This is a genomic window from Stieleria tagensis (assembly GCF_024129865.1).
Classification (GTDB): Bacteria; Planctomycetota; Planctomycetia; order Pirellulales; family Pirellulaceae; genus Stieleria; species Stieleria tagensis.
This window is the reverse complement of the sequence record NZ_JAMYFE010000030.1, coordinates 57672-115342: the sequence shown is the minus strand read 5'-3', so window position 1 is coordinate 115342 and position 57671 is coordinate 57672. Positions and strand designations below refer to the sequence as shown.

Here is a 57671-nt window from a genome sequence, read left to right as displayed (position 1 = left end):
TTCCGATTCCAAATCGGTGACGATCATCAGTCCGGCCACGATTCTTAGCAGCAGCGGCGACCACAGCAGGATGTAACATCGCTGTGCCCAGCGTTGGTGATCCAAAAATCGTCTGGACCGCGCTGTCGCGGCGGCGGCCACCACTGTGACGGCTAACAGCAGCGACTGAGCCATAAACCCAATCTCAGCGATCGGTCCGGCATAGGCCTGGAGTGCCATCACCAAACCGCTGGGAACCACGATCAACAGCACCAGTATCAATTGCGTCTTGCCCAGCCAGCGATGGATAACGGACCAGCCCGGCCTGCCACCGCTAAGAAGCAGAACGGTACCCAGCAGCAAACTGGTCGGCCCGCTGGCCAAATGGGCGTAAAACGCGGCCCGATAGATTCCCACAAACGTGTAGCGGCGACCGCTCAAGAACGGCGAGGCATCGAAGTCAGCTGGGAAATACCAGCGGTATTGATACAGAATCGCCAAGAAAACTTTTAGTGACAGGATCACCGCGGCGCACACGGCGATCTGCTTCAAGCGCAAACGCAATCGCGGCGCAGAACCGTCGACCGAGCGTGGACGTGGGGGATCGGTAGAGGAAGCGATCTGGTCCACCGAACTTCCGGCAGGGCCGGTCCTTCCATCGTGGATTCGTTGATTCAGACGACAAGTTGACAAGCGGTCACACTATCAATTGTACGCGAACGCGGCAAAGTGGTTCGGCGGGGGATCGAGTGCATCGGTTTCCCAACAATTTAGCCACAATCGTCCTGCAACAAATCGCGATCGATTGTTACGTTTGATGACGTCCGTTGCTGTATTCCGGCTCGCGTGTCGGCAACCTGGCGACGGGGTCACTTCCAATCCATTTCAGTTCAATATGAACCAACCCAATTCTCCGCTGCACAGTCATCCCCAACACGTCTCATTGAGCGAATCAGTCGAACCGCCAGAGCCCGATTTTGATGTATCGGAGTTCGAGCGCAATTTGGTCGTCCGACCGATGCGGATTGATGATTACGAAGCATTGGTTCAAATCCAACGGCGTTGTTTCGTTGACATGGAACCCTGGGGCCTCGACCAGATCCAAAGCCAACTCAAGCATTTTCCGGAAGGCCAAATCGTCATTGAATTCGATGGGCGTTTGGTCGCCAGCAGCAGCAGTTTGATGCTGGACTATGACGACGATCTGGAGTGGTGCAATTGGAAAAAAACCGCGGATTCGGGGTACATCCGCAATCACCGACCCGGCGGTGACACACTGTACGGGATCGAGATCATGGTCGATCCAGATTTCCGCGGGATGCGATTGTCACGTCGCTTGTACGATGCCAGAAAGGAGTTGTGCCGGACCCGCAACGTCGAACAAATGATCATCGGCGGACGCATTCCCGGATACCATCGGCATGCCGACCAGATGAAAGCGTCCGAGTACGTCGATCGGGTGATCAACAAATCGATCTACGATTCCGTGTTGACCGCCCAGATCGCCAACGGATTTTCACTGCAGGGGTTGCTGGAAAATTACTTGCCGTCGGACACTGAAAGTTGTGGTTATGCGACGTTCTTGGAATGGCGCAATCTGGATTACACGCCCCGAGGCAAGCGGCGGCACCGGCGGACGGTGCGTCCGGTTCGCATCGGTGCGGTGCAGTACCAGATGCGCTCGATTGCCGACTTTGACGAGTTCGCCCGACAGATCAGTTACTTCGTCGATGTCGCCGGCGACTACAAATGCGATTTCTTGCTGTTTCCCGAATTGTTCACGACCCAGTTGTTGTCGATCATGCCCTCGCTGCGGCCCGGCGCGGCGGCACGAGAATTGGCCGCCTACACCCCGCAGTTGCTGGAGTTGTTTGCCGACCTAGCGGTCAAGTTTGACACGAACATCGTCGCCGGATCCCACTTCGTCGTCGAAGACGATCGGCTGTACAACATCGCGTTCCTGTTTCACCGCGATGGCCGAATCGATCGTCAGTACAAGCTGCACATCACGCCCAGCGAGCGGCATTGGTGGGGCGTCGAAGGTGGTCCGTCGTTGGAGGTGTTTGATACCGATTGTGGCAAAATCTCGATCCAAGTCTGCTATGACTGCGAGTTTCCCGAACTGGGTCGAATGGCAGCCCAGCGTGGTGCCGACATTATCTTTGTGCCCTTCAACACCGACACCCGCAGCGGCTACCTACGGGTGCGAACCTGTGCTGCGGCGCGGTGCGTGGAAAACGATGTCTACGTAGCCATTGCCGGGTGCACGGGGAACCTGCCGTTTGTCGAAAACGCCGACATTCACTATGCCCAATCCGCGATCTTCACACCCTGCGATGTGACGTTCGCTCGCGACGGAATTGGTGCCGAAGCCAACGCCAACATCGAAACCGTGATCATCCACGACGTCGATTTGGAATTGCTGCGCCGCCATCGCGAGCGAGGTAGCGTTACCAATTGGAAAGACCGCCGCACGGATTTATACGAAGTCAAATCATTGCGAACGCAACCCTGAGACCGCCAATCGTAGGCCAGGTGCAACCTGGCGCGTGTGGCGATAGAAATCGCGATGCTGCGCGAGGGATTGTTTCCTAGCGCGACGCGTGAGTATTGAAGTCGCGCTTTCGCCAGCCCGGAGGGCGATACACGAAATGCCGGCGGCATGAGCCGCCGGAGTAGCGTGGATTTTGTTCCCAGCCCGGAAGGGCGGCACATGGTTTCACGCAGCGCGGAATCATTGTGTCGCCCTGCGGGCTATGGGGTTCATCTCCTTCAGTGTCCGGCGACTGACGTCGCCGGCAGTCATTTTGTCGCCCGCCGGGCTTTAAAAAGCGCTGGCTTCAAAACGCTTCAGCAACGGATTCTGCGATGATCACGCACTGATTTCATCGCGGACGCGTTCCAGCAGGGCCTTGGTCTTTTTGATCCCGTCGAAGGAATCACCGCCGCCTTCGAATTCGATGCCGACATCGCCCGAGAAATTGAATTTTGGGTCGCAAACAATGTTCAGCATTCGTTTGTAGTCGATGCTGGTCTCATTGCCATCCTCGTCAAAGGCATGGGTTTTTGCACTGGCGCCTTTGGCATAGGGCATCAATTCATAGGTACCCAGATAGCGGTCGTACTCCAGCGGTCCTGTCACCGGGCCCGACGCATTGTTTCTGCCACGGCCACCGGCGACGTTTCTAAAATTGCCGAAATCCGGCAAGGTGCCGCAGCGTGGGTGGTCGACCTTTTCCATCACACCGGCCAACCAGCGGCCGTGGCTGGACAAGCCACCATGGTTTTCGACGATCACATTCAAATCATAGGTGTCACCGATCTCGCACAGGCGGCGCAACCCGTCGGCAGCCAATTCCATCTGTTCATGGTACCCCAGTTTGTCGTCCGAGCGCGCGTTGACGCGAATCGAATGACACCCCAGTGCTTGGGCCCACTCCAACCATTTGATGTGGTTTCGTACGGACGTGATGCGACGTTTGGTGTCCGGGTCACCCAAGTTGCCTTCGCCGTCACACATGATCAACACACTACGCACACCTTCGTCATCGGCACGCTTTTTGAGTTCTTGCAAATAGCCAGGCTTGTGAACCGCGTCGGCGTAAAACTGATTGACGTATTCGATGGCGTTGATGCCAAATTCCTGCTTGGCAATTTTAGCAAAGTCTTGGGGATCGAGTTTCTGCGTTTCAGCGCCACGCTGCCGGCCAAGAAATCCAAAAAATTGTCGGTTCAACGACCACTGGGCCAACGAGATCTCGAACAGCGGTTTCGCGGCGTCCTGTTGAGCAAACGAGGGACGGGCCAATGCGACACCGGCCGTGGTCAGCGCGGCGCCGCGCAAAAATTGTCGACGTGCAATCAAATCAATCATCTTCGTTGTCTCGTGGTATTGGTGGGTCGCGGGGCGCTGGGGCGATCAAGATGTCGGATCGACCGAGCGATCCACAACATTCAAACCCGACTGGTTTTTCGGGAAGGCAATATCGTTAGCCACCGCGATTGCCGTCGCAACCATTTTGTGCGGTTACGCGTCGGTTTTACGAAAATCGACCGCGTTGTGAGAGAAAGCGGATCGCAACAGCCGTCCAACGAAGGTTTGGCGGGCGTTGATAGCGAGGCCTAGTTGTGATTGTGATCACCCATCAATTCCGATAGCGGCAATCGCTGCAGACGAGCATACAGTTGGTCTGTCGGCAGCGGGCGCTCGGCCGTCACAGCCAATGCCGCCGCAATTTTTTGCCACTGATCATCCAGTGCCTGCAATTCCGCTGGTTCGATGCTACCGTTTTTATCGGCGTCGATCTGCTTCCAGCCCAAGCACACGGCGATCGCACGAGTTTGTTGGTCCAATCGGCTACTTGCGCTCGCGAGCGCTTCGCCCAGCGAAACACTGCCGTCTCGATCGGTATCCATCCGGGAAACGAATCGTGGCAGTTTGGTGGCAACGGGCGTGTCCGCAGAGCCGTCCGTTTCGCTGGCCGTGGCGACCGCATACTCTTGTGCCGAAACCAATCCGTCGCCATCGGCATCCCGTTTGACCCAATCGGTCAGTTGCCGTGAAAGCTCTCTGGCAACCGGTTCGCTCAGTTCGCTGCGTTGCAGTTTGCGATCGCGATCGGTGTCCAGCGAAACTAGGAAAGCGGCATCCAGACTGACGCTGGAAGCCCGGCCACCACCGTGTCCACCGCCACCGTGCCCACCACCACCGTGCCCGCCGCCGCGGTTTCCACCGCCGCCGCCCATTCGGCTGCGTAGTTCTTCCCAGGCGGTGGCGTATTCTTCAAAGGTCACTTTGCCATCGTTGCTGGCAGGTTGACCTTGCATGTAGCCGTTGATTTCATCTTTTTCCCAAACGCCGTCGCGGATGGTGTCACGCGCATCAAACCGCTGTCGGGTTTCTTCGACGGACGTTGGTGGAGCGTGTCCTCCACCGCCGTCACTGTCGCCTCGGCCCGCGCTGCCAGCGTCGCCACCACGACTACCGCGGGCTGCACCGCCCCGACCGCGACCACCACCGCCGGCTTGCTGGCCTCCGGCACCACGTCCTGCACCTCCGCGTCCCCGTCCGCCGGAGGCGTCAGATTGGGAAACAGTCCCGTATCCAAAACCACGCAGCACCGCCACGACTTCTAACAGCGATGCAGAATCCGATCCGTTAGACAGCTGATTGAAACCGTCCCACAGGTTGTCGGAAATTGCATCGGCATGCGATTCCAATTCCACCACTAGCGGCTTGGGGATATCCAACGCAGTCTTTGGCGATGCGTCGTTCGCGGTAGCGGCAAGGCTGGCAGAGAGCGGCAGGACGAGCATGCCAACGAAACGTATGATTGAACGCATCAAAAAGACTCCGGGCTGAAAAAATATGATTGAACAGAAACCGCTGGCTGAATCGAGTGACCAGGCTGCGATTGGCGTCAGGGCCGGGCGAGAATGGCCACGCTGGACTTAACTGGGGCGGATAAAGTGGTCTTTGGCGCTACGTTCAGCGAGGATTCAGCAGCAGGCTCCGCTGCGGCGCTCCCGCGTCCCCCACGGCCTCCTCCACCACCCCCACGACCACTTCCGAGTGTGAGTTGGTCGTGCATCCCGATCGCCATGATGGCTGCAAAGACAACGCTGGCGACCAGCACGCCGCCGCCCAAGATGCGTGTTCGTTTGACCTGCCACCACATGAACAAACCGGAAATGCCCCAGAACACCATCGAGACAAACATGGCATCGACCAACAGCGCCCAGACCCAGCGAATGTCGTAGTCGGGCGAGTACATCCGGGCCAGGTGCAATCGCTGCAAGAAGGATTTGGTTTCAATTGTCGGCCGCTCGTCCTCGCGCAAACTGCTGATCCCGCCACCGGCCAGACTGTAGGTCACGATGCAGGGCACCCCGTCGGCTTCGGCTGAAAACACGACACTGGCCGATCGCCGGCCGGAGAACGCCTCACCGGATTCGAGCCCCAACTTTTCCAGTAACACGGGAACTTGATCTTGAGCATCTGACAGCGCGTTGGTCGGTAGATTGACACTGCGGATCGCCGCGATCGGATTGGGTTTCAATTCCTGTTGCTCGGCATCCGAATCGACGGTGACAAAGCTGGTGCGAATTTCGCCGTTGCCTGTGACCGGATTGATCGAAACTTGATGCGTCGATTTGTCCGCGTTCACCGTGTAGCTTAGGAAACCGGTGAAACGGGGCTGACGCGACTGAGTCAAGCTGATTTCGGGGCCGCCGATCATGAACGACTCCAGATTCATCTCGTCCACGACCGACTGCGCGGTCTCGGCCGCCGTGGGCAAATTGCCCAGCAAATCGCTATCGACGTCCGCTGCGACAAACGCGGTCACCTGATCGCCGGTGAACATTCGCGGATGATTGAAGAACCAACCTGTGAATCCATACAGCAACACCCAGGGAAACATAAAAATTCCCGAGTACAGGTGCACGCGGCGAATCATCATCAACGTCGAGCGACCCATTTTCCCAGCCAGAGTCTTCTTCTTTGGCTTGCGTTTGGGTTTGGTCGCCGGCGGGACAGTGGTTGACGAGATTGTCTGGTCGGTGTCAGCAGGCGGGTCGATCGTGGTCGCCATGGTCTTGGTTCACTTGAAAAAGGACGCGAACAATGCGCTAAAATCTTGATTGAATAGGCGACTCAGATTTCGCCAATCACTTCCCGTCCCTTGGTTGTCCAAAGCGAACGGTATGTTTCCAGTTCGATACTGTCGGTGATGAAGTGGACGCTTCCATCAGCCATCGAAATCATCACGCCGCCGGTGTGATTGCTGCGCGGACCGGTCGCTTGGTAGGCGCGAATGCTGAGGTCGGGCAGCGGATGGTTGGGCGTGTACCAACCGTTGATCGAACCACCACTGCTGCCGAATCCAGAAATCCAATTGGCCCCCCGGGTACCACTCCAACTGGTTTGCGAGGCAACAAAGGTCAACGGGTCTGTCGCCATCACCGAATCGCGAAACGCTCTCATGTCTTCGACGTCACGTCCCGATCCATTGGCGACAAACTTGTGGGACACTTGATAGGGCACCGTGGATTGGTCGAAACCGTCGCCTTTGAGCGTTTCAGCCAACACGATCGTGGTCGAGGTGCCATCGAGAATGTCACGAAAGCGTGTGGACGAATTGCGCCAAAACAATCCGTCGGTTTTGTCGCCATAGTCGACGAAGTTGTCCGTGCCCGTGCCGACGTTGACGGCATAATTCAGTCCGGCATGCTCCCATTCATAGCTGTTGCGCCCACGTGTGTAGACCACCACTTTTTTGGCTTCCACATCGTCACTGGGACAGATGAAGAACGGAACGACTGTGGCCGCAGCCTGGTCGTTCGGCGAGTTGAATCCTTCGGCCGACGCGGCGCGACCCAGTCCGGCGCCATAGTTGATCAAATCATGCAGCCCCGATTGCTCCGCGTAAGGAAGTAACTGTGATTGAACGCTCCAGCCGTTGTCGATGGCGTCACCAATGCCAGGAAACCGCTTGAATGCGGAATGGTAGTTCTGTAAGGCCAACGACACCTGTTTCATGTTGTTGCTGCAACTCATCCGCCGCGCAGCACTACGAGCCGCTTGCACCGCCGGCAATAACAAGCCGACCAAAATTCCGATGATCGCGATCACCACCAGCAGTTCCACCAAAGTGAAACCGCTTGTTCGAGCCTGAAACGTTCGGCGACCAGCTGGGCGGTCAAGTTGATCGCTCAATGCGTTGTAAAAAAGAGGGCAAGACACAGTGGGGGGGCTCCAGAGTCGGACACACGGGGAACAACAGTGGTGTTCAACGTGAACACGACCTGTCGGAACCGAACGTGGCTGGCTGAGGAATGACACTGCCGCGAGAAACGGCAGGAAACCCTGCTGGCTTGCTTCGTTCGCAATTACCTGCTGTTGCGAATCAATCTCAACAGGAGTATGTTGAACGGATCGCTGCGACGCAAGAGGGTCGCGACACAAAGTCCAGAAGTCTCTTTACCGCAGATGGTTTGCCCCCGAAATGATTGGCCACGACGACGAAAAACCCGCCGGGCAATCGCCTGAGTCCGCGGTTTCGCTGCCGAAAATCATTCGGTTCGAAGAACTCGCGCGCTGTGGCAACGAGGTTTGGATCGAATTTGATGGGCAACTCTACCGGTTGCGGCGTACCCGTCAGGGGAAATTGATCCTGACCAAATAGTAGGCCGGGATACCGTTGGAGTTCACGCTTTAGCGCGTCGGTCACAATCGATGTTTCCCAACGACCCAAGCGCAACGTCAAAGCTGACGCGTCGCGTTTGCGATGAGGGCGCGACCGCGTTCAGTTCGCAGCGGCCAAATTCTGTTGAATCAATCGCACCAGAGTGTCTGACGATTCAACCGCACCGACGGTGGTTGACGACGGAAACATCAACTTGGGGATCGTTCCCGCACCGGCTTTCTTGTACAGCGCCACGTGTTTCGAGATGTAGTCGCTGGGGGTATTGCTGTTGAGCATCGACTGTAGCTTTTGACCGTCGACAGTGGCCATGGCTTTGGACAACGCCTGAGAGTACGACGGCTTTGTCTCGAACAACCAATTGTGGAACGATGGGAATTCGTCTCGTTGGACCGCCCAGACTGCAACCGCCAGCTTGGCGATGGAACAGGCTTCCGCATGACTGGCGTGGGTAGCGGTCACGGTCGGGTTGCATTTTCGATCCAAGGGCACAGGCAACATGATCACCGCCAGTCGATCGCCCATCCGTTGCCGTGCCGATTCCATCGCCGCGTGCGTCCGCTGGCAATGCGGACAGGTGTAATCGAACAGTTCGACGAAAACCATCTCGGCGTCGGGTTTGCCGACAATCGGCCAAGAGTCGGTTTGCAGCTTGATGTTGTTTAACACCCGCACGGTTTGTGGTGCGGCCGCTTGAGGCGCGGGGTCGGCGCTTCCGCTGTCCGCTGTCGTTTGCTGCGCACCGACCGTGACTTGGCCAAGCAACAGCGATGCCGGGTTGGCGATCGCAGCGATCAGCGTTTCGGTTTCCAGCCACAGTTGCGAGGTCTGGAAATCAGCCGGCACTGCGGGAGCCTCAAACAACTCGGTCGCGGCCTCGGGGGCTTCGAACATCATCGATTCCTCGGTGCCCGACTCACCCGCTTGCGTGGGGGGACTGTCGTAACGAATGGTTTCAAATGTCTGCGGAGCCGCGTTCAAGCTTTGCAGCCCGACCAATCCGACGACCGAGACCAACGCTGCGATGGCGGCACCCTTCAGCCGGGGCGCGGTGACCGGGCGTGTGAGCAATACCATTACCGCCAGTGCGATTCCGCAACTATGTGCGACCAAACAGTACGGGCACAGATGCTGCAACCAGAACACCTGCAGACCTATGAACCAGATCGCTGCCGCCGCTGCGGCGAGTGCGGCAAATGAAATCCCGGTCCAACGCCACTCATTCCCCCGCCAGCTGGTCGGCCGAAACAGCAGTAGGCTGATGATGGTCAAATGCGTCGCCATGGCCGGCAAACTAACCGGCACCGACAGCACGGTCGACCAGCGACTGTGCAGAACATGCCCGCAATCAAAGACACTGCCACCGCCGCAACCGGCTACCGGCGACGACGTCAGCGAAGCCCAAGCGAGGTAGCCGCTGGTTGCCAGAGCCAGCGTGCTGCAGACCAGCATCGCCCACCAAGCCGCACGATTCACGGTCGGGTTGCCGGTGGCAATCGCAGTGCCGTGATCGGCGTCCATCCCACCTCGTCGCGAAAGAGACCAGTTGGAATCGGTTAGATGATGCAGATTGCTGGTGGACATGGGGGTCGTTCCGGGTTGTATGGTCCGGGCTAAATGAGAGGGCAGAGTGAAATACTCAGCGAGATGATGGCTTCAAAGCGCATGGCGTGCCGAACCCGCGAAAAAAGCGAATCATCCGATTTTCCCCCTCAAACTCTATTCTAACTGCTTGGCAATTGAACAACCAACGACCACGCTGATTCAATCCGCGCCAATTGCGAAAAAGATGTTGTTGGTTTGCCGGTCAGGACAGCGGCGTTGGTGGCCGGGGTCACCGGGACAACCCTTTCGAGCTTCTCCGATGGGCCGCGAGCCGGGCCCGCTGCCGCAAATGGCATGATGTTTGCATTAACTAAAAAATGTTTGTATCAGTCAGAAGTGACTTCGGGCGAGTCGCTCGAGCAGAGCCAAGCAAGGGCAGTGGTTACTAGCCGATCAGCAAAGTGGCCCCTACAACGACACATCAGGAGAACTTCCCCCCCCCTCGGATCATTCATGGAACTTTCAGAAGATGCGGTCCCGGACCACGCGGACTGTCAGGATCAAGATAACGAATCAGATTGCGATCAATTCCACGTCGTCGGCGTGGGCGCATCGGCGGGCGGACTCGAGGCGATTGAGACATTCTTTGAACACATGCCCGTCGATAGCGGGATGGCGTTCGTCGTGGTGCAGCATCTTTCGCCGGACTTCAAAAGTCACATGGACGAACTGATTGCGAGAAAAACTCAGATCCCTGTTCAGCAGGTCGACAACGCCACACCGCTGAAACCGAACCGCATCTATCTGCTGCCGGCCAAGATGGAAATGGAAGTCCGAGACGGCAAATTGATGCTGTCACATCGCGACGCCAAGCGTTCACTTTCGCGACCGATTGATCTGTTTTTCAATTCGCTCGCCGAAGATGTAGGTGATTGTGGAATCGGGATTGTTCTGTCAGGAACGGGCAGTGATGGTTCACTCGGTCTCAAAGCAATCCATGATGCCGGCGGTTTGGTGATGGCCCAAGACGAACTTTCGGCGAAGTTTGACGGCATGCCGCTGAGTGCCCAGGCGACCGGAATCGTTGATGTCGTGTTGCCGCCCCAGGAGATGCCCGACGCATTGATGCGCTACACAGTCGAAAGTGTCCCCAGAGACAAACTGGCAAACGTCGATTTGGTATTTGAATCGGCCAGCGGGCTTGAGCAGATCTTTGTCTTGCTCGATCAAAAATTTGGAATCGATTTCTCGGAGTACAAATCCAGCACCGTTGGCCGAAGGATTCAGCGGCGGATGGATCTGACCGCGATCAACCAATTGGAGCAATATGTCCAGCGGCTAACGAATGATTCACATGAGCTGGACACGCTGTACCGAGACTTGTTGATCGGTGTCACGCGATTCTTCCGCGATGACGACGCTTATGAAACGCTGGCATCACACGTCATTCCCCAACTGTTTGCCCGCGAAAACGAAGGCCGTGAACTACGGATCTGGGTGGCCGGCTGTGCGTCTGGTGAAGAAGCCTACTCGGTCGCAATGCTACTGGACGAAGAGCGTCGCCGCAGCCAATCCGACGTGGACTTTAAATTGTTTGCCACCGACGCCCATCCCGCCTCCATTCAAAACGCCGCCAGGGGCCTCTTTGCCGAACAAGCGGTGCTGGAGCTCAGTGATGAACGTCGCAATCGCTACTTTCGCCGCGAATCGGATGGCTACCAAGTGGTTCCCGAACTGCGCAAGTCGATCGTTTTCGCGACTCACAACTTGATCAAGGATGCTCCCTTCACGCAGATGGATTTGGTGTCCTGTCGAAACATGTTGATCTATCTGCAACCGGCTGCGCAGTCCAAAGCGCTGTCGCTGTTCCACTTCGCATTGAAACCCGGGGGAACGCTTTGGCTGGGGCCCAGTGAGTCAACGGGCGACCTGAGCGACGAATTCAATGTGATCGATCCACACTGGCGGCTTTACAGCAAACGCCGGAACACCCGGATGCCGGTCGGCACCCCGATGTTGAGCAATCCGCGAACTGAAAAGATGCCGCGGCTGTCATTCCTGCGATCTCCCGTCCGCGCCGAACGTGTCGACCGGAAACTGGTCGGCGACTACGACGAATTATTGGACCAGAAACTGGGACGCAGCTTATTGGTTAGCCGCAGCGGTGAAATCCTACATGTCTTCGGTGGAGCAGAAAAATACTTGCGGTTCGTGACCGGACGCCCCTCCGTCCAGGTGTTGGACTCCATCGACGAACGATTGAAGGCATCGCTTTCGGCGGCGCTGCATCATGCCACCCGCAAAGGCGCGACAGTGCGCTATGCCTCGATCCCCTATCCCAACGAAGATGGATTTGAACAACTGGAAATTCAAGTCGAACCGGTGGGCGACTTCGAAACCGGGTCGGGCAACATGCTGGTTCAATTTCGTTCGGTCGGCCCCTCGCCGCCTCCGACCACCGAACAAACCGAAACCGAAATCTCTGAAATCAAAATCGGTCAAGTTGCCGCGTTGGAATCCGAACTGCGATTCTCTCAGGAAAATCTGCAGGCGACCATCGAGGAAATGGAAACCTCGAACGAGGAATTGCAGGCATCCAACGAAGAATTGGTTGCCTCCAACGAGGAACTGCAAAGCACCAATGAAGAACTTCATTCGGTCAACGAAGAACTGTACACCGTCAATGCCGAACACCAGCGCCGTGTCGAGGAATTGGCTGAATCCAACGCTGACATGGACAACCTGTTGGCGATCACCCGAGTCGGCGTCCTGTTCTTGGATAGCCAACTTCGTCTCCGCCGGTTCACTCCGGCGATCGCCGAACTGCTGGATCTAAGCCCGCTGGACTTGGGGCGATCGATCGACGATTTTGCACATCGATTGAATCACGACTCACTGCACGACGATCTGAAATCGGTGCTCCGGTCCGATCAGATGGTCGAGACAAAAATGACGGACAAAGATGGCAGTCCCCATTTGATGCGGATCGTGCCCTACCGTTCCGGTGACAGTACCCGTGGGGTGGTGCTAACGCTGATCGATATCTCGTCATTGGCAGAAGCAGAGTTACAACTGCGGATGCATCACTTGGCGATGGAAGCGACATTGAACGGGATCGTCATCACCGATCCCAACCAAGCCGACAATCCGATCACGTATGCGAACCCCGGATTCAGTCAATTGACGGGATACGAGCGGGAAGATGTGATCGGGCGCAACTGCAGATTCTTGCAAGGCGAACTGACCGATCCCGACACGGTGAAACAAATCCACCAAGCCGTTCGTGCAGGTTCGGCTTGCCGGGCGACGATCCTGAATTACCGAAAGGACGGCACGTCGTTTTGGAATGATCTGCAAATCACGCCGGTGTTCGACGAGAACCGCGAACTCACCAGCCTCGTCGGGGTGCAGCAAGATGTCACCGATCGCATCAAAGTCCAGCGCGCACTGCAAGAAGCGAACTTGGAAACCCAACGCGCCAGCGAAGCCAAGAGTGCGTTCATGGCCAATATGAGCCATGAACTCAGGACACCGATGACAGCCGTGCTGGGCTTTGCCGACATGCTGGCCAAAGAGTTGGCTGATGAAATCCATCTGGAAAAAGTCAACACGATCAAACGCAATGGTGAATACCTGCTGACGCTTTTGAACGACATCCTGGATCTTTCCAAGATCGAAGCCGGACAGCTCGAGATCGCCAAGGACGAACTCTCGGTCGAAGAAATCATTTCCGATGTCCAGGAACTGATGGATGTCAGATCATCCCAAGAGGGGATCCCGTTAGAATTTCAGTGGGCGGCCCAGATCCCAAAAACCGTCACCGGCGACAAAACACGGATCCGTCAAATCCTGGTCAATCTGATCGGGAACGCATTGAAGTTCACCGATTCGGGCCAAGTGCGGGTCCACGTCGATGCAGCCAGCGATGGCGAACAGGGGCACTGCATTCAGTTCGCGGTGCACGACACGGGGATCGGGATTCACTCGAGTCATTTGGAGGAACTGTTTACCCCGTTCAGTCAATCGGGAATCGAACGTCGTCGACGTTTCGGCGGCACCGGGTTGGGGTTAAGTATCTGTAAACGGTTGGCCAACGGGATGGGCGGAACCATTTCGGTCGCGAGCAAATTGGGTGTCGGCAGCACGTTCACGTTTTCATTGCCTTTGACCGAATCTCAGTTCAAGGGTTTGACGCCGATCGACAAAGAACTGACGACAAATCAACAGCCGGCGCCGCGCAAACACGATTGGCCGGAGATCGACGCCCGCATCCTGCTGGCTGACGATCGCCGCGACATCTGGCGGATCGGCAAGTACTTTTTGGAAAAAGCAGGCGCTGTGGTGACGGTCGTGGAAGACGGTTTGCAGGCGGTCGAAGAAACCAAGCGTGCGGTCAACGAAGACCGAATGTTTGACCTGATCATCATGGACATGCAGATGCCGGTGATGACCGGCCCCGAAGCGATCGCGGAGATCCGTCAACTCGGTTTCGAGTTGCCGATCATCGCGCTGACGGCCGATGTGATGGCCGGCGAGCGCGAAGCCTGTTTGGCGATGGGGTGCAACGATTATCTGCCCAAACCGATTGATGCCCGGCAATTGCTCACCACCGTCGCGAAACACTTGCCAAAGCAAAAGTAGCCCGCCCGGACCGAGCCGTCGATTTCTACGGGTCGCGAACGATCGCAGCGGCCCGTTCGCAGGATGAATCGTTCGCAGGATGACTCGTTCGCACCCAATGCGACCAACCGCCGATCGCAACGCTGCAAAACGGGGTCACTTGGCAAGCTTAACATTGGCGGCCGCATAGGCCTGGTGCCCTGTCGAATCGCCCGGTAACACCGGGTGCTGGTGCGTTGGCAAAAATGCCGCGTGTTCGGCTAAGACGTTCTTGTATTCGGGACGCGACGCCAAATTGGTCCATTCATGGGGATCGTTTTCCAGGTCATACAACTCACGCGATCCATCGTGGTATTGAATGAATCGATAACGCGCCGAGCGGATCGCAAAATTGCCGCGGCCGAAACTGGTGATCGCCGGATGCTGCCAATCACTGGACGGATCTTTCATCAGCGGAACCAGACTCTGGCCCTGCTGTTCTTCGTCAACCGGTAATCCGGTCAGTTCCAAGAGGGTGGGAAAGACATCTAGCAATTCCACCGGCTGGGCGCTGCGCTGATTGGCTTTGAATCCCGGTGCGGAGACGATGATCGGGACGCGCGTCCCGTCTTCCCATAGCGATCGTTTGGCCCAGCGTTGTTTCTCGCCCAGATGAAATCCATGGTCGGAAAAGAGCACGACGATGGTATTGTCCGCGTATTCGCTGGACTGCAATGCGTCGAGAACGATACCCAAGCAATGGTCGGCGAAGGTCACCGATGCCAAATAGGCCTGGACGGCGTGGTCCCACTGGCCCGAATCGACCATCCACTGGTGCGTCGGCGAAACATGTTTCAGATTGGTCAGATCGATCGCGTACTGACTGAGGTCTGCGCGATCGTCCTCGCGGACCAAGGGCAACTGAATCCCGGCGCGCGGATGCAAATCGAACCACTTCTGGGGCGCGTACATGGGAACGTGGGGGCGATAAAAACCCACGCCCATGAAAAATGGCTTTGTATGTTTGGCCTGCAATTGCTCGGCCGCCCAGGTTGCCGCCTTGATGTCCGGCATCTGGTCGTCACTTTCCGGGTAGACTCCCCAGTCCCACAGTGGATGCCCGTGCGGCTGAGAGATTTTCTTTTCCGGCCTGGGTCCGAAACCGCCCGATGGTTGGTATTTTTGAAAGAAACGTTTGTCACCGGTGTGAAATAGCTTTCCTGTTGCCAGTGTCTCATAGCCGTTGGCGGCAAACACCTCTGGCATCGTTTTGACATCCTTTAAAGCAGGTGCCTGTTTCAAGTCGGGCGAAAGAAAATAGATACCGGTCGAATGCGGGTAGCGACCGGTCATCATGCTGGCCCGCGACGGGTTACAGACCGGCGACTGACAATGGGCGTTTTCAAACAATGTCCCAGTGCCGGCCAGTCGATCGATATTGGGCGTCAAAGCTTGTGGGTGCCCCTGTAAACAACCAACCCAATCGTTCAGATCATCAATCGAAATCAGCAACACATTGGGCTTGTTTTCGGCAAACGCGGTCACGCCCATCAGGGCGATGCTACAGAGCAAAACGAGCGGTCGAATCATGATGAAAACAGGATGGGGGGTCATTTCAGATTAAACGCGTCGCACAATTCGTCGATCACGGACTTGGGCATCACTGACACTTTGCCGATCGCATTGGCATTGATCACCGCTTCGGCGGTTGATTCCAACACTTCCAAACGATCAAAGGCATCCAACACACTGGATCCGGTCACCAGCACCCCGTCGTTTTCCAAAATCGCGGCAGGGTTGGTTTGCGAGACGACATCGGCGATTCCTCCGTCGTTCCCATACTGGACGCCGTACGCGGCGCGTTGGACATCGCGTAAGAACACGTAGCTTTCTGGAATCGTGCGCACATCCAGCGGAACCTCCGTCGCGCTGAACGCGGTCGCATTGACCGGATGAGCAAACACGATGGCCTGAACATGCGGGTGTTTTTGATAGATCGCTTGGTGGGCTCGCGCCGCTCGACTGGCCAGTTTTCCGCTTTCACGCTGGTCGCCGTTGACCAACACAAAATCATCCGGTGCCAGCAACTCTCGGTCGCGCTGTGTCGGCGTGATCAAGAAGGTCTCGCTGTCGACACGCGCCGAAAAACTACCTTCGGTGCTGATCAACAATCGTTGCCGGCAACCGCGGCGAACAAAATCGCACAACTGGCGACGGAGTTCTTGTTCGCCGGCCGACGCGACACCAGGGTCGTAGGACTGGAAATCAACCCCGCGCTGGGCAGCTTGTTGCAATTGTTGGTCGTCCAACACACGGACCTCGCCCAACTGTTTCGCCTTGATCAGTGTTTTACCTACAAATTCGAACGCTTCGAATCGTTCAAACGCCGATGCCAGACTTTCGCCGCCAACGACGACTCCATGGTTTTCCAAGATCACACTGTCACAAGACTTGGCAAACGTCTCAGCGATACTCTGGCCCAGGGCATCACTGCCGGGGCAGGCATAGGGAGCAAACCCGACTTTTCCACAAACACTGTGAGCTTGGTGGAACAATCGCGTGTTCGGTGTCTGTCGACAAATGCTGAACGCCACCAATGCCACCGGGTGGGCGTGGACAATCGCTTGGATGTCGGGCCGAGCGGCATAAATCGCTTTGTGAAACGGAAACTCCGACGAAGGCGGATGAAGGCCCTCGACGGTCCCATCGGCACGCACACAGACGATGTCCTTGCGCGTCAAATTGCCTTTGTCGACGCGAGCCGGCGAAATCCAGATATCACCCGCACCATCGCGAATCGAGAGATTTCCGCCCGACGTCGTCGTCATACGATAGCGGTAAATCCGATCCATCGTCCGCATGATTTCGTCGCGCGGATGAACGACATTTCGACACTGATTCATCTTGTTGTTTCCGAGTCGGACTTACAGAGGGCGTACGACGGATGTGCTGCGGTAATAGTCCATCAGAGTTTCGACCGACAGCACGCCGCCGCCCATTCCGCTCTTATTGACTCCACCATAGGGCACGCCGTGGGCAAACACGTTGTGGGCATTGATCCAACTATTGCCGGCCACCATCGCTTCGGCGACTCGCGCGGCTCGGTCATTGTCTTTGGTCCAGACGCTGTTGGCTAAACCATAGTCGGTGTCGTTGGCCATCGCGATCGCCTGCTCCTCGGAATCAAATTTTGCCAAGTAAGCGACCGGTCCAAAAATCTCTTCGCGAGCGGCAACGTTTTCCAAATCGCCGGCCAACAGCGCCGGATTGACGTAGTTCCCAGTGAACCCATCCACCGTCGCCGGGCCTCCGCCGTATAAACACTCTGCGCCAGCGGCTTGGCCTTTTTCCTGATAGCCCAGCACTCGCTGGCATTGTTTGGGATTCACCACCGGTCCCATTTGACTCTGCGGATCCAGTGGGTGTCCGATCTGCACCTGCTTCATCTGCTCAATGCAGTGGGCGACAAATTCGTCGTAGATGTCTTCCTGGATCAGCCAACGCGTGGCATCACAACAGACCTGGCCGCTGTGGAAGGTGATCGCACCGACCAAGGCTTCTGCGGTTGCTTTGACATCGACATCGTCGAACACAACCGCGGCACCTTTGCCGCCCAGTTCCAGTTTGACCGGAACCAAATTACGTCCGCAAGCTTCACCGACCAATTGACCGACCTCCGGTGAACCGGTGAACGACATGCGTTTGATCTTGGCATTGGCTGACAGGGCGGCACCGGCGACGGCACCCCGCCCCGTGACGACATTGATCACACCGTCGGGAACGCCGACTTCGGTTGCCAACTGAGCCAAATAGAGTGCCGAGAGCGAAGTGTCTTCGGCCGGTTTGATGACCACGGTGTTGCCGGCGGCCAGTGCAGGTGAGATTCCCCAGCCGATCAACAGGAATGGGAAATTCCAAGGAAAGATAAATGCACACGCTCCCCAAGGCTGCTTGAACGTCCAGGCATCATGTCCGGGCACGTCCAGTTTGGTTCGCAGTTCAACCTTGTCTGCCAGGCCGACGAAATAACGCAACGTGTCCACAAAATTCTGGACGTCGCCAGCCGCCTGGGCTTGGATCTTGCCCGCATCAAGTGCTTCGATCTGCGCAATGATCGGCTTGTGCTGCTCGACGGCGTCGGCCAGGCGCAACAGGATTTTGCTGCGTTCGCCTTGGGACAATTTTGCCCACGCCGGAAAGGCATCGCTAGCGATATCAACGGCTCGGTCGATCTCAGCCGCATTCAGATCGTGGATTTCCGCAAGCGTCTGACCGGAACCCGGATCGATCGTGGCAATCAATTCGCCTGACCCCGACGGGAATTCCTGGCCGCCAACAAAACTGGCAAACGGACTCTTGTTCAAAAAAGCTTCGACTTCGGGAAGCAATTCAACTTGACTGGTCAGGCTCATTTCTGGGGTCCTTGGGAGGGGGGGATATGGCGAACCGTTGATCCGCTCTACTTTGCCAATTGATACACGGAAATCGACTCGATCATCATTTCGCCGACATCAGCATACTGGTCGTAGGTCGCGAAGGGATCGAATCGTAGCTTCTTTACGGGGCCGTTGCCGGGAATTGCAAACAGATACGCGTTGACAGTGTTGGTGGCCGCCAAGGGGCGTTTGGTCTGTTGTGTGCCGTTGAACCCGCGCCCCGGCAACGCCCAATAGAACTGACTGGTGGCTCCCTTGGACGGCATCGCGACCAGTTCGATCACCAGCCTGCCCGCTGCCTCGTGATCCAATCGAACGGCCAGCTGAGAATCGTTACCGCTGGCGACTAGAAACACCTTGCCGTCGCGTTGCTTGATCTGGACGCCTTTTCGATCGGTCCACTGGGCGACCTCCGCCGGCTGACTAAAATCCCAGCTCGCAATTTTCTTTGCAGCGGTCAAATCGATCCCGTCCGGATTGACCGAATGGTCGGCAGGCGGGGACGTTTTGAACGCCACCGCTGACGTGGGGATCCCGCTGGTCGCAGAGAAGGCGTAACTTCCCGATTCAACCGCAAGCACCGCCAGTTTGTCTTCGTGGTGAAGCAAACTGACATGGGGATTCCCTTCTATCGATTTTCCACTTTCGGTGATACTGGTCGCATCCGTCGTCGGCAAGCAGACTTTCGCCGTCGTGTTGGCCGGGATGGAGACGTTCAAATGGAACACACCATCGTCAATTTTCCAGTCACTTCGAATCGTGCCGTGAATCGATTCATACGATGCATTGACCCAGTCGATCGCGGGTTGCATGGCATTGCTGCCGGGTGCCGGTGGATTGGGGCAAATCAAGATTTTCTTGAAACCGGGCCCATCGGATTGAATCCCGGCCAACGTCGCAAACATCCATTCGCAAACTGCACCAAAGGCGTAATGCGAAAACGAATTCATGGCGGCGTTGTGACGGCCAAAGGCGTCTTCTTTGGTGTAGCTGTCCCAGCGTTCCCAGATCGTCGTCGCTCCGTTGGCGATTTCATAACCCCAGGACGGAAACTCGCGCGACTGCAACAAGAACGCGGCCAAATCGTTTTGGCCGGATGCAGAGAGCACCGGTAACAACGGGCGTGTCCCCAGGAAACCGGTCGCCATGTGATTGCCGTTCTCATTCAGCATCTTTGCCAGATGACGACCGGTTGATTCGCGTTTGTCGGCCGGAATCAAGTCTGCGAACAAGGCGAGCGCCTGTGCCGTTTGCGTGTTGATGTTCACACTACCGTCGTCGCGTAGATACTTCGCTTGAAAAGCCGCTTTTGTCTTTTCAAACTGGCTGCGGTACGCCGCAGCTTCTGCACCGCGTCCTGTCGCATCGGCCATCTCGGACATCATCTTGGCAGAGATCGCAAAGTAGATCGTGTCAACATAATCGAGCGGTGTGTCGGCGCCTTGCGCCAACCAGTCGCCCCAAGCGTTCCCGTGCGTCACACCCAAATCATTGACACTGGTGCGTTTGCGCCAGTCCATGAAACGGGTCATCGGTTGCCAGCAATCTTCGATCACCTGTGTATCGCCATAGAACTGCCAGATCGTCCACGGGCAAATCACGCCGGCGTCGGCCCAGGCGGTGCCAAAATCCCAGCCGTGTTGAAAGGGAAACGGGGCGTAACCGGGGAACGCGCCGCTGGGACGCTGTGATTCCATCAACTCGCGCAGCCATTTGGTGTAAAACGCACCGATGTCGGCATTGTAAGCAGCCGTTGCGACATAGGCCTGGGCGTCGCCGGTCCAGCCCATTCGCTCGTCGCGTTGAGGGCAATCGGTGGGCAGGTCCAGGAAATTTGCCCGCTGCGTCCAGACAACGTTCTTGAACAATTGGTTGACCATCGCATCACTGCACTCGAACGTGCTGGTCATTGGCGTGTCGCTGTGCAGCACCAGCCCGGTGACAGCGTCCAGTCCTGGATCGCCCGGACAGTTCGCCAGTTCGACAAATTGAAACCCATGAAAGGTGAATCTCGGCTCATAGGTCTCGCCGTCCGGATCACCCTTGCAGGTGTAAAAATCAGTGGCGCGTGCCTTGCGAAGGTTTTCGGTCATCAAGCTGCCGTCGGGATGCAGCATTTCCCCATAACGAATCTGAATTCGCTGGCCGGCAGGGCCGTTGACTCGCAAACGTATGCTGCCGGCAAAGTTCTGCCCGAGATCAAACATGAACGTGCCCTCGCGGCGCTGGGTTACCTTCTTCGCCGGGATCTGTTCGGTCACACGAACTGGAACACCAGGAAACGCTTCCAGCTTGGGACGCTGAAAACCCAATTTCGTTTCGGCCCCTAAATTACGGACTCCCTGACCCGGTTTTTCCGGATTGCGACGTTGATAGAAGGTCGCCGTCGGATTGCCGTTGTCGGTGGCCAAAATCGCTGACTGCCAATTGCGATCATCAAAATCAACCGTCGCCCAACCGGGCATTTCTCGACGCGCATCATAGGCCTCGCCCATCAGCAAATCAGCCTCTTGAATCGGGCCGTTGCCGGTCACTTTCCAAGTTGCATCGGTGCCGACAACCTGCCTCGAGCCGTCGGTGTACTCGATTTCCAACTGTGTCATTAGTGACGGGGTTTTACCGTAGATTGCGCGGCCGGTTTTTTCGGTTCCCATTCCGGTCAGCAATCCAAATCCCACGTACCCGCTGTACCAACCGTCTGCGACCCAGGCCCCGATCGCATTGTCCCCGGTTTGCATCAGGTCCGTCACGTCATAGGTGTTGTAGTAGGCGCGTTGGCGATAATCCGTCCAACCGGGGGTGAACCGGGCATCACCAACTCGTCGACCATTGATGTGCAGTTCATAGATCCCGAGCGCGGTCGCATAGACCGTCGCACGCTGAATTTGCTTGGGGGCTGCAAATTGTTTGCGATACTGCCGCGCCGCCGGCAGGTAAAGTGTTTCGACATCCGTATGAATGGGCGCTGAGTCGCGATAGCTAATGTAGTCCGCCGTCCAATCGGATTCATTCAACAGCGCCATCGACCAGTGCGCTGGCTGGCTGGACACTGGCTGGCTGGGCACAGAACTGTCGTCACTTCCATTCCAGACCTGGACCTTCCAAAAACACTGTTGTCTCGAACGGAGCGGTTTACCAGCGTACTGGACGAACAACGTTTGATCGGATTCGATTTTGCCTGAATCCCACAGGTCCGCTTGGTCCTTGTTCAGCTTGTCGGCTGACGATGCAACAAGAATCCGATAGGCGGATTGGTGTTCACCACGGGCCGCTGACTCGACACGCCAGCTTAAACGTGGTGTGGTGATGTCGATGCCGATCGGGTCGTCCAGGTACTCACATCGCAGGTGCGTCGGTTCCAATGCAACGGCATGCGCAGAGACCAGTAGACCGGTGATAATCAGAACGGAGCAAGTGGAAGCGAATTTCATAAGTTCAACAAATGACTGGTTGTATCGAGTGGCTGACTGAGATTCGAGCCGGCACTAAATGTCAACTTCTGCGGCATCGACCGGCAACTTTCGACTCATCCAAACCGGCGTGGCGATGAACCATCCAATCGTGCCGACCAGAGCGGTGATCTTCACCGTTTCCAATCCGATCAGACCCGCAAAATGAAGGAGGCAGGGAAGGATCACACAACAGAGCGAAATCAAGGAGGCAGCTTTAGCGATCGCGTACATTTCAAAGCCCTGGGTTGGATGGATCGGTAACGGACTCAGTCGCTTGCAACACGGATGGTTTCTGTGTGAATTTGCTAATCACCAAATACAACAGCCCACAAGCGACCCAGCAGGGAATCACCGCATAGGCGGCGAACAAGCCTTTCCAAAAGATCAGATACAAGCCGACGGCAACGGGTAATAACCAAGCGACCATCACAGCCACGTTGACCTGCGTTCCGCTATGAGTCGCATATTCATCGCGCAGTCCGAATTTTTTCATCAGGTAGTAATCAACAAAGATCACCGCCCCCATCGGCCCCAGCACCGTGCCGTAGGTGCCAACGAATCCGAGCAACTGGGCAGACAAGTTCGGGAAGGCTCCGGCGATGGTTGCCACTGCACCGGCAACCAACGTCATCGCCGTGCGCGAGGTCTTGGGCAGCACTCCTTGAAACGCTAACCCGGCGCGATAGATCGTTGGATTCGCAGTCGTCCATCCGGCGATCACCACACAAATGATCCCTGCCCAACCGAGCGATGCGAATGCAAGCTGGCCGGGGTTGGCGACAACGGTTCCTGGCAATCCGACATCTTCTGCACCCTCGGCAACCGTCTGCAGTGCCAAATCAGGTTGCAATTTGATCAGCGCGGCCAACAACAGCGCGGCGGCGATCCAGGCCATGTAGTGACCGAGAAACATGCCGATCGCCGGCGCCCAGCCGGATGCTTTGTGCCGTGCGAAGCGAAAGATTGATAGATCAGCCATCCCAAAGTGCATCGCACCATTGCACAACCAAGCAAACACCACAATCTGCCAAAACCCAAACGATTGTTCGCCGTCATGCGATTGCACGAATGTCACCGCATCGCTCCAAAACCGTCCCTCGGTCAAGGCCGCCAGGTTGGTCGCATCGAGCTGCGCCAGGGACACAATTCCACAGGCCGCAAACACCGCGATCATCCACGGCGCTGCAATGTTGGCGACACGGGCGACGCGTTCATAACCGCCAGCGGCAACCACTGCGATCACGATACCGACGATGGCCACCAGCATCGTGAACGATGGATTGCTGAGACCAAACATGTTGCTCGGCACATCAAACGAAATATCAAATGGCACGCCCACGGCCGAGGCCGAAACGGTGACCATCGCACCAGCCAGAAAACAGAACAACAGACCATTGATCAAATTGTAAAACTTGACCAACGAACCACCGGCGATCCGTTCGAGTTGGTAGTACAGCGTCAGCCGTTTGGCCATCGCAATCGGCACAACTAAAAATCGCCAGGTCAGGACTGCCAGGAAGTTGCCTAGCAGCAACCCCAGCAGCAAATCGGCAAGACTGGCGCCGGCAGCCAGAAAGAGCGGCCCGATCATGAATTCGGTGCCGGCGGCATGTTCCCCGGCATACATCCCCCAGAATTTCCCTGAACCCAACAGCGCCGAATCCGGCACCGGTTGACGCTCAAATTCTCCGCCTGCACTGGATGTTTTTTCCGTCATTGGTGAACTGGTTGATGAGAGCTGGATGATTAAAAAAAAGCCCGACCGCGTACTAGACGATCGCCGAATGATTGCTGCGCTGCGACAAGGTTGCCTGTTCGTATTGGCGGACTCTCTGCAACCACTCGGCTCCGACGGGAACGCCACTGGATTGGCAGTAGTGATCCCAAACGGCTCCCAATGGCATCGTCTTCTGTTCTTCCATCAACACCAGGCGCGCGGTGTAGTCGCCCTCGCGTTCTAGCTGCTGGAGTGTTTCGGTGGGCTCCAACAAAGCTGCCAAGGCGGCTTTCAAAGTGTTCCGAGTGCCGATCGCCCAGGCGGCGACACGATTGATGCTGGCGTCAAAGAAATCCAGACCGATATGAACACGATCCAGATAATCGCCACGAATGATCTCTTGCATGATCGCTTGCAATTCATCGCTATAGGTCACCACATGGTCGCTATCCCAACGCACACCGCGGCTGACGTGAAGCAGCAATTCCGGAACGTACATCAGCACCGACGAGATTTTGTCCGAAATCACTTCGGTGGGATGAAAGTGACCGGCATCCAAGCACAGCACTTTGTTTCGCGAAATCGCATATCCCATGTAGAACTCGTGGGAACCAACGACGTAGCTTTCGCTGCCGATGCCAAACAGTTTGCACTCGACCGCATCGAGCGTGTGCTCCGGCGACAGATTCTCCGCAAAGATCTCGTCGAGTGATGCCGCCAGTCGTTCCCGAGGTGCTTTGCGACATGCCGGTGAATCCTTGTATCCGTCCGGCACCCAAAAATTATCCAGACAGGGATTGCCCTGCGCCTTGCCCATTGCCGCTGCGATGCGTCGACAGGCGATGCCGTGATCGATCCAAAACTGGCGGATGCCTGAATCGGGATGCGCCAACGTAAATCCGTCGGCTGCATTGGCGTGAGAAAAATAGCTGGGGTTGAAATCCAAACTCACGCCTTGGCTGCGAGACCAATCGATCCAGCCTTGAAAGTGCTCGATTCCGATCTGATCGCGATCGACCGGCCCATCAAATTCGCCATACAATGCGTGCAAGTTCAGTCGATGCTTGCCTGGGATCAACGAATAGGCGAGTTCCAAATCGCTCCGCAGTTCCGCCGGCGTGCGAGCCCGTCCGGGATAATTGCCGGTGACAGCCAGCCCGTTGCCCAGCGCCCCCTGGTCTCCCTCGAAGCCCGAAACGTCATCGCCCTGCCAACAGTGAACTGAGATCGCGATGTCATGCATCCGCTGCAGAGCAGCGTCCACATTCACGCCGATCGCTTGGTATTGCTCCTTGGCAAGCTGAAAAGCTGACTCGATCGAGGCCGGTTTTGTCATGGGATTACGCTGGCAACAGGGGCATGCAAATCTTCCTTCAGGCAACCTACCGTCGCCTTGATGTCCGCAACATACCCCAGCGGCCCATCTAAAACCTTGACGATCGTGTCCCTGACTAGCACAATAGTGCCAAAACGCAGGCACTGACGACCCTGGCAGTGACGACGCCCCCGGCATTCCAATCTCCGGCCCCATTCTGTTGATCCGCAAACTTCGCAAGCAGGACTGGTTTCACGAGGACGGGTTCCCGATCGTTGTGGAGCGACGCGACCCACAGCAACCCTTTGGCCTGCATTCGCACGAATTCTCTGAAATCGTGATCATCACCGGTGGCAAGGGTGTGCACCTGACGGGCGAAGATTCGTATGAACTGGTCACCGGTGACACATTTGTGATTGGCGGCGAGCGACCACACGACTACTTGAACATGGATCGACTGCGTCTGATCAATGTGATGTTCGATGCCAACGAGCTGCCGATGAATTTCAGCGACCTAAACTCGCTGTCGGGATACCACGCGCTGTTCACATTGGAACCGGCCTGGCGAAAGCGGCACATGTTCAATAGCCGATTGCAACTGACCCCCGTGGAACTGATCGAAGCGGTCCGTCTGGCCGATCAACTGGAAGCGGAATTGGACGATCGCGCCGCGGGGTTTGGCGTGATGGCCACGACCACACTATTGCAATTGGTGACATTCCTGTCGCGCTGCTATAGCCGATCTCGCAACCCGCAAAGCAAATCGCTGTTGCGAATTGCCGAAGCGATCACACACCTTGAACGTCACTATTCCGATCCGATCACACTGGATGAGTTAATCGAGATTTCTGGCATGTCGCGCCGCAATTTCATTCGCACCTTTGAATCGATCATGGGATCCCCACCGATCAAGTATCTGATCCGCCTGAGAATACGACGTGCCTGTCAATTGCTACAGCAAACCGACGACAGTATCACCCGCATCGCATTGGCGGTCGGATTCAGCGACAGCAACTATTTCAGTCGACAATTTCGACTGGTGACAGGATCGTCCCCACGGGACGTCCGCAAACAAAACGCCTAGCCATCGGCAAGGTCATTGAGCATGGTGGCTGATCCCGCCGGCGTTCAGACAGTCTGAACCCTGGCGGGATCAGTTACGATACTCCTGACAACCACAATGTTTTCCCTCTGCCGCAACCACAACTACAAAGTCGCAATGATGCAGATCACCCAGCAATTCGGCACATTGGTCGCGTTCGTTCTGTTTACGCTGGTTGCCGCCACCCATGCGCCGGCCACCGACACAGTCGAATTCCTGAACGGGTCAAAACTCAGTGGCACGATCAAATCGATTCGCAAAGCCGACAAAGAATTCGATTTTGAAACGTCCGTGGGCAACCGAACGTTTTCCAGGGTCTATCCGTTCCACAAAGTCCACGCGGTCACCTACCAGGGAACCCGATACGAACTGACCCCCTTGGCGGGCGCCACCGAGTCGGCCGACGCAACGCCCACCACGCGATCGAAATCTGAGGTCTTGGCACTGATCGCTGCGGCTGGGCAATCACCGCCGGAGTGGTTCGATTCGACTGAGCTGGACTATCCTGAATCACTTGACCTTGCTTGGCCACTGCAGCCGCCCAAAGGCCCCTGGCAAGCGCACAAAAACATGGGGCAATACATTTGGTCGGTCATCAACGAAAACCCCAGTCGTTGGCACTCCGGCATCAAACTGATCCATCACTTGCTGACACTGCACAAGGATAACCCTCAGTTGTTGAAGCGTGACATGAATGCGCTCGGATCAGCCTATTTCCGTTTGATGCAGGACTATCCGCGGGCGGCATTCTGGTACCAGAAAGGCAAACCAACGGCTGCCACCCAAGACGGTGTGCACCTTGCGGAATGTTATTGGCGATTGGGCAATCGCGCGATGGCGCTGCAGATGCTGCAAAGCCGCAGCCTGAACTTAAACGCCATCAAATTGCTCGGTGACATGGGGCAAATCGATCAAGCACTGAAACTGACCGCGGTCTATCAGCGTAGCAATGCCAACAATCAAGCCAACCTGCTAGCCGGCGACGCATTACGGAAAGCGGGAAAACTGGACCAAGCGATCGAGTACTACCAACGCGTCATTGATTCTGACAATCACCGCAACGAGGAATACGAACAGCGAGCGAAAGCGCGTGCGCAAGAAAGCATCGACACGATTCGCTTGTATGACCAAGCCGATGTCTCGACGGCCGCCGATGGGACCTACACCGACAGCAGCACGGGTTACAACGGAAAATTGGTGGTCGAAGTCACGGTCGAGTCAGGGGAACTCAAAACGGTCAAAATCACTGACCACAAAGAAAAACAGTTCTATTCATCGCTGACCGATACTCCGGCGCAATTGATTCAAAACCAAAGCGTTCAGGGCGTGGATGGAACCAGTGGGGCGACCATCACCTCCCAAGCCATCGTCAACGCAACCGCCAAAGCGCTGGCCAAGGCAAAACCATGAAACAGACCGGTTTAGCCATCGGGTTTGGCGGGCTTGCAGTGGCAATCCTGCTGGCGGTCTCACAAGATCACACCCTCGCGGCAACTGGGCTGGAAACAGGCTGGATGGTCGCAACCGCACTGGTGCTGTTGGTCGCGGCGATTTTGATCCTGCTGACTCGCTTTGATCGTGGTTCAGCGGCGTTGCTGCGACTCGATTGGTTTTCGCCCACATTACGACGACTCAAACCCGGCCAATTTGCATCTCAATCATTGCCCGGTCGCCTGTTGCGGCGCATCACGCCTCGTCGCTGGCAATCCGATCGGGCCTCGAAACAGCGCGGAGTGATTCGGAAATCACTGCGGCGATTGGGTTTGTCTTGGTTGGCATCCCCACTGCGTCGCATCGTCCAAACGGTTTGTTTGCTCACGTTTGTCGTGCTTTTCTTTTATGTCTGTTGGCCCTACAACGCCCAGCCAGCTGCTGCCGGTCGTCAATCAACTGACTGGACGTTCCTGGCAATCGCGTCACAGTCCAGCCACCTTGATTTCGCAGGCGAGTTCGCTGGCCCCTGGCAGCCCTCTCCCAGCGACACGGTTTATGTCGGGGGTGACAGTCGCCCCGCCCAGCCGTTTTCTGTCATCAGCGTTTCGCCGCATCAAATTCGCTTGCAACCGCAAGGCGAACTGACGGCCGAACGGTTGGATGCGTTTGTCACCGCCGACTACCGTTGGACGCTCAGCCAAACCGATCCCAATGCTTGGCCGTCACACTATGCCGACAACCTGGCCGCCAAGGAAATCATTCCCGCCGAAACCTTTTTGGTCATCGACCCGTTGGTCAGCTTGTCGACCGCAATCGCATCACGCAGTTGGGTCTGGTCACTGGCGTCTGCGGCGATCATCTTGATTGTTTGCATTCTTATCCCACGTGGGTTTTGCGGCTATCTGTGCCCGCTGGGAACGACCATCGATTTGTTTGACTGGGCGGTCGGTCGACGAATCACACGTTTCCGCGTGCCGGGCGACGGTTGGTGGGTTCACATCAAATACTACCTGCTGGCCGGCACGTTGTTGTGCGCCGTGTTTGGTGTTCTGGTTTCGGGTTTCTTTTCGGCAATTCCCGTCATCACACGGGGGATGCTATTCCTAGTCGATCCGCTGCAATCCGGACTGCTGCGCGGCTGGCATTTGGTGCCGGGGTTCAACATCGGCCAACTGTTTTCGATCGTGTTGTTTCTGTCGGTACTGGGGCTAGGGTTCTTTCGCCCCCGTTTTTGGTGCAAGTATGTTTGCCCCAGCGGGGCTGTGTTTTCACTGGGTAACCTATTTCGGGCAACCGAACGCAAAGTCGAATCGTCGTGTATTAACTGCAACAAGTGCGTGGAGATTTGTCCGTTCGACGCCATCAAACCTGACTTCACCACTCGCACCTCCGATTGCACGATGTGCCAATCCTGTGGTGGTGTTTGTCCGACGCATGCGATCAAATTCGTTGAACGTTGGAACGTGGTTGAATTGAAAGTCGAAAATGATCCGCCCACCGGTGAAACCGCGATCGGACGCAGAGGGTTTTTGTCGCTGGCCGGCGGTACGGCGGCGGCGGTCGCCGGCAGCGTGGGCATCACAGCGGCGACAAAAACGTTTGGTGCCCGACTTGACGCCCCCGATGCGTTCTTGCCCGTTCGTCCGCCGGGAAGCGTCCCCGAGCAAGAGTTTTTAGAGATGTGCATTCGCTGCGGCGAGTGTTTCAAGGCTTGTCCCAACAACGTGCTACAACCCGAGGCGTTTCAGCAGGGACTGGAAGGCTTGTGGACTCCGATGGTCAACGCCGATTGGGCCGGTTGTGAATCGAGTTGCAACGCTTGTGGGCAAGTCTGTCCGACGGGAGCGATTCGAGCGTTGCCATTGGCCGAGAAAAAGGCCGCTCGGATGGGGCTGGCAATCGTCAATGAATCGACCTGCCTGCCCTTTGCCGGCAGCGAGGCGTGTGACCTGTGCGTGCAAGAGTGCAACGCGGCGGGCTACCACGCCATTGAATACACTCAGGTCGGGACCCAAGTCGATGATAGCGGAGCGCCGATCGAAGGCACCGGCTATTCAGCCCCTGTCGTGTTGGCCGACAAGTGTGTCGGTTGTGGACTCTGTCAAACGCGCTGCAATGCGATCAATGTCAAAGAAAAAGGGTTGTTGACCAAGTCTGCGATCATTGTCGAAGCCGGCCCTGGCAAGGAAGATCGGTTGATGTCTGGTTCTTACATCCAGCTGCACGAATTGAAGGCGCCGCCGGCGGACAGCATTCAGCCCTCCGGTGAATACTTTGTACCCGATGCCGAAGACGTCCCTGACACAATCGATATTCCTGCCGGCGACGACAATCCGTTTGGTGTCCCTGCCGATCCACCGGCACCGAGCGCCACAGTGGATGACGACCCGTTCGGAACGCTGGGGTTATAACGAGTCATCGCCAATTCAAAGTGCAAACGACATTTTCCGCTGATCCGATCAACCGAAACGCGCTAGAGCGTTTGGTTCATCGCTGATTCATCACATAACCGACGAAGCTGTTAGCTAATACTCAACGGCTGATTCAGAGATCACATGAACACATTCTTCCATTCCATTTTCCTGGTTCTGCTGACAACCGTCGTGAACCAGATTGCCGCCGAAAAGGACGTCCCGACACAAAACGGCGTTCCAGTGATCCGCACGATCGAGGGTTGGACGGTGAAGGTGGATCCCACTGTTTTTAAACCCGAACATTCGAGCAAGGGCCAACGGGCATTGCAGGCACTGGGAAACCATTTGCAACGCGTCACCTATCTGTTGCCTGATGATGTACTGAACGAGCTGCGTGAAATCCCCATCTGGGTTGATCGTGACGGAAAAGGAAAGTCGTTGGTCTACCATCCCAGTGCCGATTGGCTTGCCGACAACGGATACAACCCTGCGATGGCGAAACACGTTCATGTGCCAAAAATTGATCTGCTGCTTTCCCGCCAACAGTGGGCCAAACATCCCTATGCCATCATGCACGAACTTGCGCACGCCTATCACGATCAAGTGCTCGGCTGGGACGATGCAGAAATCAAAGCCCTCTACGAATTGGCTGAAAACTCGGGTTCGTACGATCATGTGCTTGATCACGCCCACCGACAGGTCCGTCACTACGGAATGAATAATCACAAAGAGTACTTCGCAGAATCAACCGAAGCCTATTTAGGGGTCAACGACTTTTACCCATTTGTCCGAGCCGAATTGAAGCAACATGACCCACGCATGTTCGATCTACAATCGAAAATCTGGGGCCCGCTTCCGTAACTCTCCACACTCCCTCTCTCCTTTCACCCCGTCTACTCACTCCCCCCGTCTCTGATGCCAAACCAAAAAAACAGTGCGTGGCTGATCGTTATCCTGGCCACACTCAGCACCTCACTTGTGGCGACCACAGCCGTCGCCCAGGAAATCACCCACGGCTTTCTAGCCTGCGGGCAAAACACCTACATCGTCGATGGCCAGGGCAATAGAACCTGGACCTACCCTCACGCGACGCGCGATGGGTATGTATTGCCGAACGACAATCGAGTGCTGACACTCAATAAAGGCAAACGATACGCCGGGGGCGCTGTGATCGAAGTCACACCCGATGGATCCGAAACGCTGATCTGGAAAGGAACCCAGGCGGAGGTCAACGGCGCCCAGCCGACGGCGTCCGGGACGTTTGTGATCACCGAGGCCGGATCCCATCCGCGACTTCTGGAAGTCGATCGCGAGGGGAAAATTCTGGTCGAATTCCCGCTGCAGTGCCAAACCGAAAACTTTCATTTACAGACCCGAATGGCCCGCAAATTAGACGACGGCACCTATTTGGTCCCTCATCTATTGGACTTTGCGGTGCGAAACTACGACCGCGAGGGCAAGGTAATCAGCAGCATCGACACGTCGATCAAGAATGATCCGAATCGAGACATTCACTCTTGGCCCTTCACCGCAATTCGTCACGGCCAGGGCCACACGCTCGTCTGTGGCACCAACGGCAATCGTGTCTTTGACTTCGGCGCCGACGGGAACAAAGTCTGGGAATTGACCAATCAAGATCTTCCAGGCGAGTGGCTGCAAGACCCTTGTGGTGGCCAAGTCTTGCCCAACGGAAACATTGTCATTGCCTCATACGCAGGTGGCCGCAAAGACGTTGATGCGCCCAAGTTGATCGAAGTCAATCAGAACAAAGAAGTGGTCTGGACCTACAGTGATGGTAAGAAAGTCGGCATCCACCACTTCCAAATTTTGGACACCAACGGAGTGAAACTCACGTCTCAGCCACTGAAATAATCGGCCAGCCCAACCCACCAAACGCCGTAGCGGATCCCGCCAGGGCTCAGTCAGTCTGAATCCTGGCGGATCCAGCTACGGGGCAACACGTCCTGTCACATTGGGCTCTATCCGAATAACGGCAGCGGTTGATAATCCTTGCCAAGAATGGCGGTCGGATCGGCCCCCAGCCATGACTGCAAGACTGATGCGTAGACCTGGCGAAAATCGAATTCGTGTTTCAGATCGCCGTCCTGCAAATCGGTCAGATCGGGACGCTTGCCCACGATGCCAGCTTTGACTCCGCCACCGCATAAAAACATCGGCCCCGCAGCGCCGTGGTCGGTTCCTTCGCTGGCGTTTTCAGACACGCGACGACCGAACTCGCTGAACGTCATCACACAGACCCGCTTGCCGTGGTCATGGGCATCCAGATCGCGAATCAGCGCAGTCACAGCATCGCTCCATTGACGTAGCAAAATGCTGTGGGTCTCAGTCTGCTGGGCGTGTGTGTCAAATCCATCGTGTTGAATGTAATACACTCGTGTCGTCAGCCCGGCGTCGATCAATTGAGCGACGACACGTAGCTTGTTGCCCAGTTCCGTCTTGGGGTACGTGACATCGCTGCGGTAACCTGCTGCGGCTTCGCTCACTCGCTGGCTTGCGGCGATCGCTGACGTCGTACTGGACTGCAAGAAATCAAGCAATTCGTTGTCCTGGGTTGGTTTGACCGGCCGATTTGTTTGCAGCAATTCCCGAAGTGCCTGCTTGTCGTTGCCATGCAATTGAAACTCGGCGAGCGTCTTGACGGTTGGCACACGGATACTGGTCGATGCGATCGCGGCGGGTTGTGATTCATGTCCCAGATGCAGTGCGGGAACATCGCCGCCGGCGGATTCCGGTTGTTGATCCATGAACCGACCCAGCCAACCGTCGGGGCGTGGTTCATTTTTGCGACGGCAGGTGTGCCAGATGTCCATCGACTCGAAATGCGAACGATTCGGTCGTTCATAGCCGACACCACGAACGGCCACAAACTGTCCGTCTTGCAGCAGGTCGTGCATCCCTCGGATCGACGGATGTAAACCCGTGTCGTCATCCAACTTCAACACGTCGCTGATCGGGATCGCCAATTTGGGCCGTGCCGATCGATAGTGATCGTCGGCATATGGAACAACGGTGTTCAAGCCATCGTTGCCACCGGACAGCTGAACCACAACCAGGATTCGTTCCTGTTCTTGGTTGCCGGCCGTTGCCGCGTCCGCGAAACACGCGGGCATCGCAGCCCCCACGCCGATCGCGGCGGCACCACCGATCGAAGACTGCAAGAATCGTCGTCGACTTTGATTCATTGAAACGAGCATCGGAAAACAGCCAATGATGGGTTAGGCGAGTTGACAAATCGGCAGTGAGGTCAAAGCGTGCAATATCGCCCGCATTTGCCGCTCCGTGTCACCAGAAATGGATTCCACCGATTCCTGAATTTGAATCCGTGTGGCGTCATCCAATGGCACAGACAATAAACACTGTTCGAAATAGCGAATTGCTTGATCAGGCGTTTGCACCTCACGGCGGTCCAGACATTCCGATAGGCTGCCGCCGTCGAACCGAGTCGCCTCATTTTCAAGAATGTCCGCGATCAAATTCGCGCGGCCAAGAAGCGTCGACGAATTGATCCAGGCCCGACCACCATCCCAGCCTTTGACGTTGGGCGGATAGAACAAACCCTGGCCGATATTCTTCAACCCACGACCAACCAATTGGGTATTGGTCGTCGCGTGGAGGCTGCGGAGCATCCCCATCACCAGTTCGACCGGTGACTTGATTCGACAAGCCACGGAGTTCGACGAGAAAAAGAGATTGCTTCCCAGGATCCGCTCGACCACCGGAGCGATTTGCAAATCACTTTCTCGAAACAGGTTTGCCAGTGGTTGTAGCAAGGCGTCCGTTGGACTGCGTTCTTCACTGACAAAGAAACGGTACAACTTGCGTGCGATAAACGTCTGCGTTGCCGGTTGTTCCAAGACGATTCGAACGCCATCATCGCCGTCAAAGTCACCGCGTTGCTGCAGCACTGACTTAATGCCGGAATCATGTTGGTAGCGATTCTTGCGAAACTTCTTGTTCTTGATCTCCCAACCGGTGAAACAGCGTGCCAGTTCCAGCACGTCCGTTTCGCCATAGTTGCCTTCACCTAAACAGAACAACTCCATCAATTCACGCGCAAAATTTTCGTTCGGATGGGCTTTGCGATTCTTCGCCGAATCCAGGTAGATCAGCATCGCCGGATCGGCTGAGATCTGATGAACGAGCCTGCCAAAGTCTCCCAGAGCGTGCTCGCGCAGCAATTGATTTTGATTCCACATCATCCTCGCATCGTTGACTTTCTCCGCCCCGGTCGCAAAGTGACCGTGCCAGAACAAAGTCATCTTCTCAAGCAACTGATTCGGCGTGTACAGCAGTCGATAAACCCATGCTGCGGACAACTTCGCAGGGTCACCCCCGGCCAATGTCGCTTCGGCCAGCGAGTCTGCGGTGGAACGAAAGTCGGGGGTTTCTTGATTGTTGGAGATCAATTCGCTGACGACTTCCGCCGGAGTCCGCATCACCGCTTGGTCGATACGAGCAAGGTCGGCACCGAATCCGGATCGACGATACAGATGCGCCGCCAGCGATCGGTCCCAAGGTCGCTGAGATGTCGGCTCAAACGGTTGCCAGGCCCAGTCCGGATCGATCGTTTGCATTTCGTTCACGGCTGTGCCTCGACGTCCGATTTCACATCGATGATCAAATTGATTGCCATCTGTGAATCCGATACGAGCAAGTTCATGTGAACGTCGCGGAAGAATTCGATCAGTTTCAATAGCAATCCGATCTCACCTTCGGCCGCTTCCTTGCTATGTCCTTTTTCGAGCATGTTATTTGCGACCAGTTGCGACCGATTCGCCTGCAAAATGTCTTGCAGCACCCCCGCTTCGATCTCGGCACGTGTATTCAAACCACTTGTGATCGTGCCTGGCGGATCGTCCTTTGATTCAACCAATGCCCGCGCGAGCGCCGTTGAACTCGACACAATGAATCGATCGCCGGCGAAGGCCAGCGTGGGCGAAAAATTGAATTGAATCGGCGCATCCAACCGTTCTCGTTCGTCACGATCGGGCAGATAGCGGCTCGTGATCAATTGAGCATCGCCAACCGTCTCCATTCCTAAATCCAATTGTGGCTGACCATTCTGGGCACCGACGACGTTCAGAAAACCAACGAAACTTTGGAACACTCGACGTAAATCGGGCTGTGTTTGGGCTGGGTTTTTCATGCGGAACTGTAACGCAAACGCGGGCAATTTGATCGCCGGTCGCGGCAAGATGTCAGTGAACTCCTGTGCGATTCCAACGATCTGCACGTCACTTTTGAGCGAACCCAATATGTCTTCGCCAAAGTCACGGCCAGAGAAAATCGTTGTCAGTGTCGTGTCGGCGACGACCAACTGCTCGCTGGCTTGATCGGACAGTAAATCGCCCGACCGCAGCCACATCTGCGACAGATCACGGTGCGTCGACAACGCAAACAATTGGTTTGGCATCGCCAGCAGTGGGGGAGCAGTGGCAAGCCCTGGTGCCCCGAAAAAGTATTCGCGAGGCGGTTCCCAGTCGCGTTGGTGGGGTGTTGCCAGTTGCAACGCTAGCGAATCGCCACTGAGATGTAACTGTGCGGTGGCATAATGTGTTTGCCGAAGATTTGACAACACGCCCCCCAACAACATTTCGGCCACAACATTGTCGACCTTTTCCTTGAAAACATCTTTCGCGACACCGGCATCACGCAATCGATTGACATCTAAGAAAGCCGACACAAGACGGCCATCTGATTCACTCGCTGAAAGTTCCTTGGCCGCATTCGCATAGGTCGCGTTGGTCTGTAACGAATCGCTGTCACGATCAATGTATTGGTCGATGATCGATTTACCCAACTCCGCATTGTTGGTCAATAAAAGCCAGTCGTGCATCCGCACCATCCGCAATTTGTCGCCGACCAATTCGGCGTTGAATCCACGGTAGTCGCCTTGCCGGACGGCGGCACCTTGCAACTGTCGCAGGGCTAGCACAAAACCGCGGAAACGTTCCAACAGGTCTGCGTCGGATGATTGAACCAAGATTGCCAGTCCGCCATCGACAGAATCCAAGGCAACCGTGATGCCGCGATCCGTCAGCGTCGCCAAAGCGTCTTGCCAAGGTTGCCCCATACTTGTCTCGAAGACGCCAATCCCGACTCGCAATTGTTGGGTTGCGTCTGACTCCATCAGCACACGATACGCATCCATCGCTTCGAGCTTGGACCGCAGCGGATGGTTCAGTACCGTTTTCAAGCTGCCGCGGACGCCCGAAAACTCGGCACAAGCTACGATCGTTTGGGGCAACAGTTCCGCTGCATTACAATCAGCACCCGGCGGTGGTTCGGCAGCCGCAGCAGGCGGCCACGCAGTGCAGCCGGCAACAAACAGCAGGAAACCTACCGCATGAATCGAAGAAGTTGATCGGTTGCTCATGAAAACATTATTGACGGTGGTGGTCGGGTGATGTTGTTATTTTATTCGCATTTTCGATCATCATCTTTGTATCGTTCCGTATCGATCACCGGTCTAGCGCAAACGCGTTTGGGCAGACATCGCGTTGCCGTCCGATCGCTGGTGCGATGATTAAAACGTCCGCCATCCACAAACAAAGCTTCCAGATGCACATGTTCCTTTTCAAGACGTCCGCCCACGACCGAGGATCGACCGGGTGTCGCCCAACGGCTGGGCTAGCAGTTGCGGCACTGACGGTGCTTTTATTACACGGCATTTGTCCGACGCATTTGCATGCCAATTCATCGCAGCATCCGAACATTGTTTTTGTCTTGGCTGATGACTTGGGGTACGGCGACATCGGTTGTTACAACCCTGATTCCAACATTCCCACACCCCATCTGGATCGACTTGCGAGTCAAGGCATTCGCTTCACCGACGCCCATAGCCCTTGCACCGTTTGCACGCCGACCCGCTACAGCCTGATGACCGGCCAGATGGCGTTTCGGATTCCCAACGGTGGACGCGTCTTTAGCGGTGCCGGTGGCCCCTCGTTGATTGCCGACGATCGTTTGACGTTGCCAGAACTGCTGCAACACAACGGTTACACCACCGCATGTTTTGGCAAATGGCACATCGGCCTGACCTTTTTCGATCACTCTGGTATGCCAATTCATGATGGGGGTCCGGACGCTGTGAATCGAATCGACTATTCGCGGCGAATCAAGGGCGGGCCGATCGACCATGGATTCGATCGTTTCTTTGGCACCGCTTGCTGCCCGACCACCGACTGGCTGTACGCCTTTATTGACGGAGATCGCATTCCTGTGCCACCGGTCGAGAAACTGGATCGGTCGACGCTGCCCCAGCATCCCTATTCCAACGACAATCGCCCTGGGATGGTTGCCCCCGATTTTGATCTAGAAGAAGTCGACATCCAATTTCTCCAGAAGAGCCAGCGGTTCCTGGAACGGCATGTTCAGGAAACTCCCGACAAGCCGTTTTTCCTGCTGCACTCCACCCAAGCCGTGCACCTGCCCTCGTTTCCTGGTGATCAATTCAAAGGCAAAACCGATTCCGGTCCGCACGGAGATTTCATTTTTGAACTCGACTACGTCGTCGGCGAACTGATGAAGACTTTGGATTCCCTGGGCATCGCTGACAATACGGTGGTGATGTTCTCCAGTGACAACGGACCCGAAGTGCCGACGGTGTATCACATGCGACACGATCACAATCATGATGGTGCGCGTCCCTGGCGTGGGGTCAAACGTGACAACTGGGAAGGCGGACATCGGGTTCCGCTCCTGGTTCGTTGGCCCGGCCACATCGCAGCCAATACGACTTCCGATCAACTGACGTCATTGACCGACGTGTTTGCCACGGTCGCCGATATCGTTGGTGCAACAATTCCGAACAGTGCTGCCGAAGACAGTTTCAGCCTGTTGCCGGAATTGCTCGGACAACAGGGCAGCCAGCCGATCCGCCCCTATCTGCTGCAGCAAGGTTTCGGCGGCAAAAAGTACCTGGCAATCCGTCAAGGCAAATGGATGTATCTGGCCCATCAGGGTTCCGGTGGCAACAACTACGCCAAACACAAACTGTTGCAGGAATATCAGTTGCCAAACAATGCTCCCCAGGCACCAGGGCAACTGTACGATTTGGAATCCGACCCCGGCGAAACCCGCAACCTGTACCACGAATACCCCGCGATCGTGAACAAACTGCAACAACAACTCGATTCGACGCTGGAAAGCGGACGCAGCGCACCACCACGTCAGCCAAATCGTCGGCGGTGAATCATCCAACCGTTCCGACAGATCGGCTCCACTGGACAGATAGGTGCTGGCTGCAGCCGATGATTACAATTGATAAAGGCACCCTTTCAACCCAGATGAGACCAATATGGCCATTTCACGTCGCACGATTCTGCAGGGACTAGGCGGGGCATTGGCGTTGCCGACCCTCGAATCAGACTTGAATGCTTCGGGGGCAACCAATGGCGGCGGTCCGCCCCTGCGATTTTTGGTCGTCGGAAACCCGCTGGGAATGCATCCTGACAATTTTTTCCCTCCAGACTTTGGCAAGGATTTTACGCTCTCGCCGACACTGAAACCGCTGGAGTGGGCCAAAGACCGATTCACCGTGTTCTCGCACACCGACCACGGGATGAAGAGTGGTCATGGTCGTGAGTTGGCATTTTTGAGCGGGGTGCTGCCAGAAAACAGTCACGCCTTCGCGGAAAAGAACATGTCGCTGGATCAAGTGATCGCACGGCAGATTGGCGGCGACGTTCGCTATCCATCGATTCATGCCGCGTTGCAAACCGGGATTCGTATGGTTTGGAATGCCAACGGCGTGGAGCTGAAACCCTATACCGATCCACAGAAATTGTTTGATCATCTGTTCCTGAATCTGTCGGAAAAAGAAAAGCAGACTCAGCGGCAAACCATCGCCCGCAACGGCAGCATCTTGGACGCAGTGGGTCAACAGTTTGCTGGTGTCGCAGCCAGCGCCGGCGCGGCAGACCGCGAACGTCTGGATCAGTTCGCGACATCGATTCGGGAACTGGAACGGCGATTCGACACCCGCCAACAGTGGGTCGGACGGGACAAACCCAAATTTGATATCTCTCAGCACCTCGACGGCGAGGCCACAGTCATCAATCGCTACAACGCCATTTTTGACATGGTCGCCTATGCCTTTCAAACCGATTTGACTCGTGTCGCTACGGTCGCTTTTCCCAATGAACTCGGCTACACCGATATTCATGGTGTCAATCGCGGCTACCACGCCTGTACGCATAACGGCAAAGACGAACAAATTGTATCGGAACTGGTTGCGATCGAGACCTTTCAGATGGAGCAACTGTCTCGATTCATGAACCAAATCGACAAGATCGACGAACCCGGCGGTGACGGTTCTATGCTGGATCACACTGTGATCTTGTTTGGCAGCGGCATGGGCTACGGCGGCACACACTCTAACCGTGACTTGCCAATCCTGGTCGCCGGCGGCGGTTTCAATCACCTGGGACACGTCGATACCCGCAATGCCGCGGGCGAGAACATGTCGCTATGCAATCTGTATGTCACATTGATGCAGCGATTCGGTGTTGAACGCGATTCATTCAACCTAAGCACAGGGGCGTTCGATCTTAACCATGCTTAGACCCAATCACAAACTCGTTCTGTTGATTGCCATGGTCGTTGCGACCGTGTCCGCCAACGCCGCTGAAATAGAACTCTTGCAACAGCACTGTGGAAAATGCCATAGCGGCGATGATCCCGAAGGCGACTTCCATCTGGATTTGCTCGGCAGCGCTGTGACGAAACAAAACCAGCAGTGGTGGCAAACGAGCATGGACTCTGTCTCGCTAGGTGACATGCCACCGGGCGAAGGAACGGATGTGACCGACGTGCAACGTGTTGAGATCGCCAAATTCATCCGCAAGACGTTACTGGCTTACGAGCATCCGACCGATAGCAAAGCTCACAATGCGCCACGCCGGCTGAACAATCGTGAATTTGCCAATAGCATTAGTGATGCGCTTGGCATCGAAGACCCCGGCACCCATTTTCCGCTGGGCAATCTGCTCGGCGATACCTTGCATGAAGGTTTCGACACCAACGGCGATGCGCTTGGAATCAGCGAGTATCACCTTGAGCAATACATCGAATCCGTTCGCAAAATCATCCAGGCAACAGTGCTCTCGGGCAACCAAACACCGGCCAAGCACTACAACGTCCTCGCGGATTCGTTGCGTATGACGTCGCTAAACCAAAACACCAATCGGAAAGAGATCGCGACCCGCAACCGGGATAGTCTGGAATTTCGCGACATGCGACTGCGGATGTATTTTGAAAACTTCCAATCCGTGCCGACGACCGGATACTACCGCCTGAAAATTCGCGCCACCGGCGTCGATCGCGGTTATTACGATTCCCAACAGACCGGTATCTACGATGGCGATCCGATTCGGCTGGCCATTCATTTCGGCGATCGTGTCAAAACCTATGACTTGCCGGACAACGACATCAAAGAAATCGTGCTTGAAGAGTGGCTGGCCGAAGGCACTCGAATCGAGTTGTCCTATCCGACCGACGGGTTGCGAGAGCGAGGAAACGGAAACTTCAAATTCCAACAGGCAATCGCGCACGATTACATCAAAGAACACGACCCGGAACTCTACCGACACGTGGTGAACGAGCTTGTCCCCCGTTCCAAATTTCGCAGCGATTCGCCCGGCCACTGGAGTCATTGGGTCGACTATTGGCGTGGTCCACGCCCTCGCGTTTACGATGCCGAAATCGAAGGCCCGATCTATCGGTCTTGGCCGCCGGAACGCCACGTCGCTTTGATAGGGGATTCACCGATCGCGGCCAACGCCGAAGCGATCTTAAAACCGATTGCAGAGCGAGCCTGGCGCCGCCAAGTCCGCAGCGGTGAACTGGACCCGATCGTGCAACTGGTGACCATGCGTCAGCCAGAACTGGGTGATTTGGATGCGATCAAAGAAGGCATGGTCGCGATCTTCGTCTCGCCGTCGTTCTTGCTGATCAATCCAGAAAACGAGACGCCATCGGATCGATTCGCGACAAAGCTGGCGTTTTTCCTTTCAAGCACGATTCCGCAGCAGCGTCTCCGCGACGCGATCGAAGCCGGGATCTGTGATCGATACGAAGGCGTTCTCGAACTGGTCAACGGTTACTTGGCCGGTGAAAGCGGGAACGCGTTCTTGGAAGAATTCCCGCATGCGTGGTTGCAATTGGATCGAATCAACTTCATGGCTCCGGATCCTGATCGCTACCCGTACTATCATCGCAAGAGCGTCAGCGATGACATGATCGCCGAGGCGAAACAGTTTTTTCGTCATGCGATCGAAACCAACATGCCACTGCCGGAGTTATTGACGGCAAACTATTCGTTCATCAATGCAGACTTGGCAACCATTTACGGCGTCAAAGGGGTTCCCGACGATTCCCAACTTCGCAAGTATGTTTTTGAAGATGGACGCCGCGGCGGACTGTTGGGCATGGGGGCGTTTCTGACATTGACGGCCGACAGCCTGGGCACCTCGCCCATCCATCGCGCGGTATACGTTTTGGAAAACTTCATGGGAATCAAACCTTCGCCACCGCCCGGCGATGTCGAGATTACGGAGCCAGATGTTCGGCAAGCGAAAACGATCAAAGAAATCTTGGGTGCCCATATCGCCCAAGAAACCTGTGCCTCGTGCCACCGAAGTATCGACCCGTACGGATACGCCTTCGAAAACTTTGATCCCGTCGGCCAATGGCGCGACCATTATGTACGGATGGGAGTGGAAGCACCAAGCGAATCCAAAGCGAGGAAGAAGAAACCAAATTCACGCCAATTCCAATCTTTGCCGATCGACGCATCGGCAACGTTTCGTAACGGCAAGAACTACCAGGACATCGTCGGCTTTCGCCAATTGATGAAGACCAAGGCAAACCAAGAACAATTCGTACGCTGCTTCATCGAAAAACTGCTGATCTATGCCAATGGCGCGGAACCAGAAAACGCCGCCGAGGTGGAGCGGATTGTTGTCGCGTCAGCGGAGCACGACTATCGAATTGTCGACACGATTGCCGCCGTCATCGACAGCCCACTATTCCGAGAGCAATAACGGGCCCAATGGTGACGATACCATGGAAGGGCGGTGAACCGTTTCTCGATCAGGATGGATTCGGGCGCACCGTCGGTCGTCCACTGGCCCATCCCGATCGGGATTTCCGGAACAACGGCAGCGGTAACACGCAGGGAACGCGACGCGTCAGCGAGAATCGATTTGCGGTGAGGACCATTTGCATTGATCTTGCCGCGTCTGATTCATCGCTTTATACACATTGATTGGACGGAGCTGGACAGCGAAATTCTGCTGGGCGATCCGACATTCGCTGTGCTTTCTCAGTTTGATCATGCCCCTATCGATTTCGCCGTTACTCCCCGTGTTAGCAGTCGGATTGTTGCTGCTCTCATGCATCGGGTGCGAGCGATCGAGGCGACCCGAAGCCGGAGAATCGCCGTCTCAGGCAAGTCAGACTGGGCTGGGGACAGAATCAGATCATCTTTCGGCGACGGCTGGGGCGCTGTTCGCCGATGTCAGCCGTGCCAGCGGGCTGCAATTTCAACACGTCTCCGGACGTTCGCTGCAATATCGTTTTTACGAAATTGTCGGCAGCGGCGCGGCATTCTTCGACTACGACAATGACGGCGATTTAGATGTGTATTTCGTCCAGAGCCACCAGTGGGACGAAACCAACGCTCTGCCGTCGCCCCAACGCCCACTGATCAGTGACCGACTGTTTCGCAACGATTCACCGCAGGGTGACCCGGACGGCCAACTGCGATTCACGGACGTCACAGCGACGAGTGGGATTTCCGGGGCCGTCGGCTACGGGCAGGGCGTTGCCTGTGGCGACTATGACAACGACGGGGACGTCGATTTGTACGTGACGAATTTTGGTCCCAACCAACTTTGGATGAACAACGGCGACGGAACGTTTACTGATGCGACCAAGTCAACCGGCACCCAGGTCGATCGCTGGAGCAGCAGTGCTGCCTTCGTTGACTATGACCGGGACGGTTGGCTCGATCTATACGTCTGCAACTACGTCGAGTATTCCTTTCAAACCGACAAACCCTGTTTCGGGGCCAACGGCACGCGAGACTATTGCGGCCCCAACAGTTTTCGAGGGGAACCGGACCGACTGTTTCGAAACAATGGCCGTGGCGGATTCACCGATGTCTCGGCTGCCGTCGGAATCGCGTCCCTCGATGGCGCCGGATTGGGAGTGGTTTGTGCTGATTTCGACGGCGACCGCTGGACGGATATTTATGTCACCAATGACGGCATGCCCAATCGACTTTGGACCAATCAGTGCGATGGAACATTCAAAGATTCCTCGCTGCTGTCCGGCTGTGCCTACAACGGAACGGGGGCAGCCGAAGCCGGGATGGGAGTTGATGCCGCCGACTGCGACGGCGATGGCGACGAAGATTTGTTTATGGCGCATCTGACCAACGAAACCAACACGCTGTACTTGAATGACGGACGCGGCGGTTTCTCGGACCGCACCAACATGTCCAACCTGGGCGCGATCAGCCAAACGATGACCGGATTCGGGGCGGGCTGGATCGACTATGACAATGACAGTCGGTTGGATGTGCTGGTAGTCAATGGGACCGTCAAACGAGAAAATTCGGCCATCTCCTCACATGATCCTTATCCACGTGGCCAACCCAATCAGTTGTTTCGCAACGAAGGAAAGTCTTTTCAAGACGTCGGCGATCGAGTTTGCGACACATTCGTACTGCAGGAAATGAGTCGTGGGCTTGCGCTGGGCGACATCGACAGTGACGGCGATACAGATTTCTTGGTGATCAACAACGAGGGCCAGGCCAGACTTTATCGCAATCAACTCGGTCACCAGAATGCTTGGCTGGGATTGCGATTGGTCGATGCCGACGCCACGCGAAATCAATTGGGTGCCGTCGCGCAGTTGGAACTGGAAAACGGCACTATCGTCCGCAGGCGTGTGCGCCGCGATGGCGGCTACTGCTCCTCTCATGATCCACGCGTCTTGTTCGGCATTCCACAAGGGATTCAACCGGTCGCTTTGGAAGTCATTTGGCCAGACGGCACCAGGGAACATTTTTTGCCGCCAGATCTCGGCCGCTACACGGAATTGAGACAAGGATCTGGGCAAGGGGATTCATCATGAACGATCATTTTCGCTGCTGCACCTGCGTGGTGTATTTGGTTTCCCTGCTCGTTCTTGGCGGATGCAGTCCCAATACTGATCCGGCAGGGGATGCGCCATCCAAATTCATCGGTACAGATCGACTGCCACAGGTCGACACAGCCGCATTCGAAACCGCGGTGGCGGATCAGATCATCGAAGCGGAACGGAAAATTGAAACCGTGGATCCCTCAGAACTGGGCGACTGGTTCGGTCAACTTGGAATGATGTACCAGTGTCTAGAGGTCAATTGGGCGGCAGAAGAGTGTTACGTTTCTGCGTCTCAGGCGTCTGAAACCGATTTCCGCTGGCCCTACCTCCTGGCCCACCTTGCCAGTGCAGAGGGGGATCACGACAGAGCGAACCAACTGCTCTTGAAGTCACTGGAGCTGTTGGAATCAGATGACGGCGAAAACCACGAAGCCAAGATCATCACACGTTGCTGGCTCGGTGAAACCGCGATTGCGACTGGCCAATTGGATGTCGCCGTAAATCGGTTCGAAGAGGTGCTCGCCAGCGATGATTCGCGAGCTTTCGCGCACTACAGTCTGGGGCGTATCGCCGAGCAACGCGATCAATTGGAAACAGCCCGCAAACACCTTGAGCGAGCCGATCAACTACAGCCGCAAGTCGCCAGCATTGAGTACCTGCTGGGAACCGTCTACCGCAAACTGGGACAGACTGCGCGTGCCCAAGGACTGATGGAATCCAGTGCGGAAAACCGCCGCCCGTTTACTCCAGCAGATCCGTTGCTATGGCAGGTTCAGCTTTCATTGAAAAGCCATCGTCGATATCAATTCATCGGAGACCAAAATTTCAAGGTTGGTCGGTATCAAGTCGCAGCCGAATTCTACGGTAGGGCTTTGGAACTGGATGCCGAGAACGACGCATTGGCGCAAACGCACTGCAACCTTGGAAGCGCGCTCAGCAAACTGGATAAACATTCCGATGCGGTGCAACACTGGAAAATCGCCGCGGCACTTTGCCCGGAACACACTCCCACGCTTTTGAATCTCGCCGAGTTTGCCGCAGTAACGCAACAGGAACCAAAAGCGATTGAAATCTATCGATCAATCATCGCCAGACTGCCCGAACAGCGGAAAGCAAGACGGAAACTCGCGGATCTGCTGCTTGCGATGGGACGATTCGACGAGGCTGAGACGGAATACCAACAATTGTTGCGCATCGACCCAGGGAACCGTCAATCGATTTTGGCAACGATCGAAAATCTTCAACGGATGACGATCGATTCACCCGCGATTCCCGCCGACGGCACCGTGACTGCCGCCGTCCCATCGGAACCGCGGCAATCACTGGATCGATGATCGTTCATCACCAAGCGAACGACACTCCACCGCGACCGGTGTGCTGATCGAGTTCCGAAGAGAACTGGGAACCATAGTCGGCAAAGAGTGAGAGTCCGTACCCCGTGGCATAGCTGATCCCCACGTTCATGTCGATATAGTCGCGGCCGAGTTCTGGGCCTTGGAACACCAGTGGGCCAGCCGACCCGGCCAGTCCGGCGTTGATGATTTGGTTGTCATCGGCAAACTCGTGAGCGTAGGCGATTCGGTAGAACGGTGAAAACGTTCCGCTGCCAGCCACCGGCATCGATCGCAGGAAGCTCAGACCTAACATGCCGCGTGCCGAGTTGACGTTGTCATCGGCGACCTGCAAGTTAGCCGATCCCGCACCGGCTTCGCTGAATCCATCCGCGGAAATTCCGACGTACTGAAACGCGGCGTGTGGCTGGATCGTCGTTTGTCCCCTGTGAATGTTTCTTCCCAGTTCGAACAAGCTTGTGAAGGTGTCACTGTCTGTCTCGCCAACGGCAGTCCCAGTCGTCGTCGATCGGCGGGTACTGTAGTCGCCGTTGCTATAGCCCATGATGCCTGTGAGATATCCGTGGCTTCTAATCCGACGAGAGCCATAGAATGCGATTCCCAGCGAGTCTAATTCCACACCGGAGGTATCCGATTGCCCGTTGCTTCCGTAGTAGTTTCCGGCAATCCCGACGAGTGTGCTGCAGTCAATGTTTCGTTCGGCTCCGAACGCTACGCCGGAGAAGTCGTAATCAAACCCGTGATCGAGTCCGCCTTGAGCGCCGTAGCCCGTGACCCAAGCTCGCGTCTTTCTGGCGTCGGTCCGCAGGGGATTGACCAATACGTACTGCGGCGAACTGCAATGATGCCTCAAAGATTGTCCACGAGAGGCGTTCTCAGGAGTTGATGGTGCGGTCGAAACAAGCCGGATCTGGGGTGCCGGCGTGGGGCTTGACGACGCATAAGATGGACTTGCAAAACGGCTTCCAACAGCCCCGACACCACCTCGCAGCCGATTCGCCAACAGACCGAGGAATTGACCGGTTGCCTGGATTTCGATCATCGAACCGCTTGCCAGGATTTCGGCTCCCGACGTATCCCCCGATGCCGATGCGAAAAACAATTGCCAGACATTCAACGTTCCAGAATCACCTCCAAACGTATCGTCAATTGTCAGCGTCCAGTTCCCCAGTGCGTTCTCGCCATTGAACGCCGACAGTGGTTCAGCCGGACGGTAGGTCCCATTGGCAATAGGACTCGAACCCGGTGGGAACGCGGTCGCGGCATCGTCGTCAAACAAGTAACCGCCGTTCTGAGCGTCCACACTCCCCCCAGAGCCGGCAAATAGTTGGACGTTCGTCCCGTTGGGTGATGTGACGGTGCCAGTCAGGTCGCCTTGGAAAGTGTGGTTGTAGTCAACATTCACGTCCAGATTCGAAATCACAATGGAATCTGGCACCGTGATCGATGAAATTGTCGTCCCCGAAGTCCCCGAAGGCGGAATTGCCAGTGGCGTGTCAGACGAGGAATAGGTCTGGGCCGACAAGTTGTTTGCGCAAACGCCCAGCATGACCCATCCCAAAATTCGCGAGAGACGAACTTTTTTCATCAACCAATCCTCATCCGTGAAAGACCGTCTATCGAAATTTAAATTCGGTGAAGCGAAACGCTGACGCTTCGCCGCCACTTCACATCTCGCATCGGTATTAGTGCTAACCCGTACAGACCTTTCTCTCTCGTGCCAGAACAATCGGAATAATCGGCCAGTTGAATGTCCAGTGAATCCACTGCCGGCGCACCACGCAAATGGCGAACGGAAGTTCGCCCACCTGATATATTCAGGCGGTTAACAGCACGAGAGACGTCCTTATTTTTCGTGTCTGTCGTTTCGTTCGTGCCCATCGCCTGTTGTGTCGCGGGACATTGCCATGCTGCATTCTCGATTCTCTCGTTTGGCACTCTTGACGCTGGCCGCGCTATGGTGCGGCAACGATTGCCAGACGCGTGCGGATCGGCCAAACATCCTGTGGATCTATGTCGACGACATGAGCGATTGGCTGGGGTGCTATGGCGACCCCATCGCCCAAACGCCGAACATCGACAGCTTGGCCCAGACCGGCGTGGTGTTTGAAAACGCGTTTATGCCGGCCCCGGTTTGTTCAACCACACGATCAGCTTTGATCACCGGCACGATGCAAACAACACTCGGGTTGCATCAACATCGGACGATGATCAAGAAACCGCTGCCTGACGGTGTGTTGACCGTGCCGGAGTTATTTCGTCGTGCCGGCTATCTGACGTTCAATGAAGCAAAGGACGATTACAACTTCCAACGCGAACGCGACTTGATGTACTCGCCGGAGTTCAATCGACCTGATCGCAAACAAGTCAACTCGCACATGATCGGTCGTGATGTTTCCTGGTTGAAACAATTGCAGGGCAAACCGTTCTTTGGACAAATCCAATTGAAGGGCGGTAAAACAGGCGGTGAAACGGGTTCAAAATATCCAGCTCCTAGCCGCGTGCGTGAAGACCAGGTCAATGTGCCGCCGCAGTATCCCGACCACCCTGTTTTTCGAAATGCGATCGCCCGGCACTACGAACAAATCGCCGAAACCGACGCCCAGGTCGGCGCGATCATCGCAGGACTAAAAGCATACGATTTGTGGGACAACACAGCCGTTTTTTTCTTCACCGATCACGGCAGTCCACTCCCACGCGCCAAACAGTTTCTCTATGAGGATGGGACCAAGGTGCCGCTGATCGTTCACTGGCCCAGCAGCCCTGATCTTGGCAGGCCGCGAGGCGAGACACGATCCGATCTGGTCAGTGGGATCGATATCACTGCGAGTTCGTTGGGGCTGGCAGGAATTGGGATTCCTGAATTCATGGAAGGACGCGACTTGTTCGCCGACGACTATCGCCCCCGAACCTACGTGATCTCGGCCCGAGACCGGATGGGCAACGCGATCGACCGAATTCGCACCGTCCGATCAAAAGAGTCTCGTTACATCCGCAACTACAAAACCGACCGCGCGCTTTACCAACCGCAGTACCGCGAAAATTACGCATCCTTCACGACCCTTCGCCAGTTGCTCGGCGCAGGAAAGCTTAGCGAGTTGCAGGCGTCGTATCACGATGCGGAAAACCGACCCAGCGAAGAGTTCTATGATTTAACCAACGATCCCCATCAGACCGTCAACTTGGTCAACGACCCGAACTTTGCCAATGTTATCCAGGCGCATCGACGGCACCTCGATCAATGGGAAGACGCGACTGATGACCAAGGACGATATCCGGAAAGCCAGGCTTCGTTGAAGCTGGTGTTCGAGACGGCAAAGGGGAAATGTGTCTCGCCGGAATATGACTTTTTGAAAGTCAAGCGTCCTAACGTGGTGTTTTTCCTGGTCGATGATCTTGGCTCTGGCGAATTGGTTTGCTACGCCAGTAAGTTCCACGAAACGCCAAACATTGATGCGTTGGCAGCGCGAGGAATGCGTTTCACCCATGCCTATTCAGCCGCCACACTTTGTTCCCCCAGCCGTGCGGCACTGTTGACCGGTCGTTCGCCGGCGCGGCTGCACCTGACCGATTGGATTCCCGGTCAGCAGCAAATCAATCGCAAAACCCTTACACCGGATTGGCAAACCTACATCGACCGGGAACGTGTTTTGTTGCCCGAAGCGATGAAGGAACAGGGCTATGCAACTGCTTTCATCGGTAAATGGCACTTGATCCCGCGCCCCAAGCCGACCGAGGTGGATAACGCTGATAAAGTGCAGGAATTGGCGGCGCTCTACCAAGATCATCTACCGACAAACAACGGCTTTGATGAAAACTTTGGCGGTGATCATTCGCCCAACCAGGGACATCGCTTTTTCTATCCGGCCTACCATCGTTTTCCGGGGCTCAAGGGCAAAGGCAGCAAAGACGAGTGCCTTACCGATGTGCTGACCGATTGCGCGGTTGACTTTCTACGGCGCAAGCAACACCAACCCTTCTTTTTGTACTTTTCCTACTACACCGTTCACACGCCGATCACTGGAAAACCTGGCTACGTCGAAAAGTACAAACAGAAGTTGGCTGAAAATCCGAATGCGGATTACTACATGAAAGATCCGGGCAAGGCGGCGATGATCCAAAGTCTGGATGAGAGCGTCGGGCGAGTGATCGAGACGCTCAAATCGATCGATCAATTGGACAACACCCTGATCATCTTCACCGGTGATAACGGCAGTCAAGGTGACGAGTTTGTGCCGAACTTTCGCGGCAACAAAGGCACGGCCTACGAAGGTGGGACGCGGGTCCCGTTGATCGTCGCCGGCCCACACATTCGATCCGGCGTCTCTGATGTCCCTACGATTGGAATGGATTTGTACCCCACGATTCTTTCCTACCTGATAGCGCCTCTGAAGCCCGACGAACACTTAGACGGAATCGATATCGGCCCGGTGCTGACCGGAAGTGGTACGGTTGCCAACCGTCCTTTCTATTGGCACTACCCGCATTACGATGAAACGACGCCCTACAGTTCGGCAATCGTTGATGGTTGGAAAATCATACGCTATGCGGATGACGGGAACGTGGAACTGTATGACCTGAATCATGACCCAACGGAGCAGCACGACGTCGCTGCGGACTATCCCGAAAAAGCCACGGCGATCGAAAAGTCGTTGGATAAATACCTTGCCGAAACCGACGCGCAATTTGCCCTACCCAATCCAGATTTTGACCCCAATCAATTCTCTGGAGGGATTCGCGAGTACAACGCGCTGCGAAGCAAGTGATTCGCCATGCATCAGCCTGAACGGCCGGTTGAGAACGGTTTTGCACCCCAAGAAAAAACATGATCAAACACCTGCTTTTTACATTCTCCCTGACAGCAGCGACACTGCTCGGCACGTCCTTGGCACTGGCCGACGAACTCTCCCAGCCAGCCAGCGCGTCCGCTGACCAACAATCACCGCCGGCATCGGCCGCCCGCGGTAAACCAGGCGGTCAAATTGATCTCAGCCATTGGAAATTGACGCTGCCTGTTGATGCCGACAACACCTACGGCGGCCACGCAAAAGAGATCGAATCAAAACAGCTGGTCGCCGGGTTCAAGGACTCGCATTTCTACACGGACTCGAGTGGTGCGATCGTGTTCTGGTGCCCCGTAAACGGCTCAAGGACTGACAACACAAAATTCGCACGCTGCGAATTGCGTGAGATGCTGGAACCTGGCAATCCAGCGCGAAATTGGGGAATGCCAGGAACACATGTGATGGAAGCGCGTTGTCGCCTGATCGACATTCCAAGCGAACCGAAGGTCGTGATCGGTCAAATCCACAGCTACACCGGCCAGTCCAAACCGCTTGTAAAGCTCCAGTACTATAAAGGCCGGATCGAGGCGCTTGTAAAATTGAGTCCTGACAAGGGCGACGACAAGAAGTTGACGTTCGCCGAGGCCGAACTCAATCGTGACGTGACCTGGTCGATCACGTTGGCCGGCGGTGTGCTTTCGGTGGACGTCAACGGAATGACGCAAACTGAAAACATGGTCCATCACGATGACTCGTGGGCGAACGAGACATTTTATTTCAAAGCCGGTGTGTACCCGCAAGACAACAAAGGGGATTCATCAGAAGGTGCACGTGTGTCGTTTTCAAGTCTACGTGTCAGTCACAGTGCAGACTGACCCTGTGTTGCTGCCCTGGCCACCCATCCGGCACCCATCCCCCACTCATTTCGATCCCAATGAATTTCGCAACTCGCTCCCAAATCGTTCTGGCACTACTCGGCGGTTTACTGATTCCATCGTCGGCCCTGGCGAATCCACCGAATGTGCTGTTCTTGATCGCCGATGACCTGAACACCGCGCTCAGTGGATTTGGGCATCCACAATGCAAGACACCAAATCTGGATCGACTTGCGGACCGAGGCGTGAAGTTTGAAAACATGCATTGCCAGTATCCGGTTTGCGGTGCGTCGCGCGCCTCGATCATGTCGGGACTGTATCCGTACTCCAATCTGACATTGGCGAACCAAGGCAGTCTGCGCGAAAGCATGCCGGATGTCGTGACACTCTCCCAAACCTTTCGCAATGCCGGCTACTACGCAGGCCGAGTCAGTAAGATCTATCACATGGGGATTCCTGGCGAGATCATTGCCGGGACGGCCGAACGCGACGACCCGTTTTCTTGGGAGGAAGCGATCAATATCAAAGCACCGGAACAAAATGCCGCCGGCGAGAAAACCAATTGGTCGCCCAAAGACACTCGATCACAAAACTTTACGAGTGTCATGGCAGTGGGGGGTGACAGCGAACATGCCGATGGCATGGCGGCCGATCGGGCCATCGAGATCCTGGATCGCGTGAAAGACAAACCGTTCTTTCTGGCGGTGGGCTTTGTCCGACCGCATGTGCCCTTGGTCGCACCGAAAACGTATTTCGATCGCTACACTCGCGCCGACATGATCGCCCCGGTCGTGCCTGAGAATGATCTGGATGATGTACCGGAAATCATTCGCGACTACAAACGCAATCGCACCACCTATGGGGTCACGCCGGAATTGCACAAGGGACTGTTGCAGTCCTATTATGCGAGCGTCTCCTATATGGACGCCCAAGTCGGACGCGTGCTTGATGCACTGAATGAAAAGGGATTGCAAGACAACACGATTGTGGTTTTCAGCAGTGACCACGGCTACTTGTTAGGACAGCACCATAAATTTCAAAAACAGCACTTGTTCGAAGAAGCCACACGGGTGCCGTTTATTATCAGCGTGCCTTGGATGAAAGACCAACACGGCCGAGGGACGTTGAAAATCACCGAACTGGTGGATCTGTATCCGACGCTAGCCGATCTAGCTGGTATTCCCGCACCGGATGGCCTCCAGGGAACCAGTTTGAAACCTTTACTGTCCGATACAGAATCGACCGCATGGGCCAAGGACCATGCGTTTACAATCAGCCGCAGTGGTGGAGAATCAATCCGCACCCAAGACTGGCGTTTTACCCAGTGGGGATTTGGCGAGGCCGGGCAAGAGCTTTACGATCTGAAATCGGATCCAGGCGAATTCACCAACCTGGCCGATCGCCCCGAATATGCCAGCGTGGTTCAGACGCTTCGAGACCAATTGCTCAACCGACGTGATGAAGTTGGATTCAGCAAGAACAAAGCCGCTATCACGGGCAAAGGCAAATCCAAAAAGTAGTCGGACTAGCAACTCGACTGTCGTCTTTCGCCACATCACATTCCCATCTCCCACCTGATCAGCCGCCATGAAAACGATCGCGATCCTATCACGCTTTTCAATGCTGGTGCTGTTAATCACTCGGTTTGCAGCGACCGTCGACGCACAACCCACGCCTAGGACACGCGGGCTGGCACCCTCCATCACTCACGCCAACGTGAAATACGGGCCGTACAAGCGAAACGTATTGGATTTGTGGTTGGCCGAAAGCGACCAGCCGACACCTCTGTTGATCTGCATTCACGGCGGCGGTTTCAGCGGCGGTGATAAAAGTCAGTTTCACACATCCAACACGGTCAAAACCATGCTGGACCATGGCGTCTCCGTCGCCACGATCAACTATCGTTTGACCGAGGGCGGCAGAAACCCATACCCGATTCCGATGCATGACGGTGCGCGTGCGGTGCAGTTCTTGCGTTCCAAGGCGGCAGAGTACAACCTAGATAAAAATCGGTTTGCTGCGACGGGCGGTTCCGCTGGTGGGACCATTGCGCTGTGGCTGGGGTTTCATGACGACTTGGCCGATCCCAATAGCGACGATCCGGTGCTTCGCGAATCAACCCGTCTGATCGCATGCGCCCCCGTCGTTGCTCAGCCTTCGGTGCATTTGCCCACATTGCTAAAGTGGTTCGATGTCGAAAGTTTGAAAGAACATCCCGGCGGGCGGCCGCTGTTCGGCCTTCCTCGCGGCGGCGAATTGACGATCACCGAACATCTTGATCGCGCCAGTCGAGACGCATCGCCGATCTCTCATCTGACAAAAGATGATCCGCCTGTTTTCTTCACCGCCGGAGACTACAAAACGATCAACAAAGACATGAACCCCAACGTTTGGGTGCATCACCCGTTGATGGGGGTCAAACTAAAAGAGGCGATGGACGAGATCGGAATCGAATCCCATGTGATGTATCCAGGTGGTCCAGAACTCGAGTCCTATCGCGATCCAATTGAATTCATCCTCAGCAAACTCAAGGCAAAACGCTAGCCCAGACTATTCACGCCATTGGCATCGATCAATGCAAATCGATCGCTGAAAAAGTGTTACGAGAACCTGTCAGAAAACATTCTGCGACAATCAGCAGCCTGGGGTCAGGCCCTGTCCAACCGTCGACCATTTCAACGATGCGGCCGCACCAAAGCCAAGCTTCATCGGTGGCCTGCTCACAACGATTGGCAACTTCACCGAGCAGTCGTTCAAACAGTGCTTCGGGAAGACGCCCGCGTGCCTTGCAGAACTCGGTACGTAAGGCGAGGTCTCCAAGAATGGGTAGAAATTTCTACCGGTAGTGCAAGCAAAACCACTTTCGCACTGCATGTTGTGCCCGTCGCTTAAGTTCGTGCCATTCGGGACTAGTACCTGTTTTATGATCCAAACATTCGACCAAGCGTATCAGTTTATCATCGAGCAAAAAGTTTGCACGGTGTTCGGCAGCAAAGGGTCGTCGTATCCGTCACTCTGGGACAACACCGATCTGTCCGAACAGAAGCCTTCCGCGGGAGGCTGGAGTCCCAAGATCAAGGCGGTTTGGGACTGGAAGACTCGCATTCCGCAGACCTATCCCGATGCGGTGTTCTATGGAAAGATTCCCGGTGGGGATGCCGTGTTGATGGAGATGCAGCATTTTCGCAGCGTCCACTACCCCTGTGCGTATTGCCCGGTCGATCAGTTGGACACGCTTGCACAGCAGGTGTACGAATTGATCCGTTTGGAACCAGCCTACACAGGCCCGCTGCGAAAACGGGCCATCGCGCAGTGGGCGTGTACGAAAAGCCAATTCGATACGGCGCTGAAAAAACTGCAGGTCAGTTTGAACATCGTTCGCTCGAACGACCCCAAGCTGACAAACGATTTCTGGCTACCGATGAGCGAAGTGCATTTGGACCTTCTGCAGAGACACACTGCTGAGTGACCTGAACCGTCGCGATTAGCCCTTACTTTGTCTGCGATTCGCTGCGAACCGGAAGCACCCAATCGGGGCGTGGGAAATGGCAGGTGTAGCCCCCTGGGATTCGTTCCAAATAGTCTTGATGCTCCGGTTCGGCTTCCCAGAAGTCACCGGCCGGTTCGACTTCCGTCACCACCTTGCCCGGCCAGATGCCTGACGCGTTGACGTCTTCAATCGTCTCCAACGCAGTCTGCTTTTGCTGGTCCGTCGTGTAGTAAATCGCCGACCGGTAGGAGGTTCCCTGGTCGTTCCCCTGACGATTTTTCGTTGTTGGGTCATGAATCTGAAAGAAAAATTCCAACAGATTTCGGTAGCTGGTCTTGGCGGGATCAAACGTGATCTCGATCGCTTCGGCGTGTGTGCCGTGATTGCGATAGGTCGCATTGGGTACGTCACCGCCGGTGTAGCCCACTCGAGTTTCCAATATTCCAGGGCGTTTGCGGATCAAGTCCTGCATGCCCCAAAAACAACCACCGGCCAAAATTGCTTGCTCGTTCATCGCCTCTCTCTCTCCAAGTGAAACTTTCGTTCAACGTATTTTGCCAATCGATTCCTGGATCGGTTTCATTGAACGTAGTGGATTCTTGGCATCTTCCCACCTAAAATCCAGTGGCGATAGGATGGATTCTTTCCTGAACTCTCGCTTCGCGGTTGAAACACTCATGAAACTTGGTGCGTCATTCCTGATTCTTGTCGGCTGCATGGCACTGTCCGCCCGCGCGGAACGTGCTCCCAACGTCATTCTGATTTTCGCCGATGACCTGGGGCCGGGCATGCTGGGATGCTATGGCCAAGACATCGTAACAACACCCCACATCGATGCGTTGGCCGCCGACGGAATTCGTTTTACGAACTACTATGGCGGTGTCTATTGTGCGCCATCGCGTTGGAGTCTGTTGACCGGAGTGCACGATGGGCGTCGCGGAGGCTGGAACCAGACGCGTGCAGGTTTGCCGATCTATCGCGACGCGGGAAACATCAGCGAAGACGAATACCAGGTGGCGCTCAAGAAGCTGAAGGCGTCGGCAAATCCGATCGCCCCTGATGAAGTCTTTCTGGGCCAGATTGCCCAGCAAGCAGGCCACACGACAGCCCAATTCGGCAAACTTGATCGTGGCTTTCTGACCTGGAATGAACGCGTGCAACGGTTTGGGTGGGATTTCCACGAAGGCTACTATGATCATCAGCGATGCCATGGTTTTTACCCGCCCTACCTGTGGCGAAATGGTGTGCAATTCGATCTGCCGGGCAATTCCGATCCGCATTGCGGAAAGACAACCGAAGGCAGCGACAACGTGGTCGGGGTGGGGGGGCAAACCTATTCACAGAACGTGTTCCTCGAAGGGATTTTGAAATTCATTCGCGAACACAACGACCAGCCATTCTTCTTGTATCACCCGACGCAATTGCCACACGGGCCGGTGGCCATTCCCGAGATCCATCCGGACTTCGTCGATCACCCGACGCTATCGATTCCAGAGAAGGCGTATGCATCGATGGTGAAAATGCTGGACGACCACGTTGGACTGATCATGGCCGAATTGAAGCAACAGGGCCTGGACGAAAACACCATCGTCTTTTTCTGCTCCGACAACGGACACGAGCTCTACTACGGTCCCAAGCCCAGTTACAAGAAACAACTGTTGCCGGACGGAAAACCCGCGAATTTGACCGACCGAAAATGGCGAACGTCGGAGTGTGGTGACGTGTTTGACGGCGCCGGTGGACGGGCCGGACTGAAACGCAGCGGATACCAAGGCGGGATGCAGTGTCCGCTGATCGTGCGTTGGCCGAATCGAATTGCACCGGGCGTTCAAACCGATCTGCTGGCCGCTCACTACGATTTCATGGCCACGCTGGCCGATCTATTGGACGTGCAGAACGCTGCCGGCAAAGACGGCATTTCTTACTTGCCCACGCTATTGTCAAACGAGCAACCGCAAACTCATGATCATGTCATCGTGAACAATCATTTCAATCAGATGGGCCGCGCAGCGATCATCTCGAGCGACGGATGGAAATTGATCGAGGTCGACCGCAAACAAGATCGATTCCAGCTTTACAACATTGCCGACGACAACGAGGAAAGACATGAGGTATCGGCGAAGCATCCCGAAAAGGTTTCGCAACTAAAGGCGGCTCTGCTCAGTGAAATCGACTCGCCCCGCCCCGACTTAAACAACTGACCTGTTCAATTGCGATCGTCTGCTCCAACGGGCGCTGTGCCGGCTGCGTGCATGAAGTTGGCGAGAACAACCAAAGTTGCAAACCACCCAGGACATGACTGTTGGATCCAATCCTCTCGCTACTCTTGATCGTCACGGTCGGCTTTGGCCTGGGCAGACTTTCTATCCGCGGTGTCTCTATCGGCACCTCGACGATCCTGTTTGTCGCGTTGCTTGCCGGACACTTTGGTGCGAAGATCCCAGATGGACTGGGCGAACTAGGACTCGCACTGTTTGTTTACTGTGTCGGGATAGCTGCCGGCCCCACTTTCTTCCGCGGCCTCGCTTCGAATGCGCGTGTGATGGCAACGCTCGGGGCGGTGATGGTGCTGATGGGTGTCATGTCCACTTGGATCTGTGCCAAGCTGTTTAATTTACCGGCTGACATTGCGGCGGGATTGATGGCAGGCGCGATGACCAGCACCCCAGCGTTGGGCGCCGTGAGTGAGGCGGTTGCGGAACCGGACAATGTTGCGGTCGCGTTTGGCGTGTCCTATCCGTTTGGAATCGCGATCATCGTTTTGTTTGTTCAATTGATGCTCAAGCGTGATCCAGATTCAG

At 55.7% G+C, this 57671-nt stretch carries 37 protein-coding genes (2 of these 37 cut by a window edge); 20 read left to right on the top strand and 17 right to left on the bottom strand.

Translation table 11 applies throughout. The features are described 5' to 3' along the window. Positions 1 to 531 carry the 5' portion of a DUF2306 domain-containing protein gene (locus NHH03_RS06070; protein WP_253154863.1) on the bottom strand. The gene continues 132 nt to the left of window position 1, outside the view, so the window shows 531 of its 663 coding nt (coding positions 1–531); it begins with the start codon at positions 529 to 531; its stop codon lies off the left edge, out of view. A 466-nt stretch (positions 532 to 997) separates the two neighbouring features. Between NHH03_RS06070 and NHH03_RS06065 the strand changes: the two genes are divergently transcribed. Beyond that, positions 998 to 2494 (top strand): carbon-nitrogen hydrolase family protein, encoded by a 1497-nt coding sequence (locus tag NHH03_RS06065; RefSeq protein WP_390895518.1) that lies wholly within the window; start codon positions 998 to 1000, stop codon positions 2492 to 2494. Positions 2495 to 2851: 357 nt separating this feature from the next. Here the strand turns inward: NHH03_RS06065 and NHH03_RS06060 are convergent, their stop codons facing one another. The 4 genes from NHH03_RS06060 to NHH03_RS06045 form a co-directional block, all read right to left on the bottom strand. Next, positions 2852 to 3853 carry a sugar phosphate isomerase/epimerase family protein gene (locus tag NHH03_RS06060; protein ID WP_253154861.1) on the bottom strand — a complete coding sequence of 334 codons (1002 nt, stop codon included), beginning with the start codon at positions 3851 to 3853 and terminating at the stop codon, positions 2852 to 2854. Positions 3854 to 4101: 248 nt separating this feature from the next. Next, positions 4102 to 5322, bottom strand: a complete 1221-nt coding sequence (locus tag NHH03_RS06055) for a hypothetical protein (protein WP_253154860.1) — start codon at positions 5320 to 5322, stop codon at positions 4102 to 4104. Positions 5323 to 5399: 77 nt separating this feature from the next. Beyond that, a complete protein-coding gene (locus tag NHH03_RS06050; protein ID WP_253154859.1) occupies positions 5400 to 6572 on the bottom strand; it encodes a hypothetical protein in 1173 nt (390 codons plus the stop codon). Positions 6573 to 6634: 62 nt separating this feature from the next. After that, positions 6635 to 7723, bottom strand: a complete 1089-nt coding sequence (locus NHH03_RS06045; RefSeq protein WP_253154858.1) for a DUF1559 domain-containing protein — start codon at positions 7721 to 7723, stop codon at positions 6635 to 6637. A gap of 262 nt (positions 7724 to 7985) precedes the next feature. Here NHH03_RS06045 and hemP point away from each other — a divergent pair, with 262 nt between their 5' ends. Continuing rightward, on the top strand, positions 7986 to 8165 hold the full coding sequence (hemP, locus tag NHH03_RS06040; protein ID WP_253154857.1) for a hemin uptake protein HemP: 180 nt from the start codon (positions 7986 to 7988) through the stop codon (positions 8163 to 8165). A gap of 120 nt (positions 8166 to 8285) precedes the next feature. Here the strand turns inward: hemP and NHH03_RS06035 are convergent, their stop codons facing one another. Next, on the bottom strand, positions 8286 to 9767 hold the full coding sequence (locus NHH03_RS06035) for a vitamin K epoxide reductase family protein (RefSeq protein WP_253154856.1): 1482 nt from the start codon (positions 9765 to 9767) through the stop codon (positions 8286 to 8288). 474 nt (positions 9768 to 10241) lie between these two features. On the opposite strand from NHH03_RS06035, the gene NHH03_RS06030 reads away from it, so the two are divergent. Next, the gene (locus NHH03_RS06030; protein ID WP_253154855.1) at positions 10242 to 14369 is read left to right on the top strand and encodes a chemotaxis protein CheB; all 4128 of its coding nucleotides are present in this window, start codon (positions 10242 to 10244) and stop codon (positions 14367 to 14369) included. A 135-nt stretch (positions 14370 to 14504) separates the two neighbouring features. Here the strand turns inward: NHH03_RS06030 and NHH03_RS06025 are convergent, their stop codons facing one another. The 6 genes from NHH03_RS06025 to NHH03_RS06000 form a co-directional block, all read right to left on the bottom strand. After that, on the bottom strand, positions 14505 to 15917 hold the full coding sequence (locus NHH03_RS06025; protein ID WP_253154854.1) for a sulfatase: 1413 nt from the start codon (positions 15915 to 15917) through the stop codon (positions 14505 to 14507). Between the two features lie 20 nt (positions 15918 to 15937). After that, positions 15938 to 17230, bottom strand: coding sequence for a class II aldolase/adducin family protein (locus tag NHH03_RS06020; RefSeq protein ID WP_253154853.1), 1293 nt, complete (start codon positions 17228 to 17230; stop codon positions 15938 to 15940). A gap of 21 nt (positions 17231 to 17251) precedes the next feature. Continuing rightward, positions 17252 to 18739, bottom strand: a complete 1488-nt coding sequence (locus NHH03_RS06015; RefSeq protein WP_253154852.1) for an aldehyde dehydrogenase family protein — start codon at positions 18737 to 18739, stop codon at positions 17252 to 17254. 47 nt (positions 18740 to 18786) lie between these two features. Continuing rightward, positions 18787 to 22194: a glycoside hydrolase family 78 protein gene (locus tag NHH03_RS06010; protein WP_253154851.1), complete on the bottom strand. Its 3408-nt coding sequence runs from the start codon at positions 22192 to 22194 to the stop codon at positions 18787 to 18789. Positions 22195 to 22447: 253 nt separating this feature from the next. After that, positions 22448 to 23932, bottom strand: coding sequence for a purine-cytosine permease family protein (locus NHH03_RS06005; protein ID WP_253154850.1), 1485 nt, complete (start codon positions 23930 to 23932; stop codon positions 22448 to 22450). A 52-nt stretch (positions 23933 to 23984) separates the two neighbouring features. Then, complete coding sequence (locus tag NHH03_RS06000; protein ID WP_253154849.1) at positions 23985 to 25268, bottom strand: L-rhamnose isomerase; 1284 nt, start codon at positions 25266 to 25268, stop codon at positions 23985 to 23987. A gap of 202 nt (positions 25269 to 25470) precedes the next feature. On the opposite strand from NHH03_RS06000, the gene NHH03_RS05995 reads away from it, so the two are divergent. From NHH03_RS05995 to NHH03_RS05975, 5 genes are all read left to right on the top strand, one after another. Beyond that, positions 25471 to 26331, top strand: coding sequence for a helix-turn-helix domain-containing protein (locus tag NHH03_RS05995; protein WP_315861427.1), 861 nt, complete (start codon positions 25471 to 25473; stop codon positions 26329 to 26331). Positions 26332 to 26427: 96 nt separating this feature from the next. Next, the gene (locus NHH03_RS05990; RefSeq protein ID WP_253154847.1) at positions 26428 to 27759 is read left to right on the top strand and encodes an FMN-binding protein; all 1332 of its coding nucleotides are present in this window, start codon (positions 26428 to 26430) and stop codon (positions 27757 to 27759) included. Continuing rightward, complete coding sequence (locus tag NHH03_RS05985) at positions 27756 to 30194, top strand: 4Fe-4S binding protein (protein ID WP_253154846.1); 2439 nt, start codon at positions 27756 to 27758, stop codon at positions 30192 to 30194. The genes NHH03_RS05990 and NHH03_RS05985 overlap by 4 nt, the downstream gene beginning before the upstream one ends. 144 nt (positions 30195 to 30338) lie before the next feature. Continuing rightward, entirely contained in the window at positions 30339 to 31058 is a 720-nt protein-coding gene (locus NHH03_RS05980; RefSeq protein ID WP_253154845.1) for a metallopeptidase, read from the top strand. Positions 31059 to 31112: 54 nt separating this feature from the next. Continuing rightward, positions 31113 to 32069, top strand: coding sequence for a beta-propeller domain-containing protein (locus tag NHH03_RS05975; protein WP_253154844.1), 957 nt, complete (start codon positions 31113 to 31115; stop codon positions 32067 to 32069). 107 nt (positions 32070 to 32176) lie between these two features. On the opposite strand, the gene NHH03_RS05970 is transcribed toward NHH03_RS05975, so the two are convergent. The 3 genes from NHH03_RS05970 to NHH03_RS05960 are packed head-to-tail and all read right to left on the bottom strand — an operon-like array spanning position 32177 to position 36594. Further along, positions 32177 to 33400 (bottom strand): DUF1501 domain-containing protein, encoded by a 1224-nt coding sequence (locus NHH03_RS05970; RefSeq protein WP_253154843.1) that lies wholly within the window; start codon positions 33398 to 33400, stop codon positions 32177 to 32179. A 33-nt stretch (positions 33401 to 33433) separates the two neighbouring features. Further along, positions 33434 to 34792 carry a DUF1800 domain-containing protein gene (locus NHH03_RS05965; protein ID WP_253154918.1) on the bottom strand — a complete coding sequence of 453 codons (1359 nt, stop codon included), beginning with the start codon at positions 34790 to 34792 and terminating at the stop codon, positions 33434 to 33436. A 5-nt stretch (positions 34793 to 34797) separates the two neighbouring features. Further along, on the bottom strand, positions 34798 to 36594 hold the full coding sequence (locus tag NHH03_RS05960) for a hypothetical protein (RefSeq protein WP_253154842.1): 1797 nt from the start codon (positions 36592 to 36594) through the stop codon (positions 34798 to 34800). Positions 36595 to 36869: 275 nt separating this feature from the next. On the opposite strand from NHH03_RS05960, the gene NHH03_RS05955 reads away from it, so the two are divergent. The 5 genes from NHH03_RS05955 to NHH03_RS05935 all read left to right on the top strand — a co-directional run bounded on the left by NHH03_RS05955 (position 36870) and on the right by NHH03_RS05935 (position 45703). Continuing rightward, complete coding sequence (locus tag NHH03_RS05955) at positions 36870 to 38411, top strand: sulfatase family protein (protein WP_253154841.1); 1542 nt, start codon at positions 36870 to 36872, stop codon at positions 38409 to 38411. Between the two features lie 106 nt (positions 38412 to 38517). After that, on the top strand, positions 38518 to 39783 hold the full coding sequence (locus NHH03_RS05950) for a DUF1552 domain-containing protein (protein WP_253154840.1): 1266 nt from the start codon (positions 38518 to 38520) through the stop codon (positions 39781 to 39783). After that, on the top strand, positions 39776 to 42262 hold the full coding sequence (locus NHH03_RS05945) for a DUF1588 domain-containing protein (RefSeq protein ID WP_253154839.1): 2487 nt from the start codon (positions 39776 to 39778) through the stop codon (positions 42260 to 42262). Before NHH03_RS05950 ends, NHH03_RS05945 begins: the two co-directional genes overlap by 8 nt. Before the next feature lie 292 nt (positions 42263 to 42554). Beyond that, on the top strand, positions 42555 to 44360 hold the full coding sequence (locus NHH03_RS05940; protein ID WP_253154838.1) for a CRTAC1 family protein: 1806 nt from the start codon (positions 42555 to 42557) through the stop codon (positions 44358 to 44360). Beyond that, positions 44357 to 45703, top strand: coding sequence for a tetratricopeptide repeat protein (locus tag NHH03_RS05935; RefSeq protein WP_253154837.1), 1347 nt, complete (start codon positions 44357 to 44359; stop codon positions 45701 to 45703). The genes NHH03_RS05940 and NHH03_RS05935 overlap by 4 nt, the downstream gene beginning before the upstream one ends. 7 nt (positions 45704 to 45710) lie before the next feature. On the opposite strand, the gene NHH03_RS05930 is transcribed toward NHH03_RS05935, so the two are convergent. Beyond that, positions 45711 to 47309, bottom strand: a complete 1599-nt coding sequence (locus NHH03_RS05930) for an autotransporter domain-containing protein (RefSeq protein ID WP_253154836.1) — start codon at positions 47307 to 47309, stop codon at positions 45711 to 45713. A gap of 319 nt (positions 47310 to 47628) precedes the next feature. Here NHH03_RS05930 and NHH03_RS05925 point away from each other — a divergent pair, with 319 nt between their 5' ends. From NHH03_RS05925 to NHH03_RS05905, 5 genes are all read left to right on the top strand, one after another. After that, positions 47629 to 50487 (top strand): sulfatase-like hydrolase/transferase, encoded by a 2859-nt coding sequence (locus tag NHH03_RS05925; protein ID WP_253154835.1) that lies wholly within the window; start codon positions 47629 to 47631, stop codon positions 50485 to 50487. Positions 50488 to 50546: 59 nt separating this feature from the next. Further along, positions 50547 to 51380, top strand: coding sequence for a polysaccharide lyase family 7 protein (locus NHH03_RS05920; protein ID WP_253154834.1), 834 nt, complete (start codon positions 50547 to 50549; stop codon positions 51378 to 51380). Between the two features lie 59 nt (positions 51381 to 51439). Beyond that, on the top strand, positions 51440 to 52900 hold the full coding sequence (locus tag NHH03_RS05915; RefSeq protein WP_253154833.1) for a sulfatase: 1461 nt from the start codon (positions 51440 to 51442) through the stop codon (positions 52898 to 52900). A gap of 67 nt (positions 52901 to 52967) precedes the next feature. Further along, positions 52968 to 53924: an alpha/beta hydrolase gene (locus tag NHH03_RS05910; protein WP_253154832.1), complete on the top strand. Its 957-nt coding sequence runs from the start codon at positions 52968 to 52970 to the stop codon at positions 53922 to 53924. Positions 53925 to 54303: 379 nt separating this feature from the next. Then, on the top strand, positions 54304 to 54849 hold the full coding sequence (locus tag NHH03_RS05905) for an AlkZ-related protein (protein WP_253154831.1): 546 nt from the start codon (positions 54304 to 54306) through the stop codon (positions 54847 to 54849). Positions 54850 to 54871: 22 nt separating this feature from the next. Here NHH03_RS05905 and msrA read toward each other — a convergent pair whose 3' ends face one another. Beyond that, positions 54872 to 55384 (bottom strand): peptide-methionine (S)-S-oxide reductase MsrA, encoded by a 513-nt coding sequence (gene msrA, locus NHH03_RS05900; protein ID WP_261364110.1) that lies wholly within the window; start codon positions 55382 to 55384, stop codon positions 54872 to 54874. Positions 55385 to 55547: 163 nt separating this feature from the next. Here msrA and NHH03_RS05895 point away from each other — a divergent pair, with 163 nt between their 5' ends. Beyond that, on the top strand, positions 55548 to 57071 hold the full coding sequence (locus NHH03_RS05895) for an arylsulfatase (protein WP_253154830.1): 1524 nt from the start codon (positions 55548 to 55550) through the stop codon (positions 57069 to 57071). A gap of 101 nt (positions 57072 to 57172) precedes the next feature. Continuing rightward, positions 57173 to 57671 carry the start of an aspartate:alanine exchanger family transporter gene (locus tag NHH03_RS05890; RefSeq protein ID WP_253154829.1) on the top strand. Its footprint extends 1103 nt past the window's final position, so the window shows 499 of its 1602 coding nt (coding positions 1–499); it begins with the start codon at positions 57173 to 57175; the stop codon falls past the right edge of the window.

Excerpts from the sequence above, each read along its gene's own strand:
- NHH03_RS06060 (WP_253154861.1), bottom strand. The coding sequence starts at position 3,853 with ATGATTGATTTGATTGCACGTCGACAATTTTTGCGCGGCGCCGCGCTG.
- NHH03_RS06020 (WP_253154853.1), bottom strand. The coding sequence starts at position 17,230 with ATGAATCAGTGTCGAAATGTCGTTCATCCGCGCGACGAAATCATGCGG.
- NHH03_RS05925 (WP_253154835.1), top strand. The coding sequence starts at position 47,629 with ATGCTGCATTCTCGATTCTCTCGTTTGGCACTCTTGACGCTGGCCGCG.
- NHH03_RS06035 (WP_253154856.1), bottom strand. The coding sequence starts at position 9,767 with ATGTCCACCAGCAATCTGCATCATCTAACCGATTCCAACTGGTCTCTT.
- NHH03_RS05930 (WP_253154836.1), bottom strand. The coding sequence starts at position 47,309 with ATGAAAAAAGTTCGTCTCTCGCGAATTTTGGGATGGGTCATGCTGGGC.
- NHH03_RS06030 (WP_253154855.1), top strand. The coding sequence starts at position 10,242 with ATGGAACTTTCAGAAGATGCGGTCCCGGACCACGCGGACTGTCAGGAT.
- NHH03_RS05990 (WP_253154847.1), top strand. The coding sequence starts at position 26,428 with ATGTTTTCCCTCTGCCGCAACCACAACTACAAAGTCGCAATGATGCAG.
- hemP (WP_253154857.1), top strand. The coding sequence starts at position 7,986 with ATGATTGGCCACGACGACGAAAAACCCGCCGGGCAATCGCCTGAGTCC.
- NHH03_RS05975 (WP_253154844.1), top strand. The coding sequence starts at position 31,113 with ATGCCAAACCAAAAAAACAGTGCGTGGCTGATCGTTATCCTGGCCACA.
- NHH03_RS05920 (WP_253154834.1), top strand. The coding sequence starts at position 50,547 with ATGATCAAACACCTGCTTTTTACATTCTCCCTGACAGCAGCGACACTG.
- NHH03_RS06000 (WP_253154849.1), bottom strand. The coding sequence starts at position 25,268 with ATGACAAAACCGGCCTCGATCGAGTCAGCTTTTCAGCTTGCCAAGGAG.
- NHH03_RS05950 (WP_253154840.1), top strand. The coding sequence starts at position 38,518 with ATGGCCATTTCACGTCGCACGATTCTGCAGGGACTAGGCGGGGCATTG.
- NHH03_RS05935 (WP_253154837.1), top strand. The coding sequence starts at position 44,357 with ATGAACGATCATTTTCGCTGCTGCACCTGCGTGGTGTATTTGGTTTCC.
- NHH03_RS06050 (WP_253154859.1), bottom strand. The coding sequence starts at position 6,572 with ATGGCGACCACGATCGACCCGCCTGCTGACACCGACCAGACAATCTCG.
- NHH03_RS06015 (WP_253154852.1), bottom strand. The coding sequence starts at position 18,739 with ATGAGCCTGACCAGTCAAGTTGAATTGCTTCCCGAAGTCGAAGCTTTT.
- NHH03_RS05910 (WP_253154832.1), top strand. The coding sequence starts at position 52,968 with ATGAAAACGATCGCGATCCTATCACGCTTTTCAATGCTGGTGCTGTTA.
- NHH03_RS05905 (WP_253154831.1), top strand. The coding sequence starts at position 54,304 with ATGATCCAAACATTCGACCAAGCGTATCAGTTTATCATCGAGCAAAAA.
- NHH03_RS06055 (WP_253154860.1), bottom strand. The coding sequence starts at position 5,322 with ATGCGTTCAATCATACGTTTCGTTGGCATGCTCGTCCTGCCGCTCTCT.
- NHH03_RS06025 (WP_253154854.1), bottom strand. The coding sequence starts at position 15,917 with ATGATTCGACCGCTCGTTTTGCTCTGTAGCATCGCCCTGATGGGCGTG.
- NHH03_RS05985 (WP_253154846.1), top strand. The coding sequence starts at position 27,756 with ATGAAACAGACCGGTTTAGCCATCGGGTTTGGCGGGCTTGCAGTGGCA.
- NHH03_RS05970 (WP_253154843.1), bottom strand. The coding sequence starts at position 33,400 with ATGAATCAAAGTCGACGACGATTCTTGCAGTCTTCGATCGGTGGTGCC.
- NHH03_RS05895 (WP_253154830.1), top strand. The coding sequence starts at position 55,548 with ATGAAACTTGGTGCGTCATTCCTGATTCTTGTCGGCTGCATGGCACTG.
- NHH03_RS05945 (WP_253154839.1), top strand. The coding sequence starts at position 39,776 with ATGCTTAGACCCAATCACAAACTCGTTCTGTTGATTGCCATGGTCGTT.
- NHH03_RS06005 (WP_253154850.1), bottom strand. The coding sequence starts at position 23,932 with ATGACGGAAAAAACATCCAGTGCAGGCGGAGAATTTGAGCGTCAACCG.
- NHH03_RS06065 (WP_390895518.1), top strand. The coding sequence starts at position 998 with ATGCGGATTGATGATTACGAAGCATTGGTTCAAATCCAACGGCGTTGT.
- NHH03_RS05965 (WP_253154918.1), bottom strand. The coding sequence starts at position 34,792 with ATGCAAACGATCGATCCGGACTGGGCCTGGCAACCGTTTGAGCCGACA.
- msrA (WP_261364110.1), bottom strand. The coding sequence starts at position 55,384 with ATGAACGAGCAAGCAATTTTGGCCGGTGGTTGTTTTTGGGGCATGCAG.
- NHH03_RS05915 (WP_253154833.1), top strand. The coding sequence starts at position 51,440 with ATGAATTTCGCAACTCGCTCCCAAATCGTTCTGGCACTACTCGGCGGT.
- NHH03_RS05960 (WP_253154842.1), bottom strand. The coding sequence starts at position 36,594 with ATGAGCAACCGATCAACTTCTTCGATTCATGCGGTAGGTTTCCTGCTG.
- NHH03_RS05980 (WP_253154845.1), top strand. The coding sequence starts at position 30,339 with ATGAACACATTCTTCCATTCCATTTTCCTGGTTCTGCTGACAACCGTC.
- NHH03_RS05940 (WP_253154838.1), top strand. The coding sequence starts at position 42,555 with ATGCCCCTATCGATTTCGCCGTTACTCCCCGTGTTAGCAGTCGGATTG.
- NHH03_RS06010 (WP_253154851.1), bottom strand. The coding sequence starts at position 22,194 with ATGAAATTCGCTTCCACTTGCTCCGTTCTGATTATCACCGGTCTACTG.